The sequence below is a fragment of the Clostridium sp. BIOML-A1 genome (assembly GCF_009874105.1).
GTDB lineage: Bacteria > Bacillota > Clostridia > Lachnospirales > Lachnospiraceae > Coprococcus.
The window spans coordinates 288,357-344,991 of sequence record NZ_WWTL01000004.1 but is presented as its reverse complement, the minus strand read 5'-3'; the positions used below and the strand labels follow the sequence as shown (position 1 = coordinate 344,991).

The following is a 56,635-nucleotide window of genomic DNA, read 5'->3' as shown; positions in this document are numbered from 1 at the left end:
GTGACTAAAATATAACACAAAAGAAGTATCTCTGCTTTTTTTATATTCAGTTGTAACACATGTATTGTAATCCTACAGAAAAATAGCAAGATTACGTTTAAAACCGCTTGACACTGGAAAGACTTCTGTTGTACTATGAGATTTAGTTTAACAGCATAAATGCAAGGAAAAAGAGGAGTACCATAAAAGAACTGCCAGAGAGGAAGATCCACAGGCTGAAAGGTCTTTCGAGGAAATTTGTGGGAAGGTAGCTTTGGAGCAGCACATCCGAAATGTTCAGTAGGATGCGCCGGGTCGTTCCCGTTACAGAATAAGATGAGTGATAAATTAAGGTGGTAACGCGTAAGATACGCCCTTTGGAACAGAGATGTTTCAAAGGGCTTTTTCTATGTAAGAAGATTGATTCTGTAAAGGAAAAACGCTCCACTAAAGATGCTATAAAAACAGAAAGGATGGAACAGATGAAAGAACTGGAAAAGACATACAATCCGGCCGACATAGAAGACAGGCTGTACAGAAAATGGGAAGATAAGAAATATTTTCATGCAGAGGTAGATCGCAGTAAGAAACCATTTACGATCGTTATGCCGCCTCCAAATGTAACCGGACAGCTTCATATGGGTCATGCCCTGGACAATACGATGCAGGATATCCTCATTCGTTTCAAAAGAATGCAGGGCTACAGTGCATTATGGCAGCCGGGTACAGACCATGCAGCGATCGCTACAGAGGTAAAGGTAACAGAGAAATTAAAGGCAGAAGGCATTGATAAGAAGGAGATCGGCAGAGAGGCTTTCTTACAGCATGCCTGGAAATGGAAAGAAGAATACGGCGGAAGAATCGTAAATCAGTTAAAGAAGCTGGGTTCATCTGCTGACTGGGACAGAGAGCGTTTTACAATGGACGAGGGATGTTCAGAAGCAGTTAAGGAAGTATTTGTTAATCTCTATGAAAAGGGATATATCTACAAAGGTTCCAGGATCATCAACTGGTGTCCTGTATGTAAGACATCCATTTCGGACGCAGAGGTAGAGCATGTAGAACAGGAAGGACATTTCTGGCATATCAATTATCCGATCGTTGGAGAAGAAGGAAGATATGTAGAGATTGCAACGACCAGACCGGAAACCCTGCTTGGTGATACGGCAGTTGCTGTAAATCCAAAGGATGAGCGTTATAAGGATATCATCGGTAAGATGCTGAAGCTTCCTTTAACAGACAGAGAGATTCCTGTTATCGCAGATGAATATGTAGATATGGAATTCGGAACAGGCTGTGTAAAGATTACACCTGCACATGATCCGAACGACTTCGAAGTAGGTAAGAGACACAATCTGGAAGAAATCAATATTTTAAACGATGATGCTACGATCAACGAGAAGGGCGGCAAATACGCAGGCATGGATCGTTATGAAGCAAGAAAAGCAATGGTAGCAGATCTGGAAAAAGAAGGTCTTCTTGTAAAGGTTGTACCACACACACATAACGTAGGAACACATGACAGATGTAAGACAACGGTAGAGCCAATGATCAAGCCACAGTGGTTTGTCCGTATGAAGGAAATGGGCCAGGCAGCTCTTGATCTGATCAAGACAGATGAGCTGGAATTTGTACCGGAGCAGTTTGATAAGACATACATCCACTGGCTTGAAAATATCCGCGACTGGTGTATCTCCCGTCAGCTTTGGTGGGGACACAGAATCCCGGCTTATTACTGTGATGAGTGTCATGAGACGATCGTTTCCAGAGAAGTTCCGACGGTATGTCCGAAATGTGGATGCACACATCTGACACAGGATGAAGATACACTGGATACATGGTTCTCATCCGCACTCTGGCCATTCTCAACACTTGGCTGGCCAAAGAAGACACCGGAATATGAATATTTCTATCCGACTGACGTACTTGTAACCGGATACGATATCATCTTCTTCTGGGTTATCCGTATGGTATTCTCCGCACTGGAGCAGACAGGAAAGAGCCCATTTAAGCATGTTCTGATCCACGGACTGGTTCGTGACGATCAGGGCCGGAAGATGAGTAAGTCTCTTGGAAACGGTATCGATCCGCTTGAGGTTATTGATAAATATGGTGCAGATGCCCTTCGTCTGACACTGATCACAGGTAATGCACCGGGAAATGATATGCGTTTCTATTGGGAGCGTGTAGAGAATTCCAGAAACTTTGCAAATAAGATCTGGAATGCATCCAGATTCATTATGATGAATATGGAAAAGGCTGATTTCTCAAATGTAAAATTATCTGATCTTACGATCGCTGACCGTTGGATCTTATCCAAGGTCAATGATCTGGCAGTTGAGATGACAGATAATATGGAGAAATACGAGTTGGGTATCGCAGTTTCCAAGGTATATGACTTCATATGGGAAGAATTCTGTGACTGGTATATCGAAATGGTTAAGCCAAGACTTTACAATGATGCTGACGAGACAAAGGCAGCAGCCCTCTGGACATTAAAGACCGTTCTGATCCAGGCACTGAAATTATTACATCCATATATGCCGTTTATCACGGAGGAGATCTTCTGTAACATTCAGGATGAGGAAGAATCTATTATGATCTCTGACTGGCCTGTATATAAAGAGGAGTGGAGTTTCAAGCAGGATGAAAATGCAGTTGATACGATCAAGGCTGCGGTTCGTGCAATCCGTAATCTGCGTACCGGTATGAATGTACCGCCAAGCAAGAAAGCAACTGTATATGTTGTATCTGCTAAGAGTGAGATCCGTGATATATTTGAAGCATCAAAGAATTTCTTTGCAACACTTGGATATGCAAGTGAGGTATTCATTCAGGATAGCAAGAATGGTATTGATGAGAATGCAGTATCTACCCTGATACATGATGCCGCACTCTATATTCCGCTTGCAGAGCTGGTTGATATCGACAAAGAGATCGAGCGTCTGGAGAAAGAATCCGGTCGTCTGACCGGCGAGATCAAGCGTGCATCCGGTATGCTTGCAAATCCTAAATTTGTAGATAAAGCACCGGCTGCTAAGGTAGAAGAAGAAAAAGCCAAGCTTGCAAAATATACAGAAATGAAAGCCCAGGTTGAAGAACGTCTGGCTCAGTTAAAGAAGTAATAACAGAGACGCAAAGCTGTGTCCATACATGAATCAAAACGACAGTGTCGACAGAAATGATTCATGGTATAAATTCAAAAAGAAAGAAACAGGCTGGCTGATCCGCATATAAAAGCACTGATAATACAGATGTTTTCATATCGTATCAGACAGCCTGTCTGGTATAGGAAGATGATACAGGATATAGAACCAAAACGGTTTCATAATGAATATGCATATCGAAAACCGCCGAAGAATGATGATGCGATCCTTGCATTTTCCGAGAAACTGATCCTTGCCAAAAAGGTAGAGGATGAGCATGAGCTGGTCTGGCTCACTGTCTCGGAATATAAAAGCTATATAGGAATAAATGATACGGTCACGCAGGATGCATCATGGCAGGATAATCTGACATACCTGTTTGTGATCGATGACAGACAGTATTTTTTGTATCGACCGCAGGATCTTGTCCGGACAACAGAGCCTTATTATGCTGAAAGATCAGCGAATGGAGCAACTGATGTAAATTGGGGAGAGCGTCTGGAGATTCCGGGTTATGAATACCGGAGCATGTATAAGACCAGAAGCTGCAAGCCAAAGGCAGAAGTGCTTGCGGCGGCAACCGGATGGCATCTGTATCTGTGGTATTCGATGAACCGCTATTGTGGAGCCTGCGGAATGCCTGTGCTCCCGGATGAGAAAGAACGGATGCTCCGTTGTCCGTCATGCGGACATCTGATCTTCCCAGTGATCGCACCGGCAGTAATTGTCGGAGTGACAGATGGCAATCGCATCATTCTTACAACTTACGCTGCAAGAGAGTATAAACGATACGCCCTGATCGCCGGCTTTACGGAAATAGGTGAGACGGTAGAGGAAACGGTTCGGCGTGAGGTGATGGAGGAAGTCGGAATACCGGTTAAGAATATCCGGTATTACAAATCACAACCGTGGGGATTTGACAGCAATCTGCTGATGGGATTCTTCTGTCAGGCAGACAGAAAAAAGTCAGATGAGCATGGACCGGAATTGACCATCGATCATGAAGAACTTGCAAGCGGTGAATGGGTAGAGCGCGAGCAGATCCCGGACTATGGAGAACATCTGAGTCTGACACATGAGATGATGATGCAGTTTAAACGATATGGACAGGGTGTGTTTGATCTGAAAACAGACCGATCACTATAAAAAAATAAAGTTATAGTATTTGATATCTGAATAAAATAAAAAAAGAAAAGCATAAGGTTGACAATAATTTCATATATTATAAAACCTGTGTTAAAAAGTAATAAAAAACGATTTGTTTCTGAAAAGCTGTTGGTTGACAAAACAAAAGCGGATGGTATAATGAGCCAAAAACCAGCTGGTAATACCAGTGTACCATACGATTTTGCAATGAGGCATTGAGAATGATCAGTGCCTCATTATTGTATCAGGATGTATTTCTGTTACAGTAAACACTTCAGGAATTGAGTAATCAGAAAAGTGAGGTATTATCAAGATGAAAGAAATTAATGCAGAGGAATTAAAAGGAAATCTGATCGAAATGATCAACAAAAAGTGGGCACTTGTAACTGCAGGAGATCATGAAAAGGCAAATACGATGACAGTAAGCTGGGGTTCCTTTGGTGAATTCTGGTCAAAGCCTGTTATAACGATTTATATCCGCCCACAGAGATATACAAAGCAGTTTATCGATGAACAGAAGGAATTTTCCGTTTGTGTGCTTCCGGAAGAGTACAGAAAGGCACTGACTTATTGCGGAAGAACATCCGGTAAGGATGTAGCGGATAAATTTGCAGGAGCAGGGATCACCCTTGATTTCTGTGGTGATGTTCCGGTTATCAAGGAGGCAGGCATTACACTCATTTGCAGAAAAATGTGCGAAGGAGATATTGATCCTGCTACCTTTGCTGATCCTGAGGAAGGAGCAAAGGTATATCCGGATAAGGATTATCACAGATACTATATCGCAGAGATTGAAAAGGTACTTGTACCGGATGAATATTAAATTAATACGGGCGTTCGCGCCCGAGAAAGAACAGTCCGGCAGCGCCGGGACCGCAGTGGGATGCGGTAATTGTACCGGCATTTAAGATGCGTACCGGATGGGTGACATTCGGAAATGTCTGTAGGACGGAGTTCTTTAACAGATAAGCAAGCTCGGGGCAGGCAGCATGGGAGATGAAGCATTTTCCATTGTAGTCTGTCCCGTTTTCTGCGTAGTATTCCATCTCAGAGATCACCTCTCTTACGGCGCGCTTCTTGCCACGGACTTTTGTATAGGCATCTGCCATTCCGTTCTGATCCAGCCGGATCAGAGGATGAATGTTCAGGATCGATGCGATATGGGAAGCAGCGCCGCTGATCCGTCCGCTATGGTGCAGAAAGGTGAGATCGGTTGTAAAAAACTGATGATGGATACAGGTACGATGCTTCATGATCCAGTCGGCAGCTGTTGCCAATGAAAGACCTTCATCCCGCATATCGGCAACGTAGTCCGTTAACAATCCATACCCTCCTGCACCGCAGAGAGAATCAATGACCTGCAGCTGCTTTCCCGGATAGTTCTTTTTTATTGCTGCCGCCGCACGATAGGCATTATTTGCCGATCCGCTTAAGGCGGAGCTGAATGTGATATGAAGCACATCACCATTCCGTATCAGTCCTTCAAAGAAATCATAATAGGAAGCTTCGTTGATCTGGGAGGTTGTAGGCAGCAGCCCTTTTTCCAACATCTTATAATACTTCGGCATCAGATCCGGATTTCGTTCCATGTTATCCTCGTATACATGTTCATGAATGATGTAAGTATAAGGAATGACCGCAATTTCCCGTTCATTCAGATAAGAATATGACAGATCCGTTGTCGATTCACACGATAAGATAAAATTTCTCATGATAAAAACCTCCAATACAATTTCCGATATATTTCCTGTATTAGTATTACCGGTGTTGATGAAAATACTCTTTGAAAAAATTGTTATTATTGCGTATTTAGTAAATGACTTACTTGCATGGTTCATTGTAATATGGTTTGATCTGACTGGATATGATAATAAGTTTCAAAATATAAGATTGCATTGGCTGATTTTGATAATTGGAATAATACATATTATTGCAACAACGATTTGCTGCGTGTTTTTCTATAAGAAAGCGAGAACAAAGTATAAGATTCAAATTGGAAGCAAGCTGTTCGTATTCAATGAGATTATGGCATTATTGCCTTATTTGTATTTAATGTTCACTTGGATTATCATATAACTCGGAACTTACGGAGGAAAATAGTAATGGCACTGTTCCTACTGATTACATATATAGTAATTTTAATATTTCAAATAATATTATTTGTGATAACCATTCGCAAGAAAACAAAAAAACTTTGGCGGATATTGTTTTCGGCAGAACTAATTCCGCTGCTTATATCCATAGGACTGATGATTTACTATAATAATCTTCCTGGATATGGATTTATGCCAGGACTAACTTATTTGGAAGAAGTAATGTTTAGTTTTGGAGCGGTTGTTTTGTACTGTATAAGTTTCCTGATTTCTATATGCAGTTATATTGCAATTTCAAATAAACAAACTTAATTTGAGGTATTCCACTTGTGTGTTTATTTGAGTTCCTTGAATGAGCTTAAATATTATGTTAATCTTTTAAAGAAGTTGGCGTGTAGTTGAGTAGAAAGATAAATCGGAATTTGACGAGGTATTGGTAGAATGGTAGAAGTTAAATTTTATGACAATGTCGCAGATGAACTTTTGAAGTTTGCCATATTTGTTATTGTATACTAAATTTTGAAAATGCTGCATAATTTTGCGTTCAAAAAAAGACTGCACCATTTGTGTGCAGCTGCCATTGCCATATTCAGCTACCTGTTGTCAGGTGATGAATGCAAAGCTGTCATAAAGACGCTTGAAAGTAAATCTCCAGCGATTACTCCTTCCAATGGACAGCACCAGACGGCCGGCATGTTCTGTCAGATGTCCCGCAAACTGCATAAGATTACTGATCACCGTACGTATTCTTCGGCGATGTATTTTCTTCCGGCCGGGAGCATCCTTCTTTTTCAGCGATTCCTGCCCTATGATTCGAAGAATATTATATGCGATCATTGTCAGCTCCAGCACCAGTTTGTTGCTCTCAAACTTTCCCGACGGGAGTCTTCCAACATCCATGTCCGTCTTGATTTCACTGTGATACTGCTCACTTTCTCCGTGGGCATGGTAAAGATCAATGACTGTTTCGTCTGGCAGGGAAGTGTTTGTCCAGTATGTGCCCAGTTCTATATCGGGTACGATAAAATACTGCCCATATCGGTCAATGGTTCTTTCCGTGATCTCATAAATTGTGCGTATTCCGACAGTTTTCTCCTCGTTATCAGAAAGGGAATATGTCACATTCCGGAAGGTCTGTCCGATATAAACAGTTTTCCCATCACGTGGATGCTGGATATTCTGGCAGCATTCCCTGACGGATTCCAGCCATTCTTCTTTACTTTCCTGTCTGGGATTCCGTTTTATGATGAAAGACACATTGTTGTATTTATAGCTTTCTTCCATAAAGATGCCTATGTTTTCAGATGCATCGTTGCCGGAATCCAGCCGGATGAGCAGTGGTTTTTCCGTCAGCTGTCTGCACAGTTCAATGGTCTCTCTCAGGAAATCAGGAGTTTCTTTCTGGCAGTGCTGTTTCCCAATCCGCAGTTCAAGATTGACGAGGTATCCTTCTGTGCCGATATATGCCATAATTGGTGCATATCCGTCAAAACCCTTGTAGGTACGGGATACGCCTTCCTTATTGGATTTCGAATTGTCAAAGGGGGTTACATCAATATCGACAGGAACAAAGCCGTTATCCAGGGCTGTCGGCTCTATGTGCATTTCACGCAGCATGTCGACATTTGCCTGCTGGATGTCTTTGCGCAGGGAATCCCCGATCATGTCAAAACGCTGACGGAGTGTTTCGGCGGAAGGAATCGCATAGGAGATGCCTAATGCGTATTTGTAGTAGTCAGGGTCATCTATCATTTCACGGACAGCCTCATACTGGGGTTTTCCCTGACAGAGCATACCAATATAGGTGAGGAGCACGTCTCCATTTTTTATCTGTTTCTGCAGATAATCTTTTGAAATTGGAGCACGGTTGATTTTTTTAACAAAACTGCTTTTTCCAAGTATTTGCCCTACGAATACCAGACCACTGGGAGTAATGAGCCGCTCATCGCTGAATTCAATGTGTATTTTCTTCATTGCACTGCCTCCGCCTATCTTTTGATACTTTCATTATACAGGATAATGCATGATGATACAGTAAAAAAACAAAATTTTGTTTAACCTAGTGGGTGAAATAAAATGTATTGCGAAAATCAGTTTCCAGCAGGTATTATTGCTGAAAAAAAGGGATGTAACACTATGGTAAGTTTCACGGAATAAGGTGGATTTTCATTGACGCATATAACACCTTACAATATAATAAAAGCAAATATATAGCTTATAAAGGAGGTTCCTTAATGACGAAAAAAATAACCGCAATATTCTTGGCATTGTGCATGGCAATCTCCGTTTTGCCGATGACCATTCAGGCGGCATCAAAGCCCGATATTAAAGTTGGCGACTATGTTAAAATGGGCGCGTATAACAATGCCTCAATTCTTTGGCGATGTGTAAGCATTGACAATAACGGACCGCTTATGCTTGCAGACAAAATTGTTGACACCCTTGCATATGATGCCAAAACAAATGACAACAGCAATTCAAAATCACACAGCAGAAGCTATAAGCGTGATGATTACGGTTCTAACTATTGGAAAGACAGCAATATGCGTTCTTGGTTAAATTCGACCGCAGCTGAAGGCAAAGTCGATTGGCTTTGCGGCAACCCTCCGAAAGACGGATATGTAAGCGGTGTGGGAGCGTACAACGAAAAAGCGGGTTTTCTCAACGCTTTTTCAAAATCTGAAATTGCGGCAATGAAAACCGTTACCCAGCGTTCTCTCGTTTCTCATCCCGAATACAACAAGGGCATAGTTGATGGAGACGCAAATTCGGATTTGTTATACTACACCGATATTTCGGAAGCGGTGGCAAACTACGACAGTTCATATTTTGAAACTACAACCGAAAAGGTTTTTCTTCTTGATGTAAAGCAGGCTAATGCCGTGTGGAAAAATCTCAAAGGTTATTATGTTGCGTATAATAATGACGGTATGGCTTGGCCTTATTGGCTTCGCACTCCTGTTACCGATTGCAATCACGATATGCGTTATATCAGTTCATCGGGTCAGGTCGGTCGTTATGCTCCGTGGTATTCCGATTTGGGCGTAAGACCTGCATTTTATCTCGATTCCGAATATTTTGTTACAACTTCCGGCAGCGGCTCACAAAGCAGTCCTTATATCGGCTCTGCTCCAAATAAGCAAGAGGATGATTATACAATTTCGGAACCTGCCGAGGACGCAAATCCCGATTGGAATGTCAGCACCGAGCAAAGCATTCAGCTCACCCTCGGCCCGTGGTATTCAAATGACGGAAAATATTCTAATCCTACCATCCCTGTTTATACCATCCAAAAAACACGCAGCGACACGGAAAATATGGTTGTTGTCGTTTGCGGCGAGGGATACACAAAAAGTCAGCAGGGCAAATTCATCAATGATGTCAAACGACTTTGGCAGGACGCTATGAAATATGAACCGTATCGCAGTTATGCCGACAGATTCAATGTTTACGCTCTTTGCACAGCTTCCGAATCGACTTTTGACAATGGTGGAAGCACCTTCTTTGATGTTATAGTCGACAAATATAATTCGCCTGTTATTTCTAATAATCTCCACGGAAGTCAGTGGAAAAATCATATTTTTGAGAGATGTATCGGTCCTGAATTTATCGAGAAAATTCACGATGCTCATATCAAAAAAAAGTGTGATCCAAACACAATTCCGTCCGGTTCGGAATATGAGCCTTATTATTATGTTCACGATTATATTGCTCAGTTCGCTATGGTTGTAAACACAAAATCAGATTTCGGCGGTGCTTATAATAACCGTGAATACGGCTTCCATTATTTCATTTCGCCATCAGACAGTTATCGTGCGTCAAAAACTTTTGCACACGAGTTTGGACACGGTTTGCTCGGTCTCGGTGATGAATACAGTAACGGATATTTGCTTGACGATAAGGAACTTAAATCACTCAATCTTTCCTCGGTTGAAGACCCGGAAAAGATAAAATGGCGACAGCTTTTAGGTTTTAGAAACACATATACCTGCCGCAATGCTTACGGCTCAAAAATGCTTGTTTCAAATTATGAGTGCATAATGAGAGACACAAACTATCAATTCTGTGAGGTTTGCCGTTTGCAGGGCTTCAAGCGAATGTCTCAGCTTGTTAAGGATGTAGACCTTTATGTTGCAACTCCCGAGGTTAAGGAATATACGGGCGCTTATTCAAAGCCGTCTGATTTTACCGACCTTGAAACAAGTTCATATTATAATTACACATATAATCGCAATGACCGACTTTTGAGCGGCAACAGCAAAAGCAGATTTAATACTAATATGAACGGTAAAAAAATCGAGCTTAGAACTGTTATTCAAAACATTTCAGATAAAAATGCACGACAATTAAAATTCAAAATGTGGATTAAGCACTCCGACGGAAGCGTTGCGACCGATTCATCGGGGAATCCGCTTCAAACAGTACAAACCTTTGACATTCCTGTTTGGAATGATAAGGCAAATTTCTGGCCGCTCGGTGCTTTGGATCACATCAAAAGCGACTTTAATTCAGGCTTAAAGAGTTGCTCGCTTATTTATCAAATTCCGTCTGATGCACAGCTTAAGAGCGGCGATACCGTGGCATTTCAGGTGCTCGATGAAAACGGAAATGTGCTTGCAGACGACAATACGGAAACACAGCGCTACACAACCGTTTCAATTCAGTATAAATTTGAGGACGGCTCTGAAATTCCAAACACTGCCGGCGGAACATTTACCGTGCCATACGGCACAAAGCTTGATTTAACACCGGCAAAAACACTTTATGATTATGAATTTATAAAGGTTGACGGCTTGAATAAGCCTATTGTTTCGGACGGAACGGTTGTTACATATTATTACAAAAATAAAAACGAAGAACACACTCACAATCTGACTTTGGTTGCTGCGAAAGCTGCCACCTGCACTACTGCGGGCAATTCCGCATACTACACCTGCGATGGCTGTGACAAGTGGTTCGCAGATGCAACAGGATCGGTAGAAATTACCGATAAAACCAGTGTGAAGATTCCGGCTCCCGGACATACCGCAGGCACAGAATGGAAGTCTGATGATACTAACCACTGGCATGAATGTTCTCGTTGCCACGACAAAAAGGACGAAGCGGCTCACGATTACGGTTCTGACAATGTTTGCGACACCTGCGGATATTACAAAACTGTACCGCACACTCACAATCTGACTTTGGTTGCTGCGAAAGCTGCCACCTGCACAGATGGCGGTAAGGAAGCATACTACAAGTGCGAAGGTTGTGGCAAGTTCTATGAAGATGTACTCGGTACAAAGGAAATAACCGACCTTGCATCTTGGGGCAATATTGCTAAGATTGCCCACACCACAAAGCAAACCGTAACAAAGGCAACCCCAACAGCAAACGGCAAGATAGTAAATTACTGTTCGGTATGTAAGAAAACTCTTTCAACGACAGTAATTCCAAAGGCATCAAGCATAAAGCTTAAAGCAACATCATTAACATATAACGGAAAGGTTAGAACACCTAAGGTTATTGTTAAGGACAGAACAGGAAAGACACTTGTTAAGAATACTGACTATACTGTGTCTTATGCAAAAGGCAGAAAGTATGTTGGCAAGTACGCAGTAAAGATTACCTTTAAGGGTAAATACAGCGGAACAAAGACGCTTTATTTCACAATCAAGCCAAAGGCAACAAGTATTTCCTCACTTAAAGCAGGTTCAAAGAAGTTTACAGTAAAGTGGAAGAAGCAGGCTACACAGACAACAGGCTATCAGGTACAGTACAGTGCCTCAAGTAAATTCAGCAAGGCTAAGACCGTAACAGTAGGCAAGAATACAACAGTATCAAAGAAAATTTCAAAGCTTTCGGGCAAGAAAAAGTATTATGTAAGAGTTCGCACCTATAAGACAGTTAAGATTAACGGCAAATCCATAAGGATTTATTCAGGCTGGTCAAAAGCTAAGACTGTTACAACAAAGAAATAAAAACTATACCGTAACCTTTGATTCTGCCGGTGGCTCTGCAGTAACGACTCAGACTATCGAAGAAGGTCAGAAGGCAACCAAACCTGCCGCTCCTACCAAGTCTGACGATACCACCAAGCCTTCGGATGATGTTCAGAATCCGCAGACCGGCGACAACAGTATGAGTGGCTGTGGATCGCTCTGCTGTTCGTCAGCGGCTTCGGAGTTGTGACAACTACTGTTTATACTAAATTAGACGAAGCAATTTCTGATGCTGTTAAAACTGGGAAAATCACTCAAGAAGAAGCGAACGCAGCTTACAAATAAATATACGAGGCTTGTCTTAAAAAAGACGAGCTCAAAATGACAATGAAACTGTCACTCTCTGGAGACACTAGGAGTGACAGTATAATCATCATAAATAAAATGAATCTTCGGCATCAACCCACATCTGCATAGTTCCATCAAGGTATAGTCTTGCATATTCAAGTGGTTCATCAATAGCAAGTGCATTTAATGCACAATCTAATATGGGTGTTGTTTTTAAATTCTTTTCTGCTTCCCAGCAGTCAATGCGGAGCATATAGCCAGCAGAAGTATAAACATCAATGCTGTTGCGTTGTGGATTGTATTCTGCAAATATTGTTCTCATCGTATCAAATCTCCTTATCATTCAATCAATCATTTGTTACAAAAATCAGAAGCATTTCAATCAGTTCACCATGTCGTTTTTATTTTGTGTTATACTGTTTTAGAGGATTTTCTTTTCCTTGTATTTTCCCTTATCAGGGTTCATAAATCCATATGGGAAGATATAACATAAGGGAAAGTCTAAGGGAAAGATCACCTGCGACAAACTTAGTGTTTTCAAGGGATTCAGAGATATTTGATAATAAAATATAACAATTATTAAATCCCTTGGAATACATGAAATCTCAATTCCAGTTTATGAGGATAAAAGATGGAACTTAGAGAATACAAGTCAACTGACTGTGAGCAGATGGCGCAATTGTTCTACAATACGGTACATAGCATAAATGTAAAGGATTATACAGAAGAACAGTTAAATGCATGGGCAACCGGTAGCGTAGATTTACAAGAATGGAACCACTCTTTTTTAAATCATAAAACAGTGGTTGCAGTGGAGGATGATGAGGTTGTTGGATTTGGAGACATTGATCAATCTGGCTGTCTGGCTAGGCTGTATGTCCATATAAATTATCAGGGGATGGGAATTACACTTAAAAACTATGTGATGGAGAAGAAAACTTCTAGCGGCTTTTCTGATAAAAGTTCAGGAGGTAATGAATAAAGGGATTTAATATGATAAAAATTGTGTGGTCAATAAACGATATAAATAAATATCAAACAGGAAATTTGCTGGATGGTGCAGTAAAGATAGAAACACCGCAGAGTGTTGGTGAACTGATGAAAAAAGCAGTGCCAATTGCTGTAATTTTATGTGTTATCCTTTTTATTGCTATGCTTTGTAAAACGATAATATGCAAGACCGTTGTAATCTCGCCAATATTTATTCTGGTCGGATTTGCTTTCGGTTTTTTACTGTTAATAATTCATGAGTGGTTACATGGAATTGTTTATCCTAAGGAAGCAGATGTAACAATAGGCAGAATAAAAGGAAAGGCAACATTTGTTGCATTAGCATCATATCCATTGAGGCGAGATCGGTTTATATTGATGTGCCTGTTGCCATTTGTTCTTGGGTTAGTTCCATTTATATTATTTGTAATTAGTCCTGCTGAATTTAGAGTATTAAATGGATTGAATTTTGGCATGGCATGTATGGGGATGATTTCGCCATTCCCAGATGTGTTTAATGTCCTTGTCGTTCTAAGAAATTCTGAAAAAAGCGATTTAATAATGTTCTACAAGAATGATATGTATAAGATTTCTTAAATTTTTGTTTGGAAAAATGCTTAATTATTCAAGTGAAAACATATAGCAATTAATACGGGAAAGAAAAATCGGAATTTGGAGAGGTATTGTTTATGAAGATTGAATATAGAAAAGCAGATATTACGGATGCAGAATTGCTAATAGATATTTATAATTTTGCATTTTATAGTGATTATATTAAATATGGTGAATGTCCGGCGTATGGAAAGACTAAAGAGATGATGGAAAAATCTATAATAGAATATCCAAAATTTATTATTTTATATAATGGTGAACCGGTCGGTTGTGTTTCTTGTAAAAAAGTGGAAATGCGAATATATGAAGTTGGGTGTTTGTGTGTTGTCCCAGAGTTTCAAGGAAAAGGAATTGGAACGCAAGCAATTAGATTTGTAACATCACACTATAGGGATTGGGATAAAATTACCTTAGTTACACCCATAGATAAAAAGGAAAATGTAAAGTTTTATACAGAAAAATGTGGATTTAATATAGTGTCTATGGAAATGGATGGAAATGTTAAAGTAGCACGATTTGTTTTAGAAAAATGATAAGAAAGACAGCCTTGGCAGGCCGTCGTGCAGCAATTTTGTTCCATTAGAATTTTATTAACATGTTATATTGAGAAATTGATTTCGATTTAAATCGAATTAGAGGTTGTTGTTATAGTTTGCGTATGGTATTCTGAACAAAATACAACCAGAAAGGTTCAAAGAGAGTTTTATGAAGAATTATAAGGTAATTGTGCGATAGCAGTGGCTATTGCAAAAAAAATTAAATGCTATAGCCATTGCATCCTAAGGTGACAATTAGGAGGACGCATATGAGCTATGTTAATGCAGATGAAGTCTTGCCAGAAGACTTGATTAGAGAAATTCAAAAATATGTTGATGGCAAAGTTTTATATATCCCGCGCAGGAGTGAGAAAGCAATGGGCTGGGGTGAAAAGAACGGTGCCAAAAACAGGCTTGCAAAGCGAAACAAGGAGATAGTAAGTAGATTCAATTCGGGTGAAACTATCGCAGAACTTGGCAAAATGTTTTTTCTTTCAGAAAAAAGAATTCAAGGAATAATACGTGAATATGAATCCTCAAAAAATCAAGATGGAGGATTCAACAATGAATAGAGAAAACAAGCGCAAGCAATACGAAAAGGGATATTATAAGACGCATCCCTGTAACGAAACGTTTGTTTGTAAAAATTGTGGAAGAACTGTAGCTCCAGAAGGGGCAGGAAGTGACCATAGAAATCATTGCCCGAATTGTCTGTACAGTCTACATGTTGATGTTGAACCAGGAGACCGAGAGTCCGATTGCGGTGGTCATATGGAACCAGTATCAGTATGGGTAAAAATAAGGGCGAATGGGCTATTATTCACCGATGTAAGATGTGCGGAGCATTGAGTTCTAACAGAGTTGCGGCAGATGATAATCCAATGAAGCTAATGTCAATTGCAATGAAACCTATTGGCCATCCACCATTTCCGCTTGAAAGGATTGAGAAAATGACAATGCTAATGGGTGGAGAGGGATATCTTAAGTAGTTAAATTAAAACATGGGCATCTGTCATTTGGTTAACGGATGCCTTTTTGAGTTTGGAGAAAATTGCAATATAAGGAGAGAACGTGAAATGATTATAAGAAATGAAAAAACAGATGATTATAGAGTTGTAGAGGAAATGATAAAGGAGACATTTTGGAACTTGTCTGTGCCGGGATGCAATGAACATTATTTTGCCCATTTGGTTCGAAATAGTGAAGATTTTATTCCGGAATTAGATTTTGTATTAGAAGAGGATGGGAAAATAATTGGTTCTATTATTTATGTGAAGGCAAAGCTGGTTGCTATGGATGGAACAGAAAAAGAAATCTTATCTTTCGGCCCATTTACAATTCATCCCGACTATCAAAGAAAGGGCTATGGAAGAAAGCTTCTTGAACATTCATTGGAGGCAGCAAGAAAGCTGGGCTTTGACACGATAGCGATTTGGGGGAATCCAGAAAATTATGCTTGTTATGGATTTAAAAATTGTAAGCGATATAATGTGTGTATAGACAAAGATGTATACCCGGTTGCTCTTATGGTAAAAGTTCTTGACGAGGATGCTCTTGAGGGAAAAATGTGGAAATATGTTGAAAGCCCTGCACATGAGATGGATGAGAGTGGCTTTGAAGAATTTGATAGTTCTTTTGAGCAGATGGAAGAAGGCTATAAATATACACAAGAGCTGTTTTACATTTATTCAAGATCGAATGTATTACGATAGTTTGTTACAGTTAAAAAACTGGAAATTGTATGTTTGATCAATTACAGATTCTAAAAATGAATAAATCAGACATTAAGAGTAGATAACCTGGAACATGGTTATCTATTTTTAATTGCCTTTATTTTTCAAAGACAACACAAATATAACCAACAGGCAGTCTTATAACGGGACTGCCTGTTTTTTCGTGAATTTTACAAAAGAAATATACAACTCTTGCAATCTTTACGGAAGTGTGATAGCAGGCACATGCAGGCATATCTATAATAAATACAGAAATGAAGTGAGACCACCTCAAGGAGTAGGCAGGTTCGCCTCATATGTATAAGGAGCAGGCAGCCGAAAATGAAAGAGACAGAGAGAAAAGACAAAACGACAAGAAAAACGGATAAAAAAGCAGATGGGCATCTTGTTTTATTTGTGAGAAGAAACGCAGTATATATCGCGGTTTTCCTGATCGGAGCAGCCTTTCTTCTGGCGGCAGGTTCATTTGATTGGGATCGGATCAACAGCTATACAATGTACAACAACGACAGCAGGACATTCGTAAGAGGGCGGGTAGTATCTGTCGATAATGAGCGGCTGGAGACAGATCCATATGATCATTCCAGATATCTTGGGGAACAGGAGCTTACAGTTCTGATTCTGGAAGGAGATCAGAAAGGCGACAAAGTATCGATTGATAATTATTTGTCGCAGACACATAACATCTATGTAAACGCTAATCAGAAAATAATCGTATGTGCAGATATGCCGGAGGGAGTAGCTCCCTACTACACAGTATTCAATTATGACAGGTGCCTGCCACTTGGCATCCTTGTGGTGGTATTTGCCGCGGTAATGTTGTTTGTGGGAAAAGGAAAAGGCTTACGGGCATTAGCCGGTGTCGTTTTTACACTTCTTCTGGTAGTACTGTTTATGGTTCAGGCGATCTACCACGGATTTCCTCCTGTAATTGTCTCAATCCTGACCATATTAACAGGAACAGCAGTCAGCCTGTTGTTGTTAAATGGCTGCAGCAGACGGACGGCTGTATCCGCACTTGCTACTGTACTTGGAGTTGCAGTAACAGGAATTATTTTTTACATAAGTTCAAAAACCTTACATCTTACAGGATTTAACAGTGACAATGCGGAAGAACTTCTGGTCATTCAGGGAGCGACAGGACTTTCGGTTCGATCACTTCTGATCGCAGGCGTTCTGGTATCTTCCCTTGGAGCCGTTATGGATGTGGCAGTTTCCCTTACGGCAGCGCTTATGGAACTGGTCGCTGTAGATCCTTCGGTAACCGCTCGACAGGTTATGAAGTCGGGATTTAATATCGGAAAAGATATGATCGGAACCATGAGCAATACGCTGATCCTTGCATTTGCGGGAACGGCACTCAATACGATGCTGGTATTAACCGCCTATGGAGTGAGCCGGACACAGTTCATATCATCGGACTACCTGGCGATCGAGCTTGCACAGGGATTGTGTGCAACGATCGGAGTGATCCTTACCGTACCGATAACGACAGGAATCTGCGCAGCAATGCGCATTTCACATAGATAAAATGAAAAGATGAAAAGAGGAAAATGAATGAAAAAACACAGACGTAAGACAACAGGAAGACTTTCTGCACTTTTGTCATTATTGTTGGTAGCAACGATGGCACAGCCCCTTTTTCAGACAAGGGCAGCAGAGAATGATGTAACAATGGATGGAAATGTAACATGGAGTTATCTGGATGATGGAAGCGACCCGGCAGGCGACAGCATAGCAGCAGGCTATGACCGGACAAGCTGGACCAAGGATGACTATGACATATCTGCATGGAAGACAGCGACAGGTCCTTTTGGAGCAAAGAAAGGAAAAATCAATGATCTGGGTGGCGGATGTACACCAAAGACATTATTAACACAGTACAAGGCAGATGGAACAACCGATATTGAAGCGTTTTTCTTCCGTACGGATGTAACGATACCGGATGCTTCTAAGGTAACGAAGATATCAGGAAGTGTGATCTATGATGATGCAGCAACCGTATATGTAAATGGTGTGAAGATTGCAGGCTTTGATGATGACAGCATAACAGGCAATCTTCAGTATGGCGGTTCCAATGCCGGCGATCCAAAGACTGGAACGATCAGTACCAGTGATCCGGCAGCACTTGCGGCAGTGAAGGATGGAAAAAATGTTATAGCAGTAGAGCTTCATCAGGGACGCTCATCCAGCTCGGATATTTATTTTGATATGCCGACTCTTACATTTGAGACGACAGTATCCGTACCGGTATATACACAGAAGAATATCTCATGGACGGTTGGTAAGGATGCGTCTGAGATCAATGTAACCTGGTATGCAGATGTTGATGGAACAGGCACACTTCTGGTTGCTAAGAATTCAGAAGTCAGTGGGAACGAGATGCCGGCAGATGCAAAGAGCTTCACGGCAAATGAAACTGCATCCAACAAATCCGGTTACTACAACTATCAGACGACAGCAACCGGACTGTCAGCTGATACGACATATGCTTATCAGTTGGTAAATGGAGAGACAAAGTCAGAGATCCGTTCCTTTACAACCGGTGGAACAGGCGCATTCTCATTTGCAGCAGCAGGTGATCCACAGATCGGTGCAAGCGGAAGTTCTGTAAACGATACAGACGGATGGGAGAAGACGCTAAAGCTGATTTCCGGCAACAGTGCATTTGACGGTGTGGACTTCCTGTTATCAGCAGGTGATCAGGTAAATACAGCATCAAATGAAGATCAGTACGACGGATATCTGGAGCATGATACTTTACTTGATCTTCCAACCGCAACAGTGGTAGGTAACCATGATTCCGGTTCTGCGGCGTACGATCAGCATTTTAACAATCCGAATGAAAGCAGCTATGGAACGACTGCAGCAGGCGGAGACTATTATTTCGTATACAATCATGTACTGTTCCTTGCACTGAACAGTAACAATACATCGACAGCCGAGCATAAGGCATTTATGGAACAGGCAATGCAGGCAACTGCAGGTCAGGATATTACATGGAAGGTGGTTGTATTCCATCACTCCATTTATTCCGTAGCAAGCCATTCTTTGGAGAGCGGCATATTGACAAGACGAGAGGAACTGGTTCCGGTATTCAAGGATCTTGATATCGATGTGGTTCTTATGGGACATGACCATGTATATTGCAGAACCTACATGATGGATGGACTTGATCCGATGACAGATGCATCGATCTATAATGATGCCGATTATTCATCGATCACAAATCCAACAGGAATCTTATATGTGACATTAAACTCTGCATCTGGTTCCAAGTTCTACACGATCAAGAATGCAAGCTTCCCATATTCCAGAGTGATGAATCAGGAAAATGTTCCAAACATTTCAAGAGTAGATGTGTCAGACAGCCAGTTTAAGGTAACAACATATAGAACCAGTGATATGAGCGTGGTTGATTCATTTGCAATCAATAAGAAGCATGTACATAATATGAAGGCAGTATCTGCCGGAGAAGCCACCTGTCTGGATGAAGGAAATATCGCATACTGGTACTGCGATGAATGCGGCAAATATTTCCGTGATGCAGACGGTGAACAGGAAATCACACTTCTTGATACAGTAGTTGCGGCAAAGGGTCATCAGTATGGCGCATGGCAGGTTGTAACAGCAGCCACAACATCTGCTACAGGAATAAAGAAGCATGAATGTACTGTTTGTGGAAAGGTAGAGACAGCCGCTATACCGGTTATACAGGAGACGACAACGGAGAATGTGACGACTGAAGAAGAAACGACAGAAAAAGTTACGACCGAGGATGCTACAACCGAGACAACTCAGAAAGCAACCACGGAGGATACAGATTCAGACAGTGATGAAGATACCACCGAGGAACATACCGGTGAGATGGAAGATACAGAATCAACAATATCTTCAGAGACTACTAAAGATACAGGTACAACCGAAGATAAGACCGGTAAAGATTCTAAGCTCGTAAAAACAGGTGATACAACCCCGATCGTTTATGTAGCAGTTCTTGCAAGCTGCGCATGCTTTGTTGGAGCTGGCTGTGTGTTCGCAAAGAGCAGAAAGAATAAACAGTAAGTGTCAGTCATACAGAAAAATATAAGAATCCCGTTTGGTGTATGCCGGGCGGGATTCTTGTGGTATAATAAACATAAAATTACTTGCTTGCATATTTTGAGAGGGAGGTATGTATGATGTGTTATACAATTGAAGAAATCAAAGATAAAACAATACCAATTGCAAAAAAACATGGCATATCTCGTATGTGTTTGTTTGGTTCTTATGCAAGAGAAGAAGCAAATGATGACAGTGATGTAGATCTTTATGTGGATAAGGGAAAGATGACGAGTTTAATAAAGTACATGGCGTTCGTGTATGATTTAGAAGATGAATTACAGTGTCATGTTGATGTCGTTACGACGGGTATAAAAGACAAGATATTTTTAGACAATATTCAAAATGAGGGGGTGGTTCTTTATGAAGAATAATGATGTAGAGATTCTTAAGAAAATAATTGGATATTGCGATGATATTGAACTGCTGAAAGAACAGATTAATAAAATCATTTAATATTGTAAGAATGAATCAAATAAAATATGGGAAAAGACTGTTGTTTGAATAATTCAAACAGCAGTTTTTTTGATTTTAAAATAGTCGAAAAAATGATAAAAATATCGTTTTTATTATATTTCTATAAATAAAAAAATATTATTATATTTATAAATTAAACAAGGACGTAACTATATAAATGAGATAAAACAAACGGATAAAATCAGGAAAAGGAGTATGATGGATATGAAGAATCAGGTAGTATTGGATTGGAATCAGTATGTAGCACTTGCAAAACAGACAGTAGCAGAAGGTTGTGTTCTGCTTGAGAATAAAGATCAGGCACTTCCGCTTGTAAAAGATGAGAAGGTGGCAGTATTTGGAAGAATCCAGAACCACTATTATAAAAGCGGAACCGGTTCAGGAGGAATGGTAAATGTATCAAAGGTCTATGGAATCGTAGATGGTCTTCGTGAGAGTGGTCAGGTCATCCTGGATGAGGAGCTGATCAGGATCTATCAGGACTGGGAAAAGACACATCCATTTAATGAAGGCGAAGGCTGGGGAAATGAACCGTGGTGTCAGGAAGAAATGGAGCTGACCGATGAGGTTGTGGAAGCAGCCGGCAAGCGATCAGAGACAGCTATCGTGATCATCGGACGTACAGCAGGCGAGGATAAGGATGCAAGTGATACCAAGGGCTCTTATCAGCTTACAGATGTGGAAGAAGATCTGCTCACAAAAGTAAGAAAGAACTTTGATAAGATGATAGTTTTATTAAATGTCGGCGGCCTGCTCGATATGAGTTTTACAGACCGTTACCAGCCGGAAGCCGTTATGTATGTATGGCAGGGCGGCATGGTCGGCGGACTTGGAACGGCAGATGTATTAACAGGAGCTGTTTCACCATCCGGTCATCTGACAGACACGATCGCATATAAAGTTGTTGATTATCCTTCTACACCATATTTTGGTGATCCGGATAAGAATTATTACAGTGAAGATATCTATGTCGGATATCGTTATTTTGAGACTTTCGCAAAGGACAGCGTCAGATATCCGTTTGGATATGGTCTGTCCTACACAACATTTGAAAAGGCAGTCGTTGTATTTGCAAATGAGCCGGAGAAACAGCAGTTTACACTTCATGTAACTGTTTCAAATGTCGGTTTAAAGAAAGGAAAAGATGTTGTTCAGGTCTATGTGGAAGCTCCGCAGGGTAAGCTTGGAAAAGCAGATAAGGTTCTTGTCGGATTTGCAAAGACGAAGGAGCTTGCACCGGGTGAATCAGAAGAACTGGATATTACCGTTCCATACAGCCGCTTTGCTTCCTATGACGACTCCGGTATTACAGGACATGCTTATGCATTTGTATTAGAAGCAGGCACATATCATGTATTTGCCGGCGAAAATGTCAGAAGTGCAGAATGTGCAGGCGCGTTTGAGCTTGCAGATGATCTTGTGATCGAACAGCTTTGCTCTGCACTTGCTCCGGTAGAAGCATTTGACAGAATGAAGGCAGCAGAGACAGAGAACGGATATCAGGTCATGATGGAAGCAGCACCACAGCATGCATCAAACGAGAAGCAGAGAAGACAGGATCATCTTCCACAGGAGATCCGTCAGACGATGGGTACTCATACATTATCCGATGTGGCAGATGGTTCGATCGGAATGGATAAATTTATTTCAGAATTGACAGACGATGACCTTACTTGTATCATTCGAGGAGAAGGCATGGGAAGTTCACTTGTAACACCGGGAACGGCAGCAGCATTTGGCGGTGTATCCAAGTCACTGATCAACCGTCATGGAATCCCTTCGGTATGTTGCAGTGATGGACCGTCCGGTATGCGGTTAGACTGTGGCGTGAAAGCATTCAGTCTGCCAAACGGAACGATCATCGGATGTACATTTAATACAGAGCTTGTAAAAGAGCTTTACACCTGTACCGGTTATGAGATGATCTCACAGAGGGTTGACTGTTTACTGGGACCCGGTATGAATATTCACCGTCATCCGTTAAATGGAAGAAACTTTGAATATTTCTCGGAAGACCCATATGTGACAGGATGCTTTGCCGGTGCGGTGTTAGAAGGTCTGCATGCAGCAGGTGTAACAGGGGCAGCGAAGCATTTCTGTGCAAATAATCAGGAGATGAGACGACATTTTGCAGATCCTGTTGTATCAGAACGTGCACTTCGGGAGATCTATCTGAAAGGCTTTGAGATGATCGTAAAAAGTGGTGTCTGCGATGCGATTATGACGACATACGGACCGGTAAACGGAGTATGGACAGCCGGAAATTATGATCTCTGTACGACAATCCTCAGAGAAGAATGGGGATTTAAAGGTATCGTCATGACTGACTGGTGGGCATCCATCAATGAGCGTGGACAGGAGCCGGATAAGATTAATTTTGCGGCAATGGCACGTGCGCAGAATGATATCTATATGGTATGTCCGGATGGATCAACAAATGCCAGCGGAGACAATACAGTCGCAGCACTCGTAGATGGACGGCTGAAGCGCGCGGAGCTTCAGAGAAATGCAGCGAACATCTGTGGCTTTGTACTTGATACAGAAGCAATGCGCAGAGCAATGGGCTGCCCGACAGAGGTATCGATCATCAATCGTCCGGCGGAACCGGATGATGTTGATCTGTCAGAGGTTGAATTTGTCAGATTAGATGGCGACTATGAATTACGACTTGATACCAAGGAGTCGAAAGCCGGTGTAAATTATGTACTTCCGTTTGATGTACAAAAAAAAGGAATTTATGAGATCGAACTGATCGGAAGTTCCGATCTCTCAGAACTTGCCCAAATGCCATGTACGTTGTATTATACCAATATACCGAGCCTCAGTTTCACATTCCATGGAACAAATGGGGAAGACATGGTTATCAAAAAAGAATTTGATCTGCATACCAGATTTTCAGTTATGCGTCTGAATGTCGGTAAAAATGGTCTTCATTTAAAACAGATCAGATTCAGATATTTAAGGGAGGGCAAAATTTGGAATTAAATATTTTACTGAAGATAGCAATTATCTTTCTGTTTTTTACAGTCGTTGATATATGCGGACATTTCATCTTTAAGACAAAGAGAAATGTCCCAGAATGGCTGCTCACGATAGGGGTAGTTCTGGCTTTTGCCGGGACTACCTTTCTTGGCGTCCGGGCATATTTTACGGACGCAGATACAAATGATCAGAATATCTATATGGCGTATTGTTATATGAAAGAGGGCAATATCGATCAGGCGGCAATCCTTCTTGACGACATTGCAGGTTCTTTTGAAGAAAAAGAACTGCTCAGTGTGGCATGTGATGTCATGAACGGAGATTATATTAATGGCCATTTTAAACTTCAGGAGTTATCAGAACAAAACGGGATCAGTAAGGCAGGAAAGGCATATCTGACGGCTCTTGATGACTATTGCTCCGGGAAACTAGGAATGATCTCCGGAGGAGAAAAGGCATATACAGATTATGAATCTTATCTGTCTGATCTGGAAAAAGAAGATGGCGTGCAGGAGACTGCATGGAGTGGGGAGTCAGATGACACGGGTAATGCATCAAATGAAACACTGACAGATTCACTGACTGCCTATATCGAAGATCTTGATTTTACCAGAAAAGAACAGCGGGAGTTTGAAGAAGCGTATGAGCTTGACAATAAGATCCATGGCGTGGCAGTTGCTGATCTTACAGAGGATGATATCAGGGATCTGAAGCATACATATGGTGAGACAGAAGAAGTACTCCGGCGGGAGATCGGTTATTATGTATATCAGAATGATTTTGATAAGGCAAAGGATATAGCCTCCGAGCTGAACAAGAATTTTAAAAGCCCGGAGAATACGGTTATATATACGGATGTAATTGTCGAAGAAGTATATCGAAATACCAGAGATCAGAACTATACGGAAGACTCATTCGATATGAAGGATGATGAGATCAAGAGCCTGGTGAAGAAGGCGGAGCGCGCGAAAGAGAAGGCACAGAAGCTGATAGATGATGAAGGTTATGACGGAGCACATGCAGATGAGATAAATGAATTGCTGGAGGAAGCGGATTCCTATTATAAGGATGCAAGTTATGTACCGATCAAGCGTGCAGTTAATTATGTTCTTGTACAGGAGCCATATCGTGGAGACGATACGGGATTTTACGAACTGCAGTTGTCCAAATTGTATCTTGCAATGGATGACAGAGATACGGCAAACGAGCATCTGCATAATGTCATTGATAACAGTGCTAAGATCAGTGATTCATCATTATTAAAAGATGCAATTGATGAAGTTGTGACACAGTACAATCAGATCTCCGATGACAGTTATAATGCTGAGCTGAATGCTGCCGTTAACGATATGGTAGATAAACAGAGCAGTCAGGTTGTTCCTGTATCGGAAGAAACCATAAATGGTTCATTTAATTCGTACGTTGCAACCACATTAAAATACGATAGGATCAACATTCATATCAGCCGTATCGATACTTCGGCATATCCATCCATTCAGGCATACATTAATATCAATGGAACAAAGGACTCCAAAGAAGAACTGGCAGATCAGTTTACAAAGGAAGATTTTACGGTGATCGATACGCAGTATGAGATCACGGATTTTACACTGAACAGCGGGGCAGAGAGTGAAGCTGTCAGTATCGGTATCGTAATGGATAAGAGCGGCAGCATGGAAGGTGCGGCGATCGCAAACGCAAAGCAGGCCGCAACAGAAGCGGTAGAGCATATAACCTCAGAGAAAATGATGATTGTTTCATATGATAATGAGGCATATCTGGAGCAATCGTTGACATCCAGAAGCGGAACGCTGAAGAACTCTATAGCAGCTATTTCAGATGGTGGTGGAACCAACATATCTGCCGGTCTAAATCTTGCACTTGATAATCTGGAAGCGGAAAAAGGCAGCAGAGCAGTTATCCTGATGTCTGACGGACAGGACGGAGGTTCGGAAGAAGATATGCAGGCTGCAACTGACCGAGCAGCAAAACTTGGAATCAGTGTATATACGGTTGGATTTGGCGAATGTGATGACGCATATATGCAGGCAATCGCAGAAGTAACCGGTGGTAAATTCGTAAAGGCATCTGCATCTACGGAGCTATCGGATATCTATCTGTATCTTCAGAAATATATCGTAAATAATTACAGCATATCATATACGGTAACAAAGAATCCGGATGTAGATCCTAGATTCCTTACTGTTGATATCGCAGAATATAATGCAACAGCGACAAAGAATTATTATTTGAAAGAAGAGAATAAACCGGAGGATTCAGATGATGCAGGATTTATCCGGAAGGTAGATGAGAATACACTCGGAGTATCTTCGGTAACGCCGGGAAATGTATCTGTAAAGGATGTGCAGAATGGTATCACCCTGACTGTAAATGGCGGCGGATTTTCTGATGTTGCAAGTGTGACAGTTGGCAATCTGGCATTAACCGATATACAGGTAACAGATAAAACGAACCTTACAGGAAAGTTAAATGGTGAACTGACTGCCGGTATCTATGATGTCAAAGTAAAGACAACTGATGGTCGTCTGGTTGTAGGAAAATCTCTGTTTAAGGTATTCAAGACAGGCACAACAACTTTGATAAGACTTGGTGATATGACGATCACGGCAGACGCTATCGGTCAGACAGCGGATGATCGCCTGGCGGCCAGTGGAAATGTCATGATCAACGGATTTGTTCACAGCTCAGGTGATATGGAGATCATTGTGGACGACATGGATCCGGATCTTTCCCTTGTGGCAAATAAGACGATCAAGGTCGGCGATTCCGGTAAGGTTCAGGGATATGAAAAACTCTATATCAGCTATGCAGATATGGAACAGACAAATGGAAGCTTCGCCAGCCTGGTTATGGGAAATAAAGATTATGTGATCGGTAAAAATGGATATTATGTAACGGTCAGCGGATCTGATATATCATTTGATCAGACGATTGCCAGTCTGAATCTTTCCGTGCCGTTTATCATGGATATTGATGTTGCAAAGGTAAATCTGCACAGTAACCGGTTACAGGTGGATATCTCATCATTCCGGCTGGATGAAATTATTGGTTCAACAAAGAAATCACTTCAACATAAGACCGGAGCGAATAAAAAAGAGTCTACTACGAAACGGAGCAGCTTAAAGCAGTTTGGAGCAAAAGAATTCTTTGGTGGATTGGATGGCGCTTTATCAATGGCGATCACACCGAATGGTATTCAGTTTGGTGGCGAGGTGACATTCTCCACAGATGATAAGATTAGTTTTGGAACTTTTGGAATCAATGAATTATCACTAAAATTAAATTCTCTGGATCCTGATCACGAATATTGGAAGATCAGTGGAAAGATCGATCTGGCAACATCCATACCGGGATTTTTTGACAGCCGGATTGCCGGATTTGATGGTTCGTTTTCTTCTTATTACTGGCTGCCGGATAAAGTTACGATCGGAGCAGCATTAGATCCGGGAATAACGGTTTATAAAGTCATTGACATCAATCAGGTTGGCGGAGAATTGCAGGGCATGAGTACGATCGCTTTAGATCTGTATGAATCGGTGATCCCGGAGAAAACATATAATATTATCGGTACCGGTCTTGATAATACTTTATATGATAAGCAGGACATTATACTTGCAGGAACTGCGGGTGCAGATATCAACCTGTTTGCTTCGTTTAACGGCAATAATGCGTTGATGAAGAAGTTCAAGTCATGGGGTGAGATCGGTGAAGCAAATGGTAAGGTAGAGATTAATTTCAGTGATCCTGAATTTGTAATCTCGGCTGATCTGTCACTGCTTGGATCAGAAAAGGCGAAGGCAGCAGCAAAGATAAATAAAGATGGTCTGGATGTATCTGCTTCTGTAGAACTTGGAATCTCAGGATTTGGCTGTGAGGTAAAGGGAAAAGCAGATGCTAATCTTGGTGGTAATCTGACCGGTGGATATATCAAGCTTGGTGTAAATGGTAACGTGGATATGGCACCTGCTAATGTACATGCAAAGGGAGCTTCGAAGCTTGCTGTTGACTGGGATTGGGACTTTAATAAAGCCAAGGTAACATTAAATTACAGTGGAAATAACGGCAAAGAGAAAGAAGCATCCATCTGGTACGAAGATAATGGAGAACTCTTCCTGTGGGATAAAGTTCATGCATCATCCAACTAAGGGGGTAACAGAAGCATATGAAAAGAGAGATAAGCATAATAAGAAAAATATGTATATGGCTGTTAATGATGATTGCCGTGGTCGGCTGTCTGGTACTTCCGGTTCATGCAGCAGAGACAGAGGTAACGATCGATCTGGGTCGTGAATATACAGAAGCGGTCTTCTATGTAACATGGGAAAACTATGAACAGACAGGAACCGTAAAGCTGACATCACCATCCGGTAAGGTCTACAGTAAGGACAAAACGCCGGATCAGGTATATGAGTCAAATGGTGAAGCAATCGTTAATGTAGGAAAAGGAGAAGAAGGAACCTGGACGGTTGTGGTGAGCGGCGACAATATTGGAACTGTAGATGTAACAGTCGGTGAACTTCCGAATTCTTTAGTGATCAGCAAATTTGCAGTAACACAGAATACAGATGGAAGCGTTACAGCAGATTATAAGATCATGGACAGTCCGGACGAGATCTATGTAGAAATATTCGCCGATACAGATTCTGAGGGATTTGACGGAACCTGTGTTTACAGTGAATATATGGATAAGAAGGGAACTGCTTCCTTTGATCTGGACAGCCTTTCAAGTGGTGAATATCATTTTTATATCCGTGTATCTGTGGATGGAATCTATCAGCGGGCGTACAGTGATGGATTTGTCAGTTATCAGAATCCAAATGATTCACAGAAGGTAGATGGCGTAAAAGGCGGAACCTATAACGATGGTTATTATATTTCATGGAATGCAGCAGAGGATGAAGCTTATACAGTCCTTGTCTGGGATGAGAACCATAACCTGATAAAGGAAGAAGATGTTGGAACAGCAGAAGCGTTTTATGGAGATTTTTCAGAAGATGCTTCTAAAGTATATCTGGCAGTTGTGAGAACAAATGAGAGCTGTATGTATGATCTGATCACTGCAGATCCGGCAGTAAAAGTATCGGCAGATGTAGCCTTTGATACGGATTCGGATATGACAAAAAACAGTTTCATAAATGCAACGGTGACATTAGATACTAACAGCACATTTGATGCATATCTGGGAGAACAGAAAATTCTGGAGGGAGAAAAAGAATCCGGCATGTATCGTGTGAATCTGGAAGATGGTGATAACACAGTTTCATTTGTAGTAACAGATGGAACAGGAAATGCAGCCGAATTTTCAAAAGATATCTATGTAGATACGATTCCACCGCAATTATCTGTATCCGAAGACATAAACGGAAAAGTAGTAACGGAAGGCAGCATCTATCTGAATGGATATACGGAAGCCGGTGCAGTTCTTACATTAAACGGAGAACCTGTTGAACTGACACAGAACTATTTTAACAAGAAGATAACGCTGTCAGGCGGTGAGAATACGATAACATTAATTGCCGAAGATGCTGTGGGAAATCAGTCGGTATATTCAGCGACAGTCACCTATGAATCAGGAAAAACAGTGAAGCGGATATTTGAATATATCGCACTTGGCGGCTTGTTTCTCGTATTGTTGATCCTTTATATCATTGTATTCGTAAAGGGCAGGAAAAGGAGGAAGCAGTCATGATCGTATATACTATTATTCAGATCCTTCTTACACTTGCAGGTGCGGGTGTGATCGGTTACAGCATCTATCTGACAATACAGGTATCAGGAGATAAACTGCTGACGCTTGACAGTGAGCTTGGCTACCGTTATGCTACATCCTATCATCGGTGGCAGTTATATGCCGGGATTGCGATCGTTTCCCTGCTTATCTTATGGATCGTATATATTCTGATCGTTCGGGCATACAGGGTAAAACACAGAGAAGAACGTCTGGCGAAGAAAGCCGAGAAGAAAAATGAGAAGAAGATTGCCAGAGAACAGAAGAAGCAGAAAAAAACTACATCAGAAAATCAGCAGTCGGAAAGCGGAGAATATATACAGCTTGTAAATGCTCAGAACATGCAGCAACCATATACACAAGGCTATTATCCGAATGCGCAAAACTATTACCCGGATGGCTATACGGCAAATGAGCAAAACTATTACCCGGATGGCTATGTGGGAAATGCGCAAAGCTATTACCCAAATGGCTACGAAACGGATGAGCAGGGCTATTATCCGAGCGGTTACGAAGCAAATACGCAAGGTTATTATCCGAATGGCTACGAGGCAAATGGGCAGGACTATTATTCGAATGGCTATAATGCGGATGAACAGGGCTATGCATCAAATTCCTATGACGTAAATACAAAGATATATGATCAGAAGGCTAATAGTCAAGATATATCATCAGATAAAGCAGATTCTCAAGAGATGAAACAGGAATGGAATGGGAAAGAGTTGTAACCAAGAATGTATTACCAAATGCAGTCGTAGTCAGCAACCTGGCCAGAGTCCTGCGGATAGTAAATAAAGAAGAAAAATAGAAAAGCGATTGTTCATATCGTAAATTAAAAAGAAAGAGACAGTACTATTATGAAGCAAGCCTGTCCGAATGTCGGTGCTTATTGAACTGCTGAAAGCAGTGAGCTTAGAACCGTTACATGATAACTGAGACCTTAGCGAGGCTTTGCCGAGCTTAGTTCAAAGTTATACAGAGTAGGATAGAACGAAAGTGTCTTGCGTAATAATAGGTACTGTCTCTTTCTTTTTGCTTTATTATCTAGCCTATCTCGCCATGCTTTTCATAGCTGGTGATACGGGAGATGGAATTGTCTTCATTTACAAAGACCACCGTTGGTCGGTATTCTTTGGCTTCTTCAGGTGTCATAGAAGCATAACACATCAGAATGATATGGTCGCCTACCTGAACCTGTCTGGCAGCGGCACCATTTAAACACATAACACCGGATCCCGGTTCTCCGGCAATCGTGTATGTCTCAAAACGATTTCCATTTTCAATATCAACAATCTGCACCATTTCATATTCAAGAATTCCTGCTTCCTTCAAAAGCTCAGAGTCTACCGTGATACTGCCGACATAATTCAGTTCAGCCTGTGTAACAACTGCTCTGTGGATCTTACTTTTTAACATGGTAATATTCATTGGAATGACACCTCTTTATTCTTTCTCATCGCACATACTATAACATAAAAAGAAAAAATGCAATATAGAAATACAAGAAATTGTAGAAAAAGGATGCAAAAAGGATGCAACTATATTGCATAAAATATGTAGTGGTCATGTACATTTAATATGTCGGGAAAAATGAAAAGAAAGCTTAAGAAAGTTTAATAAAAAAATAGACCCGTATTAATGAACAAAATCGATGGTTTGTGTTAATATTTTTACAGCGCTGAAAAAATATATTAATTTTGTTTGTTAGAATGCAGGATCACAGCAGGAGGTAATTATTTTGAAAAAAATAAGAAAAGACACAGCAGGTATTAAGAAAACACAGGTAAACAGAAAGCTGCATTATAAAAAGATGGCAGCACTTGCCGTAGCAGGAGTTCTGGTTGCAGGAAGTACACTTACAGGCTGTGGAAAGAAGAATATAGATTACAGTGTAGATGGTGGATCAGGAAATGGAGGAAGCGCAGACAGTGGAAGTCTTCAGGATAAATACGGAATTCCGGAATCCTGTGATATGACACTTGAGACAGGCGACAGTGGCTTGAGCAAGCTTGCGATCGAAGCAGATGAGGTATCAGTTCCAAGTACAATGGATCTTCCAATCGTATATGCAAAGAAAAAAGAAATTTCAAATGATGCAAAAAAGCAACTTGTAGAATCGCTTGTTGAAAAAGATAAAGGTATCTATGCATTTGATTATGATAATATGACAAAAGCAGATATTCAGGAACAGATCGATCAGTACGAAAAGGAGAAGAAGAATTCTGCAGCGAATGGAGATACTTCCGGCTCAACCTGGTATGATTCCATGATCGATGGTTTAAAAGATCAGCTTCAGAAGGCTCCGGATGAATATCCGGCAGCTGATGATTATTCCGGTACTGAATTTCTGGGAGAAATCGGTGGTAGAAAATTCCTAGTTAATGTAGATGATCAGGGAGGGGCAAGCGGTTCCATGGGTCTGAAAGATCAACTGATCACTTACCGTCCAAAGGATGGTGCCAGCGGTGTATATTTTTCCACACCGGATACCGGTGATGATCTGACGGATGTTGATATGTCATCCACAAATGTATGTACATTCTCAAAAGATGAAGCACAGTCGATCGCAGATGAATTTGTAAATAAGATCGGTATGGCAGATGTAACACTGAATAAGGCACAGGATCTTTACTGGTATTATTATGGAGCAGATGGTAATACAGATTCAGTAGAGGTCGATGGATATGTATTTTCCTATACAAGATCGATCAATAATCAGCCGACAGCATCTGCCGAAGTATGGAATGTTGATAATCTTATGCAGGATGATGCCTCTGTAAGTATTCCATCAGAAAAGTGTGAAGTATACGTTGACTCAAATGGTGTTATATCTGCAAACTGGGTAAATTATTTTGAGATTACAGATAAGACGGAGAGTAAGGATCTGTTATCATTTGATGAGCTTCTAAAGAAAGCAAATACAAATATTGCGGAGTATTATACAACTTATCCAACCAGATATAAGAAGGTTGAATTCAATGACATGAAGCTTGCTTATTATCTGGAAAAGACTGATGAAGACGGAGTATTCAAATATGTGCCGGCATGGATATTGACCCAGTACGAAGATATGGCAGATGAATCAAATAATGCAGACTATCCGGATCAGATGGTGGTTTTAGATGCTGTCGACGGATCAGTGATCGACCTTCTGGAACTGTCTAAGTCGCTTGGAACATATCAGAATTATGATACTGATACGATTGCAAGAGATGTCTCCGATGAAGGCGATTCATCGATAACCTCTGTCGGAGATACAGATTCATCAGAGGATACAACAGATGCTTCTTCCGATACAACCGATGACACAACCGGTGACACAGCTGAAAAGTAATGAAATGACTCGGTAAATACATTTATAAATTAATCATTTACTGGATATGATCCAGAAGCTATAATAATGAGAGAAGAAAAAGAGGAGGTTCTTATATGCAGAACAAAAAAAACAATAAAGTGGGATTTCGTACATATCGTAAGAAAATGGCAGCTATGCTCTTGGTCGGTATGCTGGCAGTCAGCACAGCAGCAACCGGATGCGGAAAGAAAGATGTGGATTATGATGTAGACGGAAATGGAGGATCTGGAAGTGGAAGCAACGCAGACAGCGGAAGTCTTCAGGGTAAATATGGTATTCCTGAGAGCTGTGATACACAGATCGCAACAGGTGATTCCGGTATTCAGAAGATTGCCATTGATGCAGAAGAGGTGATCGTACCGGATACAGGAGATCTGTATGTTGCACCTTGCAAGAAGAAAACCACGACAAATGATGATAAGAAGCAGACAGTGGAGGCTGTATTTGATAAAGATAAGGGTATCTATGAGTATGATTATGAGAAACGTACCAAATCAGATATTCAGGAAGAAATCGACATGTATGAGAATGAAAAGAAGAAAAATAGTTCTGATACAGATATGGTATCATACTATGATACATGGATTGAGGATCTGAAGACGGAAATGCAGACTGCACCGGATGAATATCCGGCAGCCGGCGATTATTCAGGTGATGCATTTATCGGATCGATCGGAGATCAGAAGTTTACGATTTCAACACCGGATGAAGATAATGGTTCTACCGGATATTCATTATATTTTACCGGAGATACCTTAACCTATCGTCCAAAGGATGGGGCAAACGGCTGCTATTCCACAACTCTTGATGATTATATGCAGTATGAAAGTGACGATGCAGGCTCTGTAGATGCAAACATGAATAAGTGCACATTCTCAGAAGATGAAGCCAGACAGATGGCAGATGATTTTCTGGCAAAGGTTGGATGCACAGATGCATCATTAAAGAAGACATCAGCACTTTGCTGGGTTTATTATGATAATGATGGCAATAATTTAGAAACTGAAGTAGATGGTTATACATTTATATATTCAAGGGCGATCAACAATCAGCCAACTGCTACTGTAAATGCATGGAATGTTGAAAATCTTCAGCAGGATAATGCTTCTATTGATATTCCGACGGAAGAATGTTCGGTTAGTATAGATTCTAACGGTATTAATGGAGCAAACTGGTGCGAATATCTGGAGGCAGACGGAGAACCACAGGCAGCAGAGATTCTCTCCTATAAAGACCTGCTTGCAAAGCTGGATGAAACGGTTCCTGAGTATTACAGCAAATATCCATCTAATTATAAGAAGATTGAGTTTAACGGAATGGAACTTACATACTACCTGAAAAAAGGCGAGAAAGATGGTGAGTTCGATTATGTACCTGCATGGATTCTGTCCCAGTATGATGAATATCAGGATTATTCAGAAAAAGACAATCCTACACAGATGGTAGTCATAGATGCAAGAGACGGATCAGTGATCGATCTTCTGGAACTGTCCAAGTCACTTGGCACATATTATACATATGATGACACACCGACAGAAGACGGAGAAGATATCGATGATACTGATGATACTTCCTCCGAGGATAACAGTACAGAAGATACTTCCGCTGAGGACAATAGTGCAGAAGATACTTCTGAAGAATAAAACTATAAATTAAAACTGTAGATTAAAAAGGCACGTCCATCGCCTTCTCTATATAATTAACATCGACATTTGTGTAGTTTCGTTATGAGACTTGCACTAGCTGTCAGCACCAAGCCCATGTTTGAACCCGTCAGGGTGAGTTTGGGCGACTGCTGACAAATCAGTAAGTCCTACTAAACTCAGACTGCACCTTTGGTTTGTCTTCGCTAAGGGGACTTACATGGTACGCACTAAACTCAGGCATCGTCGTTGACTCGCCTTCGATAAGTGCTCCACACAAGCGTGCAAGTCGAATAGAAACGCAACAAGTCGTGTAATTATATAGAGAAGGCGATGGGTGTGCCTTTTTGATTATTCAGGAAATGTACAGATATGATGCAAAAATGATTGCATAGTGTGTTTTAATTAGAAAGTCGTAAGATGCCACGGATGGCACGGTGATCGATCTGCTTGAATTATCAAAGGCGGCAGGAAGCTTTTATAGTGGGGAATAAAATGGATGAAATGAAGGAGTGAAAGGCTATGAAAAACAAAAGATTTAAAAGAGAGACAGCATGGCTGGTGGTTGGTACGCTGATGGTATCAACGATGCTTGCCGGCTGTGGCAAGAAAAATGTAGATTATGATATCGATGGCAGCAACGGAAATAAGGACAGTGGAAGCCTTCAGGATAAATATGATATTCCGCAGTCATATGATGGAAGTATTGCGGTCGGAGATTCAGGGCTTAATGATATCACCGTGAAGGTCAGTGACATTTCAGTACCGGACACAGCCATAATGTATACAGAGAAATTATCCAGGAATGATACAGGACAGGAAGGGCGGAAAAAGGCAGCCGAAGCTATATTTGATAAGAGCAAGGGAATCTATGCTTACGATGAGGATAATATGACAAAGGCAGATATAGAAGCTCAGATTGATTCCTGGGAGGCATATAAGAAGAATCTGGGAACGGATGCAGACCATATCAAGGAGGCAAATGATGCGATCGCAGAGCTTCAGGATAAACTGGAGAAAGCACCGGATACTTATCCTGCGGCAGGTGATTATTCTGCACTTCGTTATCTGGGAACGATTGGAGATCATAAGTTTATTTTTACACCGCCAAATGATGAAGATACAGATTACAGTCTTGAATTAAAAGAGGATATAATATCGTACCGGTCACCGGATGAACCGATGGATTCGATAAGGAGTGGACAGTATATAGAATTAAACAGAAGCGTAGAAAATGGTAATGCAGGAGCAGAAGAAGCACAGAAGGCGGTAAATGAATGTAAGTATTCAGAACAGGAGGCACTTGAAATAGCAGAAGCTTTTCTAAAGAATGTCGGATGTAATGATATGTCTCTTAGTTCGACATCGGCGCTTGCATGGGATTATAATGATTTTTACAGTACGGTAGAGATAAATGTCGATGGATATTATTTTACATTCAACCATATGATAAAGGATCAGTCGATCGGAGAGGGACTATATGCGTGGAATGTTGATAATTTTACACAGATACATGCTGAAGTAACCATTCCTACGGATTCCTGCACGATCGTAGTCGATGATAATGGTGTCATCGGAGCGGATTGGACAAATAATCTTTCTTCTGAGGAAGAACCGGAAGCGGCAGAGATGCTCTCGTTTAAAGAATTGATGAAACGTGCAGATTCTTCAATCCCTGAATATTATGCCAAATACAGTACACAGTATAAAACGATTGAATATAACCGCCTGCAGCTTTGCTATTGCCTGAGACAGGGCGAGCAGGAGGGAGAATTTGAATATGTACCGGCATGGATATTTACACAGGTTGAAGAATATACAGACGATAATGGAAATGTTGAGGATGAATCAAATCCGAATCAGATGGTGGTGCTTGATGCGACAGATGGTTCCGTTATTGATATCGTGGAAGTATCAAAGGCACTTGGTACATATCGAACTATGAATGTAGAATCAGAATAGCAAATAATAAACAGTATCAGAATAATTTTATCTGAAATAAGAGGGAAAACGGGAAATTCTATGACAGGAAAGGATGAAGATCAATATCAATATGAAAAAATCAGGTATGAAACAAAGAAAGGGAATGGTGTTGTTATTTGCAGGCACATTAATGTTTACAGCCATAACTTCCGGCTGTGGGAAGAAGGATATCGATTATGATTCCGTGCAGCAGGAGGAAACGACACAGACAGGGCTGGATGCAAATGGCGACAGTGGAACGGTTTCTGCCGGTTATGATATACCGGAATCCTGTCATCAGACGATAGATCCGGCAGACAGTGAGCTGGAATCTATCGAGATTGCAGCAGACCGGATTCAGACATTTGATACGTCAGGTACGATCCGTGAATATGTGAAAAAGAGAAAACGGACACCGGAATATAAAGAAAAGGTGGTAAATGCAGTATTTGACCGTGACATTCAGCTGAGTGGCGAGAAAGCAAAGACAAAAGATGATATACAAAAAGAACTGGATGCGGCAAAACAGGAATACGAGGACGCAAAAGCAAGAAAAGAAAACGGAGAAGCGATCTTTGAGGAGCAGTATACAGATGAGATAAAGAGACTGGAAAAGATGATAGATGCAGCATCGAAGGATGGAGTAGCAGCTGTTGATTATTCCGCTGATCTGTATAAGGGTATCCGTAATGATATAGAATTCGAGCTTGGTTTTCCATGTGCAGAATATCCGATGGCACATTTTAAGATGACACAGAGTTTGATACAGTATCGTCCGCAGGATGGAGCATCCGAAGTAGATATGATCCAGCTTCCGATGATGTCTGTAGAAGAATATAAGGAGCAGTCGGCGGCCATGGAAACGGGAACCAAATCATCACAAGGAAACGGACAGGGCGGAACGACAGAGGAAGAAACGGAAGCTATGGTGCATGATAATAAATGTATCTATTCAGTCGATGAAGCAAAGACGATTGCTGATGATTTCCTTTTGGATCTGGGAATCAGTGATGTTCAGGTTAAAGGTGTCAGTGATCTGATGTGGGCGTATTATGATGACAGCGGCAATCCTGCCGGTGCAAATGAATGGGATGGTTATATTTTCCTGTATGGACGGGCAGCGGGTACACAGCCGGTTGCTGATTATGCATATTACGATACTGATTATCTGTCAGGGGAAGATGGTGATATAGAACTTGATCTTCCGCATGAATCTTACACGTTATATGTAGATGGAAATGGTGTTATCAATGCCGGCTGGAAAGATTATCTGGAACCGACAGGACAGGCAGAACCAGTCACGTTACTTTCATTTGACGAAATGATACAGAAGGCAGAGAAAGCGATACCTGAATTCTATAAGAAATATAAGACCGGCTACAGAGAAGTTATATTTGATCATCTGGAGCTTGGTTACTGCCTGAGACAGACGGAGGATCAGGATACATACTGTTTTGTGCCTGCATGGATATTCAGCAGGCAGGAGGCAGCAGATAATGATCATGATGATCCATATATATCACAGCTGGTAATTTTGGATGCTGTAACGGGTGAGCTCATAGATCCTGTGCCACTGTCTGAGAGCCTGAATATTGCGGCAGATGAAGACTGGGGCTTTACAGCTGAGAATTAAATTTTACTTGATATTCACCCACGGTTATGTGAAAATGGTAACAGGTGAAAATGGGTTACGTGTATATTAAGGAAGAAAGTATATGAGTACACAAAACAGTCTTGTTATCATAAAAGAGAAAATAGAAGGTATCATGCTCGATGATAAACGTATGAAAGCAGATGACATTGCAAAAAAGGTCCTGAAGGGGAGAAGGCATGAATGTAGTGATCCTCCAAAGTGGATGAAGGATGAGTTTGAGATCACAAAGGTCGAAGAAAAGCTTAGTGTATGTTATTATGTGAAGCCAAAAGGAAAAGAGGTTAGAAATTTCTTTTTCTATATTCACGGCGGCGGACATTGCATGGAGATCAATAAAAATCAGTGGGAATTTGTTGCATCCGTCATCGAGAAAAATGGTTATGGTGCGATCGTTCCGATCTATCCATTGACACCGGAGTTCTGCGCACGGGATACATTTGACATGTTGATCGGAGCATATCGTCATCTGACAAAGAAAATGTCAATCGACCGACTGGTAGTAGTCGGAGACTCGACCGGTGGCGGACTTGCGTTATCACTTGCAGTTCTTTCATGGAAAGAAGGTATCAGGAGACCGGATAAACTGATCCTGTTATCTCCGGCGATGGATACTGAATTTATGGATGGTAATATGGCGAACCTAATGCTGGATCGCAAGAAGGAGATGCGGAAGTATTATTATCGTCCGGGAATAAAAGAATTTTTGAGAAAATACTGGATCAGGGATTTGTATCATCAAAATGAATATACATGTCCGGTATACGCAGACCTGACGGATATCTGTGATGAGATTGCCATTTTTACGGTAGAAGATGATCTGTTAAACGGATATGCAAGATATCTGTATGATCGACTAAAGAAACAGCAGATCCGAATCCATTATTTTGAATATTTCGGGATGCCTCATGATTATATCGAGCATCCGCATATTCCTGAGTGTCGTATGATCATCAATCGTATCAGTGACAGTATTAAGGATGAAGCAAAGCTCGTAAACCCGGAGATCAAGCGGGCAGTGTGGGCAAGATCCATGGTGGCGGAACGCTATCCAAAGATTTATCAGGATGATGAATCGATTAAGCTTGCAACCAAATTGAATGTTTCCCATAAGGATCTGAATGCGATGTATCCGGAATATGATCGTCTGGTTAAGATGGGAAGAATCGTAGAGATTGACAAACGGGTAAAACAGTTTATTATGAGGTATGCAGATGGGATCATTGTAAATGTCGGGGCGGAACTTGATACTATGTTTTCGCGGATGGATAACGGAAGGATCCGATGGTACAATGTTGATATGCCTGAGACAATGGAACTTCGCCGCAGAATGCTGGAGAGCAAGGATAGGGAGCAGAACATTGGAAAATCTATCTTAGATTTTACTTGGCTTGACAGCGTTAAGAAGAATCAGGGAGAAGCGATATTATTTGTATGCTGTGATGTTACGAAGTATTTTACAACAAAGAAACTACAGGCGTTTCTTGATGCTATATGGCAGCGGTTTCCGGGGGCTGAGGTTTTGTTTGATGTCAAGAATTCTGTTGGCAGAAAGCAGGCAAATCTGAAAGTATTAACAGGAAAGAAGAAAGGCGCGTTTATTAAGGTAAGTATCGATAACTGTACAAGTCTGATGTATGACTGGAATATCAAATACAGAGTGTTATATGACAGAGCGATTCTGAATAAAGAAGATATTACAGATATGTTTTCGGATAATGTGGCAAGACGATATCGCCATGCGATCAGACGAAAATATGATAAAATTATTCAATTGAGACTTGGTACAGAGCGAATCCAATTTTAAACGGCTTGTGGCAGACATGAGAGAAATAGACAGAAAAAAACAACTAGAAAAACGTATGAAATATGCGGTATGCATTATAATTGGTATTGTGATCGGTATTATAGCGGGTATCTGTATAGGAGTGGAGCATAATAAGACGACAAGGTCGAAGCCTACGTTATATACAGAAGTAACTTATGGAGTGGAGCTTCCACCGGGCGAACTCGCAAATCTGATCTACGAGAATTACTGGAATTATATCAAGCAGAGTTATATCATCGTCGGTGATGATCGTGAGACCTGCCAGCTCTATAAGATCAGTAGCAAGGTAGCCAGACATAATTATGATCTGGAACGATTTCAGCTGGATGATGATGGGTATATGCGTTATTCAGATGATAATATCAAGAATGCAAAGCTGGGAATCGATGTATCCGGTCATCAGGGAACGATCGACTGGGATCAGGTAAAAGAAGCCGGTATCCAGTTTGCAATGATCCGTCTTGGTTATCGTGGATACACTCAGGGTGGATTGGCATTGGATGATAATTATGTAACGAATATAGAGACTGCACTCGAAAGCAAGATGCCGGTCGGTGTATATTTCTATACACAGGCGGTAAGCTACGAGGAAGGCGTGGAAGAGGCACAGTATGTGCTCAAGAACATTGCTGATTATAAGATCAGTTATCCGGTAGTGATCGATACGGAGAAGATGGAAGCGGACGGCGCCCGTGCCAATGATATCTCAAATGAGGAACGGACGGATGCAATCGTTGGATTCTGCGATACGATCAAGGATGCAGGATATACACCGATGATCTATGCAAACAGGAACTGGTATGCACAGAATCTGGATATGGATCGGCTGGGAGATTATCAGCTGTGGCTGGCACAATATTCCAATGTACCCGATTTCCCATATTTGTTTACCGGCTGGCAGTACACCAGCGAGGGAAGTGTGCCGGGAATCTCCGGCTCGGTGGATATCGATGTCTGGATGAAATAAAGAACTTTAATAATGTGGTTATAGTACAGAATCCATCTGCTTCACAACAATATAGAGCAGATGGATTCTTGTCTATGATAAAAGATAAAATTATAAAATTATAAAATTAAAACATCCATATTTTATAATACAGATAAATGCTGTAAATAAAGATATGGATGTTTTTTTATGTGATAAATCGTCTTATTTAATTGTAAAGATTACGTTCTGAACCTTGCCGTTCTTTGACCAGATGGTCAGGGTATGTGTACCCTTTTTCTTAACAACTGTGTTCTTCTTAACTGCTTTGCCGTCCAGTTTCATCTTTACAAGGCTCTTGCTGTTTGATACTGTGATCTTCTTGCCGGCTTTGTATGACTTGTTGTTCTTAACGGCTGTTGTCTTTGCTGTCTTGGTTGTCTTAGCTGTAGAAGCGTAAAGATTCTTTTTCTTTGAAGCATCCTTGATCGTCCATTTTACTGTTTTTGACTTGTTGGACAGTTTACCGTTTGTTGTCTTGATCTTAGACTTCATGGTAACATTGGTCTTCATAAAGAACTGGATGTTTGACAGATCATAATTGTCGTTAGCCTGAAGCTCTGCTGCTTTGCTGGTAAGCCCTGCGATACAAGACATGTTCTTTGCGGCGTTATCAGGATCAAAGGTTGCATAGAAGAAATCTTTGGTAAGACATACATTTGTATATCCGGCTTCTTCTAACAGCTTCTCAATATCTGTCATTTTTGCATTTTTTGCAGATGCTGTAAAGGTGTGGTAGGTGATGCCGTTGATTGTCTTTTTGGCATATACAGCTCCTGATCCTTTCAGTTCTTTGATGAGATCTTCTGTTGTGGTTTCACTCATGGTTGCAATAGCGGATAACAGTTCATCGTCATAGCCAACCTGAATAGAGAAGTCAGCCTTAGTTGCCGATTTGACTTTTATGGTAGTTGTAGTTTCTGATGCACAACCTGTCATCATAAGACCAAAGATACAGACACATAAAGCCAGTAATAAGTGTTTCATTTTTTTGTTCATAGATACCCTCCTATAATATAATTTTGTCTACAGCCTTAGTCTATCATCCGCGATTTCTAAAGTAAAGGCAAATTCCGGATTTTGTAGCTTAATAAATCTTATCTGTGGTATAATCCTTGAAATAGATAAATAATTTCATATATCGGAAATATGAAAAAAGAGATTATTATGAATGAGCCTGCAAAGATACAGAAAATCATATAGTAGGAGGTCGTGAATTCCTTGAAGTTCTTACTGGCAGCATTAAACACAAAATATATTCATTCAAATCCGGGTATTTATTCCCTGTATTCTTATTCGGTAAAGAGACAGCCGTCTCTTGCAGAATATATCGGGATCGCAGAATATACGATCAACAATCAAAAGGGAGAGATTCTTGCAGATATCTATAAGAGAAGACCGGATGCAGTTGGATTTTCCTGTTATATATGGAATATCGAGATGATCCGTGAGATCATAAAAGAATTGAAGAAGCTCCTTCCGGATACAGATATCTGGGTCGGTGGTCCGGAAGTAACCTATGATGCTGATAAGCTTCTTGCGGAGATGCCGGAGCTTACAGGAGTTATGGTTGGAGAAGGAGAGGCAACCTTTTATGATGTGCTGAGAAGATATCTTGATATTGGAAATATTCATAATACTGCGAAGTCCTATGATATTGGGAACGCTTGTAATACTGGGAATTCCTGTGGTATTGAAAATTTCTGTGATACCGGGGGTTTTCGGGATATTGACGGCCTGGTGCTTCGGGAAGGAGAAGATATTCTTTGTACGAAGCCAAGAGGACTTACCGATCTGTCGGAGCTTCCGTTTCTGTATTATGACTTGGACACTTTTAAAAATAAAATCATTTATTATGAGAGCAGCAGAGGCTGTCCGTTCCGGTGCAGTTATTGTCTGTCGTCGATTGACAAACGGGTTCGTTTCCGCAGTTTTGATCTGGTGAAGAAGGAGCTGCAGTTTTTCCTGGATCATCAAGTAAAACAGGTGAAGTTTGTAGACCGGACATTTAACTGTTCCCATGAACATGCGATGGCGATCTGGAGGTATATTAAAGAACATGACAATGGAATCACGAATTTTCATTTTGAGATCGCAGCAGACATTTTAAATGAGGAAGAATTGGAGCTGGTCAACAGTCTGCGGCCGGGGGCAATACAGATGGAGATCGGAGTACAGTCGACAAATCTGCAGACGATACGGGAGATCGATCGTGTAATGGATGTTGATAAGCTGGCAAAGATCGTTGCCCGGATTCATCAGGGACATAATGTGCATGTGCATCTGGATCTGATCGCGGGGCTTCCGTATGAGGATTATGAATCATTTGCACATTCCTTTAATGATGTATATGCGATGAAGCCGGAGCAGCTTCAGTTAGGTTTTTTAAAGGTACTAAAGGGTTCGAAGATGCATGACAATGCAGAACGGTATGGCTTACAGTATACGAGCTGTCCGCCGTATGAAGTCTTATTTACAAAGTGGATATCTTATGATGAGATCCTGCGATTAAAGCAGATCGAAGAAATGGTAGAGATTTATTATAACAGCTGTCAGTTTGAGAGCACGCTGCCATTCCTGGTGGAAGAATTTGATTCGCCGTTTGATTTTTATGCGAGCCTTGCAGCTTATTATGATGAAAAGGGGTATTTTATCCAGACACCGGCGAGAATCTACCGGTATCATGTACTGCTTCATTTTGCAGAAGAACACTTCCCTGAGAAGACAGAACTGATTCGGGAAATGCTGGTATTTGACTTATATCTTCGTGAGAATATGAAGACCCGACCGGATTTCGCCCCGGAACAGGAGGGTGTGAGAGATTTGTTCCGGGACTTCTACATCCGTGAGGCCAACGACCACAGATACCTTCGGGAAGAAGACTATCATGGCTGTGACTGGAAATCTATGTCCAGAATGACACACATAGAAAAGATTTATTACAACAGAGAGACGGGAAATCGTCTGTCTGAAGTATGCTATATATTATTCGATTACAAACGCCGTGATCCGCTGACCGGGGATGCAAAGTATATGATAGTAACACCTGTCGCATCCATGTGATATAAAGTTTGGCTGCCTTATGTTGTCCGGGCTACTGTTATTCTGCGGGTGTATATGTATCCTATCTCATGTTGTCCGGGATACTGCCGGTATACTTTGTATGTCTTGTTTTTTTCTATTCGTTGCAAATGTCTGATTCGCTCATGCTCCTGTGCCAACTCGCCTTTCAGGCTCAAACAGGCACCCGCATTCGCTGACAATTTGCATCTCATAACGAAAAAAAGCAAACGACAGTACAAAGTGTACCGGCAGTCTCCCGGACAACATGAGACAGGATACATATACACCCGCGTACCGGCAGTAGCTCAAACAACATGAGACAGGATACATATACACCCGCGTACCGGCAGTCGCCCGGACAACACGAGACAGGTTACATATACACCCGCGGAACAGCGCTGTTGACGAAGATTGGATTGATCGGAAATGTAACCGTATCACCTACCGAGATATTACATCCTGTTGTATCCACGATAACGGAGTTCATACTGATCTGACCTAACACCGGAAGTCGGCAGTCTTTAAAGCTGGCAGCCGGTGTCTTTTTATGGAAAGTGCCTTTTAATTTATAATAAATACGGATCGGAGAGAAGAAATTTGTCCGGGAATCGGTGTGGCGTTCCATTCCAAGCCCATGATAATATCCGGCGGAGATAACGGCTGTCTTTGCATTGTGTGACAGTTTAAAGCTGTGACCATAGCCAATGTTGTGACCGACCGGCAGTTCATAGATATCGTCCACACAGGCGGACAGATTGCAGACCTCACGAAAACCATAATCATTTGGAACCGCAAGTCTGCCAAGAAAGGCAGAACCGATGCGGATGGCATCTAAGTTCATGGAAGGATATTTTATCATCGAAGTTGAAGATGAGATATGACGGATGCCTACCGGGACGCCATCTTTCCGGAGAGCATCACAGAGATGGGTAAAATCCTGAAACTGTTTCTTCACATAGTATTCATTTCTGCAGGCTGCCGCATGAAAATGAGAGAAGATGCCGGTGATTTTTATATGCCTCAGTGATTGAATTGTATTGGCAATCTGTTTTTCATCTGAACATAAGAAGCCGTATCTGCCAAATCCGGTGTCAATGCAGAGATGTGCATGGACTGTCGGATGGTTCATGTAGGCAGCCGTTTCATCGATCACATGCGCACAGTCGGTACTGGTGATGCTGAGCGTGATATCGTGATCGATCGCAGTCGTAATATCTTCTGAGTTATATAATGGAGTCATCAGCAGGATATTTCCCGTGATTCCGTTTCTGCGTAAGGTGACAGCATCTGACAGTTCGGTTACACCATAGTTATCAATACCCTTTGATTGTAAGAACGATGCAAATTTTGTAAGTCCAAGCCCATAAGCGTTCCCCTTTAATACTGCTATGACCTTTGCGCCGTTTGCCAGACGTTTGATGATCCGTATATTGTTATCCAGTGCATTTGTTTTGATTGTAAGAGTTGTCATGTCCTCAAGTTCCTCCGGTTTCATGTAAGTATTTATATTATTGGTCATCTACAGACATATGGTCTGTTGTCGAAACTCGCTGCCCGGGCATGAGCGGTTGTTCATTTATTTGATGTATCTAGCATATATTTGAAATGCATCATTTTTGTATATAAACCGACACAGAAATGCAATATCTTTGAACTTTTTTTGCATCGTTTGTATGCAATCCGGAAAAGTGGATGTTGTATAAGAGAAAAATGTGATAAACTATTTATAAGTAAAAACAGGATGGAAACCGTTTATGCATACACTGATAACAGAGATTCGCGATAAACAGAATATTACAAAAGAACAGCTTCAGCTTCTGCTGGGAACAGACGATCAGGAAATGATCGAAGAATTGATGGTATGTGCCAGAACGGAAGCGCAGAAGGTATATGGAAATAAAGTCTATATGCGTGGACTGATCGAGTTCACAAATTATTGTAAAAATAACTGCATTTATTGTGGAATAAGAAGAGATAACTGCCATGTTGATCGGTACCGGCTGACCAAAGATCAGATTCTTGACTGTTGTCAGAGTGGATATCGGCTCGGTTTTCGGACATTTGTGTTACAAGGAGGCGAAGATCCGTTTTATACAGATGACCAGATCTGTGAGATCGTATCAGAGATCAAACACCAGCATCCGGACTGTGCGATCACATTGTCAATCGGAGAGAAAAGCAGGGAAGCCTATGAGCGGTATTTTGCTGCCGGGGCGGAACGTTATCTGCTTCGTCACGAGACTGCGGATAAGGCACATTATGAGAAGCTTCATCCGAGAGAAATGTCATTTGACAACCGGATCCGGTGCCTGCATGACCTGAAAGAGATCGGTTATCAGACTGGGTGTGGCTTTATGGTCGGTTCACCATATCAGACGGTCGATACGCTATATGAGGATCTCTGTCTGATCAAAGAACTGGAACCGGAAATGTGCGGAATCGGACCTTTTATTCCGCAGGCAGACACACCATTTGGAAAAGAGGCTGCCGGAACACTTGAGATGACCTTACGGCTGCTGTCAATTATCCGTCTGATCCATCCTACTGTGCTGCTTCCTGCGACAACAGCACTTGGCACGATCCATCCGCTTGGCAGGGAGAAGGGGATTCTTGCCGGGGCAAATGTTGTGATGCCGAATCTGTCACCGGTCGGTGTCAGGAAAAAATATCTGTTATATGACAATAAGATCTGCACCGGGGAAGAAGCCTCGGAGTGCTGTGGCTGTATGATGCGGAGAATGCAGGGAATCGGATACGAGGTTGTGGTTGACCGCGGCGACCATCCATCGTATGACAAGAAAAGATGAATGCATATATTGGAGAAATGCAAACATGGGAGAGGCTTTTTAGCTGAAGGTGAAAATATCTCTGTTATTGCAGATTTTATGAAAGAAAGATGTTGGAACACATTCTGATTATTAAGAACTGCATGTTTTACATTCTGCAATAAGACAGCAAATAAAATGGGCGCTATGTTATTGTCGGTTGCTAAATTTTCGTCAGCAGAATACACATTGTCAACGAATGCGGGTGCCTGTTTGAGTCCGAAGGACGAGTTGGCACAGAAGCATGAGTGAATCAGACATGTGTATTCTGGTAGAAAATTTAGTTGCGATAATCCATAGCGCCCATTTTATTTGCGTTCGTACTACAGAATGTCGATGTACTCATCGGCGAGAGCCTTGTTCATACTGCGGACAGCACAGAACTTGCCGCACATACTACAGGTATCGGAGTGATCATCCTCCGGCATACGACTGTCGCGGATCGCTTTGGCTGTAGCAGGATCAAGTGCGCAGGCATACTGTGCATCCCAGTCCAGGACACGTCTGGCATCCGCCATCTTATCATCGATATCTCTGGCGCCCGGAATACCCTTTGCAATGTCGGCTGCATGAGCAGCGATCTTTGATGCGATGATACCCTGTTTTACATCATCTACATTTGGAAGTGCAAGATGCTCGGCTGGGGTAACGTAGCATAAGAAAGCAGCTCCGTTCATGGCAGCAACAGCACCACCGATCGCGCTGGTGATATGATCGTAACCGGGAGCGATATCTGTAACCAGAGGCCCGAGAACATAGAATGGTGCGCCCATGCATAAGGTCTTCTGAACTTCCATATTTGCAGCGATCTGGTTAAGTGGTACATGACCGGGACCTTCCACCATAACCTGTACATTGTGTGCCCAGGCACGCTTTGTCAGCTCGCCCAGACGTACCAGTTCTTCAATCTGGCATACGTCAGTCGCATCTGCCAGACAGCCCGGACGACATGCATCTCCGAGGGAAATCGTAACATCATATTCCTCACAGATATCTAAAATCTCATCGAAATATTCATAGAACGGGTTTTCCTGACCGGTCATACTCATCCATGCAAATACAAGACTTCCGCCCCGGCTTACGATGTTCATTTTACGTTTATGTTTCTTGATCTGATCGATCGTTTTTCTTGTGATTCCACAGTGTAAGGTTACAAAGTCAACACCATCTTCTGCATGAAGACGGACAACATCGATGAAATCCTTTGCTGTCAGCTCTGCAAGATCACGTTGATAGTGGATGACACTGTCATAGATCGGAACTGTACCGATCATGGCAGGACATTCGCTTGTCAGCTTCTGACGGAATGGCTGTGTATTTCCATGACTGGACAGATCCATGATCGCCTCTGCGCCCATATTAACTGCGCTCATTACTTTTTCCATCTCAATGTTATAGTCCTTGCAGTCTCTGGATACTCCAAGGTTTACGTTGATTTTGGTACGCAGCATACTGCCGACACCTTCAGGATTCAGACAGGTGTGTTTCTTATTAGCACAGATGGCAACCTGTCCCTTTGCAACTAAATCCCTGAGCGCCTCGACAGCCATATGTTCCTTTTTCGCTACGATCTTCATCTCCGGAGTGATGATCCCTTTTCTGGCTGCGTCCATTTGTGTTGTGTAATTTTCCATATTATCCTCCTTATCACAACCAATGTTATTTTACGTGGCAGAAAGTGGTGCTCCCGATCTGCCACAGAGCAATAAAAAAAGATGCCGCAGGGCACCTCTAATACACATCCCTACGTTAGCATTACCTAAATCAGGTTCACAGGTCGAGAACTTCATTCTCCTCTCAGCCGGCTAATTTGTCAGCTCCCTGAATATATAAATATTGGAAATATTATATGCCAGAATACGACATAATTCAATGATAATTTTTCAACATAAAAGATAAATAAGGGCTTGCGTCCGATACATGAATCAGGTGCAGTACCGGAAAGTACGATCTGTCAGGATCCTTGCAAATATCAGACCGAGAGGCAGAGTAATAATGATCATGATCGCAGATGAAAGCCATGAAACAGCCTCTGTTAAAGACATGATACCAAGATTATAGAAAGCACGGTAAAGATAAAGTCCCGGAACCATGATAACGATGGACGGAACGGTCAGAGAGATTCTTGGATATCCGTTATTCCTTTTTATAACGGAGGCAAGAAGACCTGCGGTTAATGCGCCTGCAAATGCGGCAACAGCCGGAGGAGTGCTTGTATAATCGACAAGCTCCAGCCGGAGAGTATTTGCAACTGCTCCGATACAGGCAGCGGTGACAGCCATCGGAATCGAGCTGTTAAACATAATGGAGAAACCGAAGACTCCGCAGAAGCTTGTAATGATCCGCAGGATAAGCTTTGTACCTACAGCCAGATTCAAAGCGGAGAAATCCTGAGGATGAAAATGTAACAGCAATGCCATGATCCAGGCGAACATAGTGGCTACTAAAACTATGATGACAGAGTAGCTCAGACGTTCAAGCCCGGACCGAAGATCCAGTTTAGCCAGGTCAATGCCGCTTGTTATGAATGGAAATCCGGGAATGATAAACAGCATTGAGCAGATATAGCCAGCTTCATGGAGTGCAGATACGTGGAAGAAGATTTCTGCAAGGTGAAAGCAGATGGCATATGTCAGGCATGCGGCTGATATGGATACTGCTATGTTAAAGAAAAGGGTAAAATGGTGCTTGATCATTTTGGTACGGATGACATTTCCAACACCGGCTGCAATAAAAGCCAGGATCATTTCAACAGGACCGCCGCCTAATAGGAAGGTAAATGCACAGCAGGCGAGGGCCGAAGCCAGACCCAGTTTTGCAGGTGAATAAAGTGTATGGATCTTCTCAATCTGATCAAGACGCCGGTGGATTTCCTCACCCGTCAGATGGGCTTCTTCTTTTGGAAAATTATCAACGAATTGTTCCATCCGATAGAGCTTCGAGGTGTTTACACCGGTATTCGCAATGCTCAGAGACTGTGAAACGCAGTCGGTTCCATCAAAACAGTTGAATTCAATGGACATCAATCCGACATCAACGGTGCAGGTTACGCCCAGTTCTTTGGACAGGCGGTTCATGGAGGTACGAACACGCCAGGCACCTGTTCCACAGGAGAGCATAATTAACCCGACCCTTCCAATAACAGAGGCTTTTTCTATCAGCCCAGCCTTGGCGATCAGGACATTGCTATCATTTTTTACATAATCATGCCATGGAATTTCCATATGGTTTTTTTCCATGATATCTGTATAATTACTGTTCTTTGGCATAGATGATCTCCTCCGCTTTTTCAATATGATGTTCCAGATTCGTCAGGAATAATGAATTTGGAAGGAATATGCCGATTTCATCATATCGGGAATTGTTTTTCACCAGAGAATCTTGTCCATAGAAAATGTAGGACATAGGAAGCTCCTTTTCCAGTGCGATCATAAGATCCCATACAGCAGAATATGCTTCTGCCTCTGTCTCCTTTTGCTTTACAGTATCGGGAAGCTCGCGGATCAACAGTACACCGTCACTTTTTTCCAGAATCTTCTGTTCCGGTTTCATGTCATTTGCGGCATAATCGTGACTGTATCTGTATGCGCGGGCGAGATAGACATTTTTGTTGTTCCCAAGTGTCTGATAGATCTTATGAAAATGACGATATTCTTTTTCCCGGATCGAAGTTTTGTATTCAGGAAGCAACTGACCATTGTCATCTGTCATAATGACAGGATTTGTTTTGCCATCTGCGTTGAATCGATATGGGATCAGAAAGGAATTGCGCAGAAGATCAAACAGGGTATTGTTGCAGATCGCCATAAGAAATGCAGACAGATCCCGGTTATGATAGGAATTGAATAGTGCCTGTGCAAATTCTTCTGCCGGAAGTGGTGCGTCGTAAGCATCATCGTTATAGCACAGGTAATTTGCAAATGTTTCCTGTAATTTCTCACATGCCCATGGATCATTCAGGATTTTTTCAAATAAGAAATCTGCTCTTTTTTCTCGTGGAAAAATTGTAGTTTCGTTCATGCTTAACCGACTTCCTTTCTTTTTCTGTTCTGCACAATTATACTATTGGCAAAAAGATAAGTAAAAGATATAATTGATATGACAGACATAATCATTTGATATGATAAAAGAAACGGAGAAGACAGATGAATATTAACTTTGAATATTATAAAATTTTCTATTATGTGGCAAAATATCATAATTTTACAAAGGCTGCGAAGGTTCTGGAAAGCAGCCAGCCAAATGTTACAAGAGCGATGAACTGTCTGGAACAGCAGATGCACAGTACCTTATTTGTAAGAACCAACCGGGGCGTTCAGCTTACACCGGAGGGAGAAAAATTATATATGTATGTGTCGGCAGCTATGCATCAGTTATTAACGGCAGAGGATGAACTGGCGGACTATTCGGGCATGGTACATGGAAGTATATCGATCGGAGCCAGCGAGACAGCGTTAAATATATATTTGTTTGATAAATTAAGGTCATTTCATACTGCATATCCGGGAATTCGACTGAGAATCTATAATCATTCCACGCCGGAGGCAGTAGATGCAGTAAAGAGCGGTAAGATTGATTTTGCTGTTGTGTCGACACCGGTGGAAGCAGACTCGCCCCTTGAAACCAGAATGTTGAGATCGTTTCGGGAGATCCTGATCGGTGGACAATCCTTTAAAGAGCTGCAGGGAAAGACGGTGTCTTTAAAAGAATTAAAGAATTATCCGTTGATCAGTCTTGGAAGAGAAACGATGACATTTCGATTTTATGAGCGGCTGTTTTTAGCGCATGGGATAGAATTTGCACCGGATACGGAGGCTGCGACAACAGATCAGATCCTGCCGCTTGTCCGTTGTGAGCTGGGACTGGCATTTATACCGGAATCCATGGCAGGTGAGGCGCTCGAACGCGGAGAAGTAATACAGGCAGTCCTAAAGGAGAAAATTCCTGACCGGCATATCTGCATGATATATGACAGCCAGCATCCACTGAATACAGCCGCAAGATCATTTCGCAGATTATTGGAAGCAGACTGCGAAAAGGTAAACACCCTCAACCGGGGCATCGATTGAGAACAGAAAACGTCTGGTATGCAGTTATCAAGTTCAACATTCATACATTAAATATCCCCCAGGCATATTTGCAGAAGATGTATGACTGTTTTGTGAGGAGGACAGCGGAGGAAGATTGTTGTATTGTTTTGCACGAAAAGGATACTCTGGGTGAGATTGATTTATTTGCACGCGATATTGTATCAGAGTATGAGACAAAAGCAGCAATGTATATGCTTGCCATGCAGTCATGCATACAATCATTGCTAGTTGCCATAGCCAGAAAATCAGAAAAAATCGATGTTCAGAAACGGGGGAAACACGCAGATACCGGGTTATCGTTTTATCATATTCTGGAGTATATCGATATGCATTCATCAGATCCCCTGGAAATACAGAAGCTGGCAGAGATGTGTAATATGAGTTATTCTAATTTTGCGCGGTTATTCCGTGAGAATTACGGAAGATCGTGCAAAGAATATATACAGTACATACGGTTGAATAAAGCACAGGAACTATTGTTAAATTCGGATTATGATCTAGATTATATTGCACAGGAAACAGGATTTTTTGATTGTAGTCATTTTATAAGGACATATAAAAGATGGCGTGGAATCACACCAAAACAGGATAGAATGTTAAACAAAGAATCAATATAGTGGAAAAGAGGAATAAGAAATATGAAGATCAAAAGAATTGCATTGATCGGACTTGGAGCCATGGGTGTATTTTTTGCACCAAGATTATATGAAGCATTTGGAGATGATTTTTATATTATTGCAGGTGGTGAACGTAAAAAACGCCTGGAAAGTAAAGGAGTTACGATCAATGGCGTCAACTACAGATTTCCGATCGTGACACCCGAAGAACAGGGAGAGCCGGCGGACCTGGTCCTGATCGGTGTAAAGGGCTATGGATTTGTGCAGGCAATAGAAGATATCCGCCATCAGGTAGGTGAACATACATTGATCCTGTCTTTGCTAAATGGTGTAGACAGTGAGGAACAGTTGATTCAGGCATTTGGCGAAGAACATGTATTATATGCATATATGAGAATGTCCATTGTTATGAAAGATGGAAAAGCAGACTTTGATCCGTACTGGGGCAAGATTCACTTCGGAGAGAAGAAAAATGATGTTCTGTCAGATCGTGTACTTGCTGTAAAAGAAGTATTTGATCATGCCGATATTCCATATGAGATCGATCCGGATATGTTAAAGGGACTCTGGTTTAAATACATGTGCAATATTGGGGAAAATATGACCTGTGCGTTGCTCGGTATCCCATTTGGATTTTTCCGTATCAGCGACAGTGCGAATTGGATTCGTGACAATGCCATGCGGGAAGTGGCTGCGATCGCGCAGAAGAAGGGAATCGATATAGGTGAAAAAGAAATAGCGGAGCAGGATGTTACAGTAAAGACGATTCCACCCGAGAACAAACCATCAACCCTGCAGGATCTGGAAGCAGAGAAGCTGACTGAGGTAGAGATGTTTGCCGGCAATGTCATAAAGATGGGAAAAGAGCTTGGCGTGCCAACTCCGATTAATGAGATGTTCTATCATGGTATCCGCGTAATGGAGGAGAAGTTTACAAAAAGATAATATTTGAATTAGCACTCAGCTGTTTACAGTGCTGACAAAAGGTGCTATAAGTAATATAAAGCAAGCGTAAAAATAACGAAAAGATATTTTATAATATGTGTCTCTAAATAAAATACAGAAAACGTTGGTAATGTAAAACAGATATAAAACCAGAAATATTAATAGAAATGAGGTAATTAGGATGGATAGACCAAGTATTTTTTCAGATAATTTTGAGATGATGAATGGCTTTTTTGATGATTCCTTCTGGGGCAGCCGTTCCGGACTTCGTACCATGACTACAATGGCAACTGATATATTCGAAACAAAGGACGGATATGAGATAGAGATGGATCTGCCGGGATTCCCAAAGGAGAGCATCAAGGCGGAATTAAAAGGCGGATATCTGACGATCCTTGCAAGTTATGCCGGATCAGATCATGAAGGCAGAGAGGGAAGTTATATCAAGAGGGAACGATATTCCGGTCACTATAAGAGAAGCTTTTATGTTGGTAATAAAGTCAGTGAACAGGATATTAAAGCAAGATTTGCAAATGGCGTTCTTTATGTCTATGTACCAAAATTCGACGGCCAGCCGGAAGTAGAAGAAAAGAAGATTATCTCAATAGAAGGATAAATAACAAAATAGCAGATGGCTATTTGTGCTACACATATTATTACGCAAGACACTCGCGTTCTATCCTCGGCGCAGCGGTACATAAGGTTGCAAAATACGCAACCTAAGTACCGGCGCTCGGACAGGCTTGCTACATAATATTATAGTACAAACATCCATCTGCTATTTTGTCTGCTACCCTAAAATCCCAGATCTTCGTTTACAAGGATGACCTTGATACGGCCTTTGTGCTTGGAATAGCGGGTGGTTAAGAACTGGCAGCAGATTGTTTCCGGTGACAGACAGTTTGCACATTCTCCGGTTGTGCTGCAAGGAGTTGAAAGTCCGAAGCGCTGTGCATTGATCGGAGCTGCTTCATTTCTTGCACGGCTTAAAGCATCTTCTTCTGTTCGTACTACCTTGTTCATTCCTGTGATCACGATAACATGGGAAGGACCGTAGACAATGGCAGCCACACGATTTCCATTGCCATCGATATTTACCATTATGCCGTCTTCAGTGATCGCATTGCAGCTTGTTAAGAAGTAGTCTGCAAAGAAACACTCTTTGGAGATCCGGTCTTTTTCTTCCGGTGTTTTTGCCGTATCACGGTTCAGCTCTTTGTAGTTTCCCTCGATAACAGCATCTAAAAGTCCGGTTGCTTTTACGGTCATGGAACCGCCCCAGCCGACAGAGCTTCCTTCCGGGATCAGACTCAGTGCAAGCTCCTTAGCTTCTTCCTTTGTCTGGACATAGAAGCCTTCCATATTTCTGGCAGCCAGCTTGTTTATCATGGCTTTCGCCAGTTTGTCGTTTCTCATGTTTCTAAAAGTATCCATTTGATATACCTCCGTTTATTCAGGAAAATCCAGATTATTTTCCGCAAAGAAATTCATCACTTCAAATGCAGAAGTACAGTTCTGATTGATACATACGATCAGGGCAGCATCCTGTGGAAATTTGGGATACAATACGGCATTTCCGGAGATTGTAAGTGCACGCTGGATCTCTTTCAAATTCATTCCGGCGCATAATGCCAGAAGAACCAGCTTGTATTTTCCGGGATGTGGTTTCCTGCCGTTTAAGATCTGATAAGCATAGCCGCGGTCCAGATTGCTTCGTTTTATGACATCGGCGATCAGAAGCTCCGGGTGATCTTTAAAGAACAGATTAAAATAATCCTGCAGATTGTCACAGGACATATCATCTGCATGAGATGTTATAAAAGATTTAAAATGTATATTTGAATCATCGGTTGATAATTCATTCAGTAGATCTGTTGTTCTGGTCGTTTTCATGATCGATCCTGTATTCTTTCCCTTGATAATTTTTATCAGTACCATATAATATTTATTATACTTGTCGATAATGCAATTTCAAGATAAACAATAGGAAAATGATATGAATTTAGAAATACAAAGTCGTCTGTCCTTTTATCGCAGACTGGAAGAAGTAGAGCATAAAAAGGGAATTTCTCTGGTGCGGCATGTAGAGACCGGACAGATTTATGTGGAAAAAGTTCTGACGCAATATGATAAATCTATATATGATTGGCTACAGCAATCAAAACTCCCTTACGTTCCACAGATTTATGAATGTATGGAAGAGGATGGTACGTTATATCTGATCGAAGAATACATACAGGGGATCACGTTGGAAACATATATTGAACAATTTGGATGTCTGGATTTGGATGCTGCCGGCAGGGTGATCGAATATCTTTGCCGGACATTAGAAAAACTGCACAGTCATATACCGCCGATCGTACACCGGGATATCAAGCCGACAAATGTAATGCTTCAGGGAGATTTCAAAAAGGGGCAGGGAATCGTATCTGTATATCTGATCGATTTCAATACCGCAAGAGTTTTTGACGCAGAGAGAAATCGGGATACCGAGCTGATCGGTACAAGAGGATTTGCAGCACCGGAGCAATATGGTTTTTTGCAGTCAGATGCGCGGACGGATATCTATGGACTTGGCGTATTATTAAATTATATGTTGTGTGGAAAATTAATCCGGGACGGAATCTATGAAGATTATCCGGAAGTGTCACAGATAATCAGAAAAGCAACCCAGATCGATCCGGAGAAACGATATCAGACAGCAGAGGAAATGATGCAAGCTGTTTATCAGAGTATGTGTTTCGATACATATACGGATAAAGAGTCGTTGAATGATAAAACGGTTACAGTTGAAACATCTGCTATATCAGACCCTTATGAGCGTAAAGGAAAAATCCGCCCTGCATGGACTCGTTTTC

The 56,635-nt window shown here is 41.5% G+C and carries 42 protein-coding genes, 1 riboswitch and 1 other annotated feature (1 of these 44 running past the window's edge); of the genes, 31 read left to right on the top strand and 11 right to left on the bottom strand.

What is annotated here, in order from left to right:
- The first annotated feature begins 155 nt into the window (after positions 1–155).
- Positions 156–360, top strand: a binding site (T-box leader).
- Positions 361–461: 101 nt separating this feature from the next.
- The 3 genes from GT641_RS05265 (at position 462) to GT641_RS05255 (ending at position 5,094) form a co-directional block, all read left to right on the top strand.
- On the top strand, positions 462–3,104 hold the full coding sequence (locus tag GT641_RS05265; protein WP_161116988.1) for a valine--tRNA ligase: 2,643 nt from the start codon (positions 462–464) through the stop codon (positions 3,102–3,104).
- A gap of 171 nt (positions 3,105–3,275) precedes the next feature.
- A complete protein-coding gene (nudC, locus tag GT641_RS05260; protein ID WP_161116987.1) occupies positions 3,276–4,271 on the top strand; it encodes an NAD(+) diphosphatase in 996 nt (331 codons plus the stop codon).
- A 313-nt stretch (positions 4,272–4,584) separates the two neighbouring features.
- Positions 4,585–5,094 carry a flavin reductase family protein gene (locus GT641_RS05255; protein ID WP_021944623.1) on the top strand — a complete coding sequence of 170 codons (510 nt, stop codon included), beginning with the start codon at positions 4,585–4,587 and terminating at the stop codon, positions 5,092–5,094.
- 1 nt (position 5,095) lies between these two features.
- Here GT641_RS05255 and GT641_RS05250 read toward each other — a convergent pair whose 3' ends face one another.
- Both GT641_RS05250 and GT641_RS05245 read right to left on the bottom strand, forming a co-directional pair.
- On the bottom strand, positions 5,096–5,983 hold the full coding sequence (locus GT641_RS05250) for a DegV family protein (protein ID WP_161116986.1): 888 nt from the start codon (positions 5,981–5,983) through the stop codon (positions 5,096–5,098).
- Positions 5,984–6,967: 984 nt separating this feature from the next.
- Positions 6,968–8,338 (bottom strand): IS1380-like element ISClsp2 family transposase, encoded by a 1,371-nt coding sequence (locus tag GT641_RS05245; RefSeq protein ID WP_161116985.1) that lies wholly within the window; start codon positions 8,336–8,338, stop codon positions 6,968–6,970.
- A 260-nt stretch (positions 8,339–8,598) separates the two neighbouring features.
- Between GT641_RS05245 and GT641_RS05240 the strand changes: the two genes are divergently transcribed.
- A complete protein-coding gene (locus GT641_RS05240; protein ID WP_161116984.1) occupies positions 8,599–12,324 on the top strand; it encodes a M64 family metallopeptidase in 3,726 nt (1,241 codons plus the stop codon).
- Positions 12,325–12,718: 394 nt separating this feature from the next.
- Here the strand turns inward: GT641_RS05240 and GT641_RS05230 are convergent, their stop codons facing one another.
- Complete coding sequence (locus GT641_RS05230) at positions 12,719–12,955, bottom strand: DUF6061 family protein (protein ID WP_161116983.1); 237 nt, start codon at positions 12,953–12,955, stop codon at positions 12,719–12,721.
- A gap of 309 nt (positions 12,956–13,264) precedes the next feature.
- On the opposite strand from GT641_RS05230, the gene GT641_RS05225 reads away from it, so the two are divergent.
- From GT641_RS05225 to GT641_RS05165, 14 genes are all read left to right on the top strand, one after another.
- Positions 13,265–13,615 (top strand): GNAT family N-acetyltransferase, encoded by a 351-nt coding sequence (locus GT641_RS05225; protein WP_008401981.1) that lies wholly within the window; start codon positions 13,265–13,267, stop codon positions 13,613–13,615.
- Between the two features lie 11 nt (positions 13,616–13,626).
- The gene (locus GT641_RS05220; protein ID WP_008401980.1) at positions 13,627–14,220 is read left to right on the top strand and encodes a DUF3267 domain-containing protein; all 594 of its coding nucleotides are present in this window, start codon (positions 13,627–13,629) and stop codon (positions 14,218–14,220) included.
- A 92-nt stretch (positions 14,221–14,312) separates the two neighbouring features.
- A complete protein-coding gene (locus tag GT641_RS05215) occupies positions 14,313–14,768 on the top strand; it encodes a GNAT family N-acetyltransferase (RefSeq protein ID WP_119962370.1) in 456 nt (151 codons plus the stop codon).
- A gap of 272 nt (positions 14,769–15,040) precedes the next feature.
- Positions 15,041–15,343: a CD3324 family protein gene (locus tag GT641_RS05210; RefSeq protein ID WP_008401977.1), complete on the top strand. Its 303-nt coding sequence runs from the start codon at positions 15,041–15,043 to the stop codon at positions 15,341–15,343.
- Positions 15,300–15,620, top strand: coding sequence for an RNHCP domain-containing protein (locus GT641_RS13350; RefSeq protein WP_342413217.1), 321 nt, complete (start codon positions 15,300–15,302; stop codon positions 15,618–15,620). Before GT641_RS05210 ends, GT641_RS13350 begins: the two co-directional genes overlap by 44 nt.
- Positions 15,530–15,760: an RNHCP domain-containing protein gene (locus GT641_RS13345; RefSeq protein ID WP_347475226.1), complete on the top strand. Its 231-nt coding sequence runs from the start codon at positions 15,530–15,532 to the stop codon at positions 15,758–15,760. Before GT641_RS13350 ends, GT641_RS13345 begins: the two co-directional genes overlap by 91 nt.
- Positions 15,761–15,847: 87 nt before the next feature.
- Positions 15,848–16,483, top strand: coding sequence for an N-acetyltransferase (locus tag GT641_RS05200; protein ID WP_165852988.1), 636 nt, complete (start codon positions 15,848–15,850; stop codon positions 16,481–16,483).
- A 342-nt stretch (positions 16,484–16,825) separates the two neighbouring features.
- Positions 16,826–18,034 (top strand): YibE/F family protein, encoded by a 1,209-nt coding sequence (locus tag GT641_RS05195; RefSeq protein ID WP_161116982.1) that lies wholly within the window; start codon positions 16,826–16,828, stop codon positions 18,032–18,034.
- Positions 18,035–18,061: 27 nt separating this feature from the next.
- Positions 18,062–20,569 (top strand): FN3 domain-containing metallophosphoesterase family protein, encoded by a 2,508-nt coding sequence (locus GT641_RS05190; protein ID WP_008401970.1) that lies wholly within the window; start codon positions 18,062–18,064, stop codon positions 20,567–20,569.
- A gap of 113 nt (positions 20,570–20,682) precedes the next feature.
- On the top strand, positions 20,683–20,979 hold the full coding sequence (locus tag GT641_RS05185) for a nucleotidyltransferase domain-containing protein (protein WP_161116981.1): 297 nt from the start codon (positions 20,683–20,685) through the stop codon (positions 20,977–20,979).
- Between the two features lie 307 nt (positions 20,980–21,286).
- Positions 21,287–24,067, top strand: coding sequence for a glycoside hydrolase family 3 C-terminal domain-containing protein (locus tag GT641_RS05180; RefSeq protein ID WP_347562846.1), 2,781 nt, complete (start codon positions 21,287–21,289; stop codon positions 24,065–24,067).
- On the top strand, positions 24,058–28,230 hold the full coding sequence (locus GT641_RS05175) for a VWA domain-containing protein (RefSeq protein WP_161116979.1): 4,173 nt from the start codon (positions 24,058–24,060) through the stop codon (positions 28,228–28,230). The genes GT641_RS05180 and GT641_RS05175 overlap by 10 nt, the downstream gene beginning before the upstream one ends.
- Before the next feature lie 17 nt (positions 28,231–28,247).
- On the top strand, positions 28,248–29,774 hold the full coding sequence (locus GT641_RS05170; RefSeq protein ID WP_161116978.1) for a hypothetical protein: 1,527 nt from the start codon (positions 28,248–28,250) through the stop codon (positions 29,772–29,774).
- The gene (locus tag GT641_RS05165) at positions 29,771–30,541 is read left to right on the top strand and encodes a hypothetical protein (protein WP_161116977.1); all 771 of its coding nucleotides are present in this window, start codon (positions 29,771–29,773) and stop codon (positions 30,539–30,541) included. The genes GT641_RS05170 and GT641_RS05165 overlap by 4 nt, the downstream gene beginning before the upstream one ends.
- 316 nt (positions 30,542–30,857) lie before the next feature.
- Here GT641_RS05165 and panD read toward each other — a convergent pair whose 3' ends face one another.
- Complete coding sequence (gene panD, locus GT641_RS05160) at positions 30,858–31,241, bottom strand: aspartate 1-decarboxylase (RefSeq protein WP_117785827.1); 384 nt, start codon at positions 31,239–31,241, stop codon at positions 30,858–30,860.
- A 310-nt stretch (positions 31,242–31,551) separates the two neighbouring features.
- Here panD and GT641_RS05155 point away from each other — a divergent pair, with 310 nt between their 5' ends.
- From GT641_RS05155 to GT641_RS05130, 6 genes are all read left to right on the top strand, one after another.
- On the top strand, positions 31,552–33,147 hold the full coding sequence (locus GT641_RS05155) for a DUF6034 family protein (protein ID WP_161116976.1): 1,596 nt from the start codon (positions 31,552–31,554) through the stop codon (positions 33,145–33,147).
- A gap of 95 nt (positions 33,148–33,242) precedes the next feature.
- Entirely contained in the window at positions 33,243–34,811 is a 1,569-nt protein-coding gene (locus tag GT641_RS05150; protein ID WP_161116975.1) for a DUF6034 family protein, read from the top strand.
- Between the two features lie 522 nt (positions 34,812–35,333).
- The gene (locus GT641_RS05145; RefSeq protein ID WP_161116974.1) at positions 35,334–36,773 is read left to right on the top strand and encodes a hypothetical protein; all 1,440 of its coding nucleotides are present in this window, start codon (positions 35,334–35,336) and stop codon (positions 36,771–36,773) included.
- A 106-nt stretch (positions 36,774–36,879) separates the two neighbouring features.
- A complete protein-coding gene (locus tag GT641_RS05140; protein ID WP_161116973.1) occupies positions 36,880–38,406 on the top strand; it encodes a hypothetical protein in 1,527 nt (508 codons plus the stop codon).
- 82 nt (positions 38,407–38,488) lie between these two features.
- On the top strand, positions 38,489–40,231 hold the full coding sequence (locus GT641_RS05135) for an alpha/beta hydrolase fold domain-containing protein (protein WP_161116972.1): 1,743 nt from the start codon (positions 38,489–38,491) through the stop codon (positions 40,229–40,231).
- Between the two features lie 16 nt (positions 40,232–40,247).
- Positions 40,248–41,219, top strand: coding sequence for a glycoside hydrolase family 25 protein (locus GT641_RS05130; protein WP_161116971.1), 972 nt, complete (start codon positions 40,248–40,250; stop codon positions 41,217–41,219).
- A 183-nt stretch (positions 41,220–41,402) separates the two neighbouring features.
- On the opposite strand, the gene GT641_RS05125 is transcribed toward GT641_RS05130, so the two are convergent.
- The gene (locus GT641_RS05125) at positions 41,403–42,236 is read right to left on the bottom strand and encodes a hypothetical protein (protein WP_119963449.1); all 834 of its coding nucleotides are present in this window, start codon (positions 42,234–42,236) and stop codon (positions 41,403–41,405) included.
- Between the two features lie 213 nt (positions 42,237–42,449).
- Between GT641_RS05125 and GT641_RS05120 the strand changes: the two genes are divergently transcribed.
- The gene (locus GT641_RS05120; protein WP_347562845.1) at positions 42,450–44,300 is read left to right on the top strand and encodes a B12-binding domain-containing radical SAM protein; all 1,851 of its coding nucleotides are present in this window, start codon (positions 42,450–42,452) and stop codon (positions 44,298–44,300) included.
- A 373-nt stretch (positions 44,301–44,673) separates the two neighbouring features.
- On the opposite strand, the gene alr is transcribed toward GT641_RS05120, so the two are convergent.
- Complete coding sequence (gene alr / locus GT641_RS05115) at positions 44,674–45,771, bottom strand: alanine racemase (RefSeq protein WP_161116969.1); 1,098 nt, start codon at positions 45,769–45,771, stop codon at positions 44,674–44,676.
- A gap of 283 nt (positions 45,772–46,054) precedes the next feature.
- On the opposite strand from alr, the gene hydE reads away from it, so the two are divergent.
- Positions 46,055–47,107: a [FeFe] hydrogenase H-cluster radical SAM maturase HydE gene (hydE, locus tag GT641_RS05110; RefSeq protein ID WP_008401949.1), complete on the top strand. Its 1,053-nt coding sequence runs from the start codon at positions 46,055–46,057 to the stop codon at positions 47,105–47,107.
- A gap of 341 nt (positions 47,108–47,448) precedes the next feature.
- Here hydE and thiC read toward each other — a convergent pair whose 3' ends face one another.
- The 3 genes from thiC to GT641_RS05095 form a co-directional block, all read right to left on the bottom strand.
- On the bottom strand, positions 47,449–48,759 hold the full coding sequence (gene thiC / locus GT641_RS05105; RefSeq protein ID WP_008401945.1) for a phosphomethylpyrimidine synthase ThiC: 1,311 nt from the start codon (positions 48,757–48,759) through the stop codon (positions 47,449–47,451).
- Positions 48,760–48,849: 90 nt separating this feature from the next.
- A riboswitch (TPP riboswitch) is annotated at positions 48,850–48,959 on the bottom strand.
- 91 nt (positions 48,960–49,050) lie between these two features.
- Positions 49,051–50,394 carry a threonine/serine exporter family protein gene (locus tag GT641_RS05100; RefSeq protein ID WP_119963446.1) on the bottom strand — a complete coding sequence of 448 codons (1,344 nt, stop codon included), beginning with the start codon at positions 50,392–50,394 and terminating at the stop codon, positions 49,051–49,053.
- Positions 50,378–51,145 carry a DUF4866 domain-containing protein gene (locus GT641_RS05095; RefSeq protein WP_161116968.1) on the bottom strand — a complete coding sequence of 256 codons (768 nt, stop codon included), beginning with the start codon at positions 51,143–51,145 and terminating at the stop codon, positions 50,378–50,380. The genes GT641_RS05100 and GT641_RS05095 overlap by 17 nt, the downstream gene beginning before the upstream one ends.
- 125 nt (positions 51,146–51,270) lie before the next feature.
- On the opposite strand from GT641_RS05095, the gene GT641_RS05090 reads away from it, so the two are divergent.
- From GT641_RS05090 to GT641_RS05075, 4 genes are all read left to right on the top strand, one after another.
- Positions 51,271–52,194, top strand: coding sequence for a LysR family transcriptional regulator (locus GT641_RS05090; RefSeq protein WP_119963444.1), 924 nt, complete (start codon positions 51,271–51,273; stop codon positions 52,192–52,194).
- Complete coding sequence (locus tag GT641_RS05085) at positions 52,191–52,832, top strand: AraC family transcriptional regulator (RefSeq protein WP_161116967.1); 642 nt, start codon at positions 52,191–52,193, stop codon at positions 52,830–52,832. Before GT641_RS05090 ends, GT641_RS05085 begins: the two co-directional genes overlap by 4 nt.
- A 21-nt stretch (positions 52,833–52,853) precedes the next feature.
- A complete protein-coding gene (locus GT641_RS05080) occupies positions 52,854–53,777 on the top strand; it encodes a ketopantoate reductase family protein (protein ID WP_161116966.1) in 924 nt (307 codons plus the stop codon).
- A 181-nt stretch (positions 53,778–53,958) separates the two neighbouring features.
- Positions 53,959–54,393 carry an Hsp20/alpha crystallin family protein gene (locus GT641_RS05075; RefSeq protein ID WP_161116965.1) on the top strand — a complete coding sequence of 145 codons (435 nt, stop codon included), beginning with the start codon at positions 53,959–53,961 and terminating at the stop codon, positions 54,391–54,393.
- Positions 54,394–54,572: 179 nt separating this feature from the next.
- On the opposite strand, the gene GT641_RS05070 is transcribed toward GT641_RS05075, so the two are convergent.
- Entirely contained in the window at positions 54,573–55,211 is a 639-nt protein-coding gene (locus GT641_RS05070) for a lactate utilization protein (RefSeq protein WP_161116964.1), read from the bottom strand.
- Between the two features lie 15 nt (positions 55,212–55,226).
- Positions 55,227–55,715 carry a hypothetical protein gene (locus GT641_RS05065; RefSeq protein ID WP_119963441.1) on the bottom strand — a complete coding sequence of 163 codons (489 nt, stop codon included), beginning with the start codon at positions 55,713–55,715 and terminating at the stop codon, positions 55,227–55,229.
- Between the two features lie 58 nt (positions 55,716–55,773).
- Between GT641_RS05065 and GT641_RS05060 the strand changes: the two genes are divergently transcribed.
- Positions 55,774–56,635: the 5' portion of a serine/threonine-protein kinase gene (locus GT641_RS05060; RefSeq protein WP_161116963.1), read on the top strand. It continues 332 nt past the right edge of the window; the window shows 862 of its 1,194 coding nt (coding positions 1–862); it begins with the start codon at positions 55,774–55,776; its stop codon lies off the right edge, out of view.

What these genes read in the sequence shown, in the direction of transcription:
- alr (WP_161116969.1), bottom strand. Translation starts at nt 45,771, where the DNA reads ATGACAACTCTTACAATCAAAACAAATGCACTGGATAACAATATACGG.
- GT641_RS13350 (WP_342413217.1), top strand. Translation starts at nt 15,300, where the DNA reads ATGAATCCTCAAAAAATCAAGATGGAGGATTCAACAATGAATAGAGAA.
- thiC (WP_008401945.1), bottom strand. Translation starts at nt 48,759, where the DNA reads ATGGAAAATTACACAACACAAATGGACGCAGCCAGAAAAGGGATCATC.
- GT641_RS05140 (WP_161116973.1), top strand. Translation starts at nt 36,880, where the DNA reads ATGAAACAAAGAAAGGGAATGGTGTTGTTATTTGCAGGCACATTAATG.
- GT641_RS05210 (WP_008401977.1), top strand. Translation starts at nt 15,041, where the DNA reads ATGAGCTATGTTAATGCAGATGAAGTCTTGCCAGAAGACTTGATTAGA.
- GT641_RS05195 (WP_161116982.1), top strand. Translation starts at nt 16,826, where the DNA reads ATGAAAGAGACAGAGAGAAAAGACAAAACGACAAGAAAAACGGATAAA.
- GT641_RS05065 (WP_119963441.1), bottom strand. Translation starts at nt 55,715, where the DNA reads ATGGTACTGATAAAAATTATCAAGGGAAAGAATACAGGATCGATCATG.
- GT641_RS05090 (WP_119963444.1), top strand. Translation starts at nt 51,271, where the DNA reads ATGAATATTAACTTTGAATATTATAAAATTTTCTATTATGTGGCAAAA.
- panD (WP_117785827.1), bottom strand. Translation starts at nt 31,241, where the DNA reads ATGAATATTACCATGTTAAAAAGTAAGATCCACAGAGCAGTTGTTACA.
- GT641_RS05135 (WP_161116972.1), top strand. Translation starts at nt 38,489, where the DNA reads ATGAGTACACAAAACAGTCTTGTTATCATAAAAGAGAAAATAGAAGGT.
- GT641_RS05070 (WP_161116964.1), bottom strand. Translation starts at nt 55,211, where the DNA reads ATGGATACTTTTAGAAACATGAGAAACGACAAACTGGCGAAAGCCATG.
- GT641_RS05190 (WP_008401970.1), top strand. Translation starts at nt 18,062, where the DNA reads ATGAAAAAACACAGACGTAAGACAACAGGAAGACTTTCTGCACTTTTG.
- GT641_RS05100 (WP_119963446.1), bottom strand. Translation starts at nt 50,394, where the DNA reads ATGCCAAAGAACAGTAATTATACAGATATCATGGAAAAAAACCATATG.
- GT641_RS05095 (WP_161116968.1), bottom strand. Translation starts at nt 51,145, where the DNA reads ATGAACGAAACTACAATTTTTCCACGAGAAAAAAGAGCAGATTTCTTA.
- GT641_RS05170 (WP_161116978.1), top strand. Translation starts at nt 28,248, where the DNA reads ATGAAAAGAGAGATAAGCATAATAAGAAAAATATGTATATGGCTGTTA.
- GT641_RS05185 (WP_161116981.1), top strand. Translation starts at nt 20,683, where the DNA reads ATGATGTGTTATACAATTGAAGAAATCAAAGATAAAACAATACCAATT.
- GT641_RS05075 (WP_161116965.1), top strand. Translation starts at nt 53,959, where the DNA reads ATGGATAGACCAAGTATTTTTTCAGATAATTTTGAGATGATGAATGGC.
- GT641_RS05150 (WP_161116975.1), top strand. Translation starts at nt 33,243, where the DNA reads ATGCAGAACAAAAAAAACAATAAAGTGGGATTTCGTACATATCGTAAG.
- GT641_RS05125 (WP_119963449.1), bottom strand. Translation starts at nt 42,236, where the DNA reads ATGAACAAAAAAATGAAACACTTATTACTGGCTTTATGTGTCTGTATC.
- GT641_RS05250 (WP_161116986.1), bottom strand. Translation starts at nt 5,983, where the DNA reads ATGAGAAATTTTATCTTATCGTGTGAATCGACAACGGATCTGTCATAT.
- GT641_RS05145 (WP_161116974.1), top strand. Translation starts at nt 35,334, where the DNA reads ATGAAAAACAAAAGATTTAAAAGAGAGACAGCATGGCTGGTGGTTGGT.
- GT641_RS05240 (WP_161116984.1), top strand. Translation starts at nt 8,599, where the DNA reads ATGACGAAAAAAATAACCGCAATATTCTTGGCATTGTGCATGGCAATC.
- GT641_RS05200 (WP_165852988.1), top strand. Translation starts at nt 15,848, where the DNA reads ATGATTATAAGAAATGAAAAAACAGATGATTATAGAGTTGTAGAGGAA.
- GT641_RS05130 (WP_161116971.1), top strand. Translation starts at nt 40,248, where the DNA reads ATGAGAGAAATAGACAGAAAAAAACAACTAGAAAAACGTATGAAATAT.
- GT641_RS05245 (WP_161116985.1), bottom strand. Translation starts at nt 8,338, where the DNA reads ATGAAGAAAATACACATTGAATTCAGCGATGAGCGGCTCATTACTCCC.
- GT641_RS05215 (WP_119962370.1), top strand. Translation starts at nt 14,313, where the DNA reads ATGAAGATTGAATATAGAAAAGCAGATATTACGGATGCAGAATTGCTA.
- GT641_RS05165 (WP_161116977.1), top strand. Translation starts at nt 29,771, where the DNA reads ATGATCGTATATACTATTATTCAGATCCTTCTTACACTTGCAGGTGCG.
- GT641_RS05265 (WP_161116988.1), top strand. Translation starts at nt 462, where the DNA reads ATGAAAGAACTGGAAAAGACATACAATCCGGCCGACATAGAAGACAGG.
- GT641_RS05080 (WP_161116966.1), top strand. Translation starts at nt 52,854, where the DNA reads ATGAAGATCAAAAGAATTGCATTGATCGGACTTGGAGCCATGGGTGTA.
- nudC (WP_161116987.1), top strand. Translation starts at nt 3,276, where the DNA reads ATGATACAGGATATAGAACCAAAACGGTTTCATAATGAATATGCATAT.
- hydE (WP_008401949.1), top strand. Translation starts at nt 46,055, where the DNA reads ATGCATACACTGATAACAGAGATTCGCGATAAACAGAATATTACAAAA.
- GT641_RS05255 (WP_021944623.1), top strand. Translation starts at nt 4,585, where the DNA reads ATGAAAGAAATTAATGCAGAGGAATTAAAAGGAAATCTGATCGAAATG.
- GT641_RS05225 (WP_008401981.1), top strand. Translation starts at nt 13,265, where the DNA reads ATGGAACTTAGAGAATACAAGTCAACTGACTGTGAGCAGATGGCGCAA.
- GT641_RS05230 (WP_161116983.1), bottom strand. Translation starts at nt 12,955, where the DNA reads ATGAGAACAATATTTGCAGAATACAATCCACAACGCAACAGCATTGAT.
- GT641_RS05220 (WP_008401980.1), top strand. Translation starts at nt 13,627, where the DNA reads ATGATAAAAATTGTGTGGTCAATAAACGATATAAATAAATATCAAACA.
- GT641_RS05180 (WP_347562846.1), top strand. Translation starts at nt 21,287, where the DNA reads ATGAAGAATCAGGTAGTATTGGATTGGAATCAGTATGTAGCACTTGCA.